Consider the following 53,343-nt stretch of genomic DNA (forward strand, 5'->3'; position numbering starts at 1 on the left):
TTACGGTCTGTGCGGATCGCTTTCCGTACGCCAGGCCTGGACAGCGGCCCGGACGGCGGCGTCCTTTTCCTCGGACATGTCCTTGAACTGCTCGGCAAAGACATGGATGCGCGTACCGCCACGGGGCACGAACAGGCCCTTGACGCGGCACCAGCAGGGTTCGAGCACGGTCCACAGGTCTTCCAGCACCGTGTTGGTGATAGTCTCCATGAAGGACTGATGGTTGCGGAAGGCGAACATGTAGAGCTTGAAGCTCTTGGATTCCACGCACAGCTGGTCCGGGATATACTCCACGGTGATGGTGCCCATGTCCGGCTGCCCCGTCACCGGGCACAGGGACGTGAACTCGGGGAAGGCGATGCTGATGACGTAGGGACGCTGGGGGTAACGGTTGGGGAAGGATTCCAGCAGCGCCGTACTGGGGCCGCCCTGCAATTCGGGCATCTTGCCGGTCCCCAGCACATGCAGGTGCTGCGTCTGGTCCTGGCTGCGGGTGGTGGACATGAAAACTCCTTTTCTGATCTTGCCGGGCACCGGGAACGGGCCACGGCTGCCGTCCTTGTAACTTATTGTGCTTGCCGCTACAATAGCGGCCGTTATCTGCCGTCCCGGCAGTTTGTGGAGGATGCATGAAACTTTCTGTTGCCTTGCGAGCCTGTTCCGCCGGGGGCCTCATGCCCCTGTCCGTGGCCCGGGTCGCAGGGATGCCCAGCCATCGTCTGGCGTCCCCGCTGGTGCGCCAGTGCCCCTTCATCCCTGTGGGCACCGGCCTGTATGATGCGAACGATGTGGAACTGCTGCGCGTCACGGGCCGCTGCTGGCTGCCCGCCGATGACGGCGGCCACGCCCTGCAATGCCTGATGACCCGCGCTCTGGTGGACCTGCCCGTGGGCGAGATCAGCCTCGAGACGCGGCGCACGGGCCGTGCCCTGGCCTGGGTGACCCTTTCGGACAAGGGCTCCCAGGGCATGCGCGACGATACCAGCGGCCCGGCCATGGCCGCCCTGGTGGCCGATACCCTGCCCCTGTGCCACAGCCAGGGCTTCCTGCTGCCCGATGATGCGGTGCAGCTGCGCGCCCTGCTGGTGGATCTGGCCCTGAACCAGGGCTATGACGTCATCTGCACCAGCGGCGGTACGGGCGTGGGCCCGCGCGACATCTCGCCGCAGGTCACGTCCGCGGTGCTGGACTATCCCCTGCCCGGCTTCAGCATGGCCATGATGCAGGCCAGCCTGGCCAAGACGCCCCATGCGGCCATCTCCCGCGCTGTGGCCGGCGTGCTGGGACAAAGCATCATCATCAACCTGCCCGGCAGCCGCAAAGCTGTCGTGGAGAATCTGGAAGCTGTCCTGCCCGCCCTGCCCCATGCGCTGGACAAGTTGCACGGCGATCCCGCCGACTGTGGAGGTTAATCCCTGATGAAACTGCCCAAATTCACTCTTCCCCGTTTTTCCCTGCCTTCCTGCCGGCCGGGGGCGCTGTGCGGACGTTTTTCCGTCCGCGGCTTCGTCTCCTTCTGCCGCATGATCCGCATCGAGCACTCCATCTTCGCCCTGCCCTATGCCTGGGCCGGTTCGGTCATGGCCGCCGGCGGCATGCCGCCGTGGGACAAGCTCGTCCTGCTGACCATCGCCATGGTGGGCGTGCGTTCCTTCGCCATGGGCATCAACCGTATCTTCGACCTGCCCTTTGACCGCGAGAACCCCCGCACCGCCAACCGCCATCTGGTCACCGGCGAGATCAGCGTGCGCCAGGCCTGGATCTTCTCCCTGGTCATGGCGGCCATCTTCGTGCTGGCCTGTGCGGCCATCAACACGGTCTGTCTCATCCTCTCGGTGCCTGCCCTGATCTTTGCCGCCGTCTACAGCCTGACCAAGCGTTTCTCGGCCGTCTGCCACTTCTGGCTGGGGGCCACCCTTGGCCTGGCGCCGCTGGCCGGTGCCCTGGCCGTGAATCCCGAGGGCCTGGCCATGGGGCCCATCATGCTCTTCTTTGCCGTGACCTTCTGGGTGGGCGCCTTCGACATCTACTATTCCTTCCAGGACTATGATTTCGACGTGGCCTTCCGCCTCTGCTCCGTGCCCTCGATCTACGGCCCGGACACCGCGCTGGCCATTGCCGGCTTCTCCCATGCCGTCACGTCCATCTTCCTGTTCCTGACCGGTATCGCCGCCGGACTGGCCTGGCCCTGGTATGTGCTCTGGTCCGGTGTGTCCGCCATCCTGTTCTGGGAACATCATCTGATGCGTCCGCAGGACCTCAGCCGCGTGAACATGGTCTTCTTCACCCTCAACGGCATCATCTCGCCGCTGGTGCTGGTGGGCGTCATCCTGGGAGTGGTGCTCTAAGATGCCGCGCAAGAAACAGTATCAGTGGGATGTGGAGACCAACGGGCAGGAAGCCCCCGAACAGCTCAGCCGCTCGGCCAAAAAGCGCCAGAGCTCGGCCCTGCAGGATCTGGGCGCCGAGCTGACCAAGCTGCCCGTCAACGAACTGGACAGGCTGCCCCTGACGCCCGATCTGCTGGAGGCCCTGCGCCTCTATACCCGCATCAGCAACCGTGAAGGCAAGCGCCGTCAGCTGCAGTTCATAGGCCGCCTCATGCGCGAGGTGGACGCCGGGCCGCTGGCCGAAGCCATCGAGGCCCGCAAGAACGGCCAGCAGGCCGATGCCGCCCGTCTGCACCTGGCCGAACAGTGGCGGGAAAAGCTGCTCTCCGCTGCCGAGGCGGACGTGGAGGATCTTCTGGCGGCCTTCCCTTGGCCCGATGCCGAAGCCGCGGGACGCCCGGAGCTGGAAAAACTGCTGGCCGAAGCCCGCAAGGAAGACGACCGGCGTCCGCCCCACGCCCGCCGCGCCCTCTTCCGGGGCATCATGCGTCTGCTGGAACAGCGTTAGGGAATTCTTTTGGCAGGGGAAGGGGCCCCTTTTGGAAAAGGGTCTCCCTTCCCCCTGCACCCCCATCCCCCTAAAACGTTTATCTGGGTCCGTGTCCTGCCCGAAAGGTGCGACCTGCGGGCCTCAGTCTTGATTCGCTCTTTTGTGGGTGTCTCCCCTCCTTCTTCCCCGGCCTTTCCACCTTGCCCTGCCACGGCAGTGCGCTGACTGTCCGTGAAAAGGCCGTTCACGCAAAGGCTGTCTGCCCCCTCATCCTGCGTAAAAGCCCTCTTGCCAATGATGGGTCAGCGGGATCTCCGTATGCTCCTTTCTCTGCATGGCTCCCGTGTGTCCGCCTGCGCCGATGCCGCCCGGCCGCATGCGGCAGATGGTGTGGTCACCAGAGGCCACGTCCGCGCCCTTCTGCCTCCATCGCTTGTCACGCAGGCGCCGAGATTTTTTCCCAAAACTGCCGCCCGCGCTGCCGGCCGGACGTTGCAAGCCCCTATGCCCGGCTTACCCGCTCAAAATTCGACAATTTAATCATTATATTTCAACATGTTATTGTCTTGAAAATTTTTCTCAGCAAAAAATGAAAAAATCGCTTGACCCCGAGGGAGTTTTTCCGTAGAAGTCTTCTTCGTTGAGTACGCCCTTGTAGCTCAGTCGGTAGAGTGCATCCTTGGTAAGGATGAGGTCACCAGTTCAATCCTGGTCAAGGGCTCCAGCAAACAACACGACGCCTGTGGAAACATGGGCGTTTTTTTGGGGAAACCCGGACATATAGGACCGCCCTTGTAGCTCAGTCGGTAGAGTGCATCCTTGGTAAGGATGAGGTCACCAGTTCAATCCTGGTCAAGGGCTCCAGAAATTTCAACGCCTGTGGAAACATGGGCGTTTTTTCTTTATCTGCTCCAAGGAGCCTGTCATGCAGATCCCCGTCCCGGTCGCCACAGTCGGCCTGCTGGTGCTCTCCAATGTCTTCATGACCTTCGCCTGGTACGGTCACCTGAAGCACAAGAGCATGGCCCTGCCCATGGTCATCTTCATCAGCTGGTGCATCGCCTTTTTCGAGTACGTGCTGCAGGTCCCGGCCAACCGCATCGGTTACGGCTACTTCAATGCGGCGGAGCTGAAGACCATCCAGGAGGTCATCTCCCTGACGGTCTTCTCGCTCTTCTCCGTCTTCTACCTGCACGAGACCCTGCGCTGGAACCACATCCTGGGTTTCGCCCTCATCGTGCTGGCCGCCTACGTCATCTTCAAGGAATGGTAGCATGGTCAGCACGGCTATCATCCTTTTCTGTACCTGCGCCGCCTTCGTGGCGGGCTTCATCGATTCCATCGCGGGCGGCGGCGGCCTCATCACCATCCCCGCCCTGCTGCTTTCCGGCCTGCCGCCCCAGCTGGTCCTGGGCACCAACAAGGTGGGCTGCTGCCTGGGCACCGGCGTGGCCATGCTCAACTTCGCCCGCAGCAACCTCATCCTCTGGCGGCTGGCCCTGCTGGGCGTGGGCTTTTCGCTGGTAGGGGCAGGTATCGGCACCGAGCTGGCCCTCTACATCTCGCCCGACCTGCTGGGCAAGGTGCTGGTGCTCCTGCTGCCCTTCGCCATGCTGGCCACCCTCATGCCCAAGAAGGAGCAGAAAAATCCGCCGCTCACCTCCGGTCGCCGTTACTGGATACTGGCGCCGCTCTGCTTCCTCATCGTGGGCATCTATGACGGCTTTTTCGGTCCCGGCACCGGCAGCTTCCTGATCCTGGCCCTGCACTGGGTCCTGCGCATCAGCCTCCTCGAAGCCTCGGCCACGTCCAAGGTCATGAATTTTGCCTCCAACCTCGGCGCCATGATCCTCTTCATCTGGAACGGCGCCGTCATCTGGAGCGTCGGCCTGCCCATGATGGCCGCCAACATCGCGGGCAACTGGCTGGGCAGCCGTCTGGCCATCAAGGTCGGTACCGAAGCCGTGCGTCGCTTCCTCTGGGTCTCGCTCTCCCTGCTGCTGGCCACCCTGATCTGGCGCTTTTTTATCTCTCCCTATCTGCTTGGGGCCTGATCCTCCCGCTCCGTTTCGATATCAGGCCGGCAGCCATGCGCTGCCGGCTTTTTTGTTTTGGCCCCGGTGCGGACAGGGAGCGGACGTACGAGCTGCGGCGCGGCGATGATTGGTTGCCCAACCATCATATGAAAAAAATAGTTACCGCTTGCCCATGCCCCGGCGGAGTGCTAGAGCAGGAGAAAACAGCCCTTGCGGACAAAAGGAGTCCTGTATGCTGAAGCGTATCGTTCCTCTCGTTCTGGCTCTCGTTCTCTGCGCCGGTCTGGCCCAGGCCAAGACCAAGGCCCCCGCGACCCAGCTCCCCGGCGACCTGACCCTGGCCGAAGCCCAGAAGGTGCTCGATGCGGCTCTGGTCAAGGCCAAAGCCCAGGGCGTGCCCATGAATATCGCCATCGTGGATGCTGGCGGCAACCTGAAGGCCTTCGTGCGTCAGGACGGCGCCTTCATCGGCAGCATCGACGTTTCCACCAAGAAGGCCGTCACGGCCCGCTACTTCAACATGCCCACCTCCACGCTGGGCGCCGCTTCCCAGCCCGGTCAGGAACTGTTCGGCATCGAAGCCACCAACGGCGGTCTGGTGATCTTCGGCGGCGGTGAGCTGCTGATCCGCGACAACGTCATCGTGGGCGCCATCGGCGTCAGCGGTGGTAGCGTGGCCGAAGACACCAACGTGGCCAAGGCCGGTGCCGCTGCCCTCAAGTAGGCTTTTTCTCGTACGCAAAGGCCCTGCGGAACACACACCGCAGGGCCTTTTTTTGTGCAACGTTCCGGAGAACCGGCAGGCGCGGCAAGATGCGCCCCACCATGCGGCTCTCTTCATGGCACCTATCTTCATGAACTGGCAGGAGCACGGCCGGTCGCCCAACGTGGGAAAGAAGCGATGCACGCGGGCAGCTTGTCATGGAAAGGGAAGGGGCCGCTCAGTCTTTCGTCACCGTGCTTTTGAGGCTCGCGGCAGGGCGGGATCTCCCCTTTTTGCGTTCCGCCGGATCGTCCAGCTCCGGCAATGCCCCGCCGGCGATGGCCCACAGATACAGCGAGGCCAGCGAACCATAAGGCGAGAAGCGCCTGCGGTACCGCTCGAAGCGCTCGCGCGGCATCTCTTTGTGGCGGTAGAGCATGCGCAGGCCGCGCCGGATGGCCAGATCGTCATAGCTCAGGATGTCGGGCCGCTGCAGGGAAAAAAGCAGCAGCATCTCGGCCGTCCAGACGCCGATGCCGCGCAGGGCGGCAAGACGGCGGCAGACTTCGGCGTCCTCCAGAGCGTCCATGCCCGGCAGATCCAGTTCCCCGTCCACCACCTGCCGGGCGATGCCGCGCATGTAGTCCACCTTGCGCGCGGAAAGCCCCAGCGCCTGCAAGGCAGTCTGCGGCTGGGCCAGCAGGGCTTGCGGCGTGACCTCGCCCAGCAGGCAGCACAAGCGTCCCCAGACCGTGCGCTGGGCCGCCATGCTGATCTGCTGGCCCGTGATGGCATGCATCAGGGCCTGGAAAAGATCCGGCATGACCTCCCGACGCACCGGGCCGATGGCCTGCATGGCCGCTGCCAGTTTTTTGTCCTTGCGGGCCAGATGATCCACAGCCGCCTGATCGTAGTGGAAAAAATTCCCTTCCGGCATCGATGCCCTCCCCTGTTTGTCCGGCCGCTTCCGGCCATCGTCCCTGCCCTTCTGATGCCACAGCTCAGCAAAAAGCAAAACCGCCTGCATGAGAACGGCGGCTATCGTCCTGTGCGTGTCCAGGCATCCGGTTGCCGGCCCCCCATAAAAAGAGAGAGGCCCCCGGACGATTTGCCGGACTCGCCCGCCGTCTGTCCGTATCAACGGCCCGAACGTTGAGGAATGGCGGACGCCTTCTCCCCAAAACAAAAAGGACGGGAAAATATCCCGTCCTTTTCTTATTGTTGTTGTCTGCCGGCTAGTTCTTCAGGCTGTGGATGGGAGCCGGGATGCGACCGCCCAGACCGATGAAGGCGCTGGCATCGCCCTTGGGCACGGGGATGATGGCCGCCTTGCCCAGCAGGCCGCCGAAGCTCACTTCTTCGCCCACGCCCTTGCCGGGCACGGGGATGACGCGCACGGCCGTGGTCTTGTGGTTGATCATGCCGATGGCCATTTCGTCGGCGATGAGGCCGGAAATGGTGCTGGCCGGGGTGTCGCCGGGAATGGCGATCATGTCCAGGCCCACGGAGCAGACGCTGGTCATGGCTTCCAGCTTTTCCAGGCTCAGCAGGCCGGAGGTGGCGGCCGCCTCGATGCTGGAGTCTTCGGAAACGGGGATGAAGGCGCCGGACAGGCCGCCCACCGAAGAGGAGGCGAAGGCGCCGCCCTTCTTCACGGCATCGTTGAGCATGGCCAGCACGGCCGTGGTGCCGGGCGCACCGATGCTGGACAGGCCCACGCTCTGGAAGATCTCGCCCACGCTGTCGCCCACGGCCGGGGTGGGGGCCAGGGAAAGGTCGGCCACGCCGAAGGGCAGGCCCAGACGCTGGGCCACTTCGTTACCGATCATCTCGCCCACGCGGGTCACCTTGTAGGCCGTACGCTTGATGACTTCGGCCACATCCAGCAGGGTCATGGGCTTGCCGCCGTTACGGCTGTGCTCCAGGGCGCGGTCGATGGCCTTCTTGACCACGCCGGGGCCGGAGACGCCCACGTTGATGACCACGTCGGGCTCGCCCACGCCCAGGTAGGCACCGGCCATGAAGGGCACGTCCTGCGGGATGTTGGCGAAGACCACCAGCTTGGCGCAGCCAAGGCCGCCGCGGTCGGCCGTGGTCTGGGCCACCTTGAGGATCTGTTCGCCCATCAGGGCCACGGCATCCATATTGATGCCGGAGCGGGAAGAGGCCACGTTGATGGAGGAGCAGATGCGGTCCGTGGTGGCCAGGGCTTCGGGCAGGGCCTCGATGAGGGCGCGGTCACCGTTGGCGAAACCTTTTTCCACCAGGGCGGAGAAACCGCCCAGGAAGTCGACGCCGGCTTCCTTGGCCGCTTCGTCCAGGGCCTGACAGACGCGCACCATGCCGTCGGGGCCGAAGGGGGCCCCCACCACGGCGATGGGGCTGACGCTGATACGTTTATTGACCACCGGGATGCCGTACTTGTCGCCCACTTCGTTGCAGACGTTGACCAGCTGGGAGGCATAGCGGTGCAGCTTGGCTTTGACGTTGCCGGTGAAGAGGTCGATGTCATGGCTGACACAGTCGAACAGGCTCACGCCCAGGGTCACGGTGCGCACGTCCAGATGCTCGTTGCGGAGCATGTTGAGCGTATTGATAACTTCGCGTTCAGAAAGCATGGATATTCCTTATGATACTTGCGGAGGCGGTCCTGCCGCGCTCCCGGGACGGACGGGATCCTAGAAGGAGCCGATACGATGGACGGCTTCGAAGATGTCGCGGTGCTGCACGCTGACGCGCAGGCCCTGGGCCTGGCCTTCGCTGGCCAGCTCGCGACGCAGGCGGCCGAGGTCCGCATTTTCGGGGACCTTGACCTCGAACACGAACAGGGCGTGATTGCTGTGATCCTGGCCCAGAACGGCCTTGAGGCTGTCGATGTTGACGCCGTGACGGGCAAAGACGCGGCTCATGGCAGCGATGAGGCCGGGGCGGTCGGGGCCGTCCACCGTGACCACGAAGGGCTGGCTGACCACGGAGTCTTCCCAACGGCCTTCCACGGCCGGGCGCACCAGCACGGAAAGGTCGAGCTTGGCATCCACCAGGCCCAGGGCCAGCTGGGTGTGCAGGGATTCTTCCGTCACGTTTTCAGGGGCCTGGACGATAAAGATGGCCGCGAACTCACCGCAAAGGATGGTCTGGGTGACCTCGATAATATTGCAGCCGGTCTGCCCGAGGATCTGGCTTACCGCGGAAACGATGCCGGGACAGTCCCGGCCGAGAAAGGAGATGGTCAATTTTTTCATGTTCGGTCCTTGCGGGGTTACGTTTTGAAAACGGTAAACTATGCTTCAATGAAATTCAAGTATGACTACTTTATCATTTTCCTGGCCGAAAGGCACCCTTGGGCCGCAGAGGTCCCCCGGCCCCGAACCTTGACGACGGGGCCTGAATGGCATACCTCTAGCCATTCAACCGTTGAGCCCGAAAGAGGGCCGGGCCATGCCCGAAGCAGGAGTTTGCAGTGGAAAACCGGGAAAAGAGTCCTAAGAAGCAAAAGATCAAGCTGAATACCAAGTCGCAGCACGCCGCCTATTTCATGCCCATGCTTGAGGGCTTTGCCGAGCGCGACATGCTCAACGAAGTCATCAAAAACCGCGTCGTCAAAGCCTGTGACCTGCTGGACGCCGGTGTGCCGCTGTTCCCCAATGATTTCCGCAAGGAACATGCCGTCAGCTGGGTGCTGGACAATTTCGGCAGCCTGAGCGCCGAAGAGCTGGAAGCCAAGGGGGACGTGTTCGCCATCGCCGGCCGCATCGTCTCGCTGCGTTCCTTCGGCAAGGTGGCCTTCTTCCACATCATGGACGAGAGCGGCCGCATCCAGTGCTACGCCAGCCGCGAGGAACTGCCCGAAGAGGTTTATAATGTAGTGAAGAAGCTGGACGTGGGCGACATCGTCGGCGTGTCCGGCCATCTTTTCCATACCAAGACGGGCGAGCTGACCATCTCCTGTCGCAACCTCAAGCTCATCACGCGCTCCATGCGTCCCCTGCCGGAAAAGTATCACGGCCTCAAGGACATGGAGACCCGCTACCGCCAGCGCTATGTGGACCTCATCGTCACCGAGCGCGCCCGCGAGATCTTCCGCAAGCGCAGCATGATCGTGAGCGAGTTCCGCCGCTTCCTCGAAGAGCGCGGCTTCATGGAAGTGGAGACTCCCATGATGCAGGCCGTGGCCGGTGGCGCCGCCGCCCGCCCCTTCGAGACCTACCACAACGCCCTGGACCTCAAGCTCTACATGCGCATCGCGCCCGAGCTGTACCTCAAGCGTCTGCTGGTGGGCGGCTTCGAAAAGGTCTTCGAGCTCAACCGCAACTTCCGTAACGAAGGCATCGACACCCGCCACAACCCGGAATTCACCTCCTGTGAATTCTACTGGGCCTACGCCAACTTCCACGACCTCATGGACCTGACCGAAGAGCTCTTCGCCCGTCTGGCCAACAAGGTCTGCGGCGGCACGGTCATCACCTACCAGGGCCAGGAGATCGACCTCACCCCCGGCAAGTGGACCCGCATGTCCTTCTACGAATCGCTGACCAAAATCGGCGGCCACAGCCCCGAATTCTACAACGACTACAACAAGGTGCGCGACTACATCCGCAGCCGCGGCGAAAAGGCCACCGACAGCGAGAGCCTGCCCAAACTGCACGCCAAGCTCTTCGATCTGGATGTGGAAGAGAAGCTGATCCAGCCCCACTTCATCTACCACTACCCCACCGAGATCTCGCCCCTGTCGCGCCGTAACAACGAGCACCCCGACCTGACGGACCGTTTCGAACTGTTCATCACCGGTCGTGAACTGGCCAACGCCTTCTCCGAGCTCAACGACCCCGTGGACCAGCGTCTGCGCTTCGAAGAGCAGGTGCGCGAGAAGGAGGCCGGCGACGACGAAGCCCACGCCATGGACGAGGACTTCCTGCGCGCCCTGGAATACGGCATGCCCCCGGCGGCCGGCGAAGGCATCGGTATCGACCGCCTCGTCATGCTGCTGACGGACTCCGCCTCCATCCGCGAAGTCATCCTCTTCCCGCTGCTGCGTCCGGAGTTCTAAACAAGCATGCGCATGCCCTTTGAGCTGTTTGTGGCGCTGAGATATCTGTTCTCGCGCCGCAAACAGACCTTCATCTACATCATCTCCATCATGTCCATCCTGGGCGTCGCCCTCGGCGTCGGCGCCCTGGTGGTGGTCCTGGGCGTCTACAACGGCCTGACCACCGACATGCGTGACAAGATCATCGGCGCCAATGCCCACGGCATCGTCATGTCTTACGTGCCCGCGGCCTTCCAGCAGCACCCCGACCTGGTGCGGCGCGTGGAGGCCGTGGAGCATGTGCGCGGCGCCACGCCCTTCATCTATACGGAAGTCATGCTCTCCGCCGCCGGCGGCGTCAAAGGCCTGGTGCTGCGCGGCATCGATCCCGAAAGCGCGCCCAAGGTCCTGAGCATGCTGCGCGAGATCCGTCGCGGCTCCGTGACCGATCTGAAACGCGAGGGCACGCCGGGCATCGTCATCGGCGAGGAGCTGGCCAAGCGTCTGGGCATCGGCCTAGGCAGCCGCGTCAACCTGCTCTCCCCCTCCGGGGAAAAGGGCGCCACCGGCTATTCGCCGCGCATCCGCCCCTTCGAGGTGGTGGGCATCTTCAAGACCGGCATGTTCGAATACGATGCCACCCTGGCCTTCGTGGACCTCAAGGCCGCGCGCGACATCCTCGGCCTGCCCGACGGCTTCCTCACCGGCATCGAGATCATGGTGGACGACGTCTACAAGGCCGACGCCATCGCCCAGAGCGTGCAGGACACCCTGGGCTCCCCCTTCTATGTGCGCCACTGGATGGAGATGAACGCCAACCTTTTCGCGGCCCTCAAGCTGGAAAAGATCGGCATGTTCATCCTGCTGACCATGGTGGTGCTCATCGGCTCCTTCTCCATCGTGACCTCCCTGGTCATGCTGGTCATGGAGAAGACCCGCGACATCGCCATCCTCATGTCCATGGGCGCCACCCGTTCCATGATCCGCCGCATCTTCATGCTCCAGGGCACCATCATCGGTTTCGTGGGCACCCTGCTGGGTTACGGCATGGGCCTGAGCCTGGGCTGGGCGCTGAAGCGTTACCGCTTCATCAAGCTGCCCGAGAACGTCTACACCCTGGATCACCTGCCCATCATCATCACCTGGCAGGACGTGCTCATCATCGGGGCCAGCGCCATGCTGCTCTGTTTCCTGGCAACCCTGTACCCGGCGCGGCAGGCCGCACGCCTTGAGCCCGCGGAAGCCCTGCGCTACGAGTGATCATGGCCGAGCTCTACAAATTCGAACATGTGGGCAAGCGGTTCTCCGGCCCGGAGAACCTCGAGATATTCAAGGATATCAACCTTTCCGTGGAAGAAGGAGAGTCCCTGGCCATCGTGGGGACCTCCGGCTCCGGCAAGAGTACCCTCTTGCATCTTATGGGGGCTCTTGATACTCCAAGCAGTGGAAAAATCTTTTTTGACGGCCGGGACATGTCCGAGATGAGGCCTGACGAAAAGGCCCGCTTCCGCAACAGGACGCTGGGCTTCGTGTTTCAGTTCCATCATCTCCTGCCGGAATTCTCGGCCTTGGAAAACGTGGCCATGCCGGCCCTGATAGGCGGTGCCTGTCGTGCCGATGTGCTGCCCGATGCCCGTACCATGCTGGAACGCGTAGGTCTTGCCCACCGTGTGGAGAGCAAGGTCTCCACCCTGTCCGGCGGGGAGCGGCAGCGGGTAGCCATCGCTCGCGCCGTTTTGCTGCGCCCCCGGGTGCTGCTGGCTGACGAACCCACGGGCAACCTTGACGAAAATACTGGTGAGCAGGTCAGCACCCTGATGCGCGAACTGAATCGCGAACTGGGCATGACCCTCGTGATTGTCACCCACAACCGCGAGCTGGCCGCCACCATGAATCGTAGTCTGGAACTGAGAGCGGGGACTCTGTATGAAAAAACATTTGCGTAATTGGCTGGGCCTGTTCTGTTTCGCCCTGCTGGCCTGCCTGTGGGGAGCCGCCCCGCTGCAGGCTGCGGGAAACACGGTGCTGGTGTTGCCCTTCCAGGTCACTGCCGGCCCTGAGATGCCCAATGCGGCCCGGGATGTGCCGCAGATCATCGGTACGGAGATGCAGCAGCGCGGTCTGTCCGTCATCCCCATGGACAAGGCCCGCAGCCTGCTGTCCTCCCGCGGCGGCAGCATCGACATGGCCGCTGCCCGCGAGCTGGGCAAAAAAGCGGGCGCCGACCTGGTGCTGTTCGGCAGCTTCAAGCAGAACGGCGAAGGCTTTGCCCTGCAGTCCCTGCTGGTGCCGGTGAACGAAGGCCAGGCCAAGCCTGCCAACTTCGATCGCCCCTCCCTGCTGAGCCTCAATGAATGCGCCGCCGCCATGGCCGGTCAGGCTTCCGGCATGCTGGCCGGTGCCGCTGCCGCCGCCCCTGCGGCCAGCAGCGCTCCCCGCACCGAACCCAACGATCCCATCGGTCGCGCCGACTTCGTGCCCATGGGCACCGCCAAGGGTGCTCTGGCCGACGTGCAGGTGCGCGGCCTGCAGGTCATGGACCCCGAAGTGGTCCTCATGCGCCTCTCCATCCGCAAGGGCGACACCCCCTCCGCCAACGACATCAACGAAGAAGTCAAGCGCATCTGGGAACTGGGCTACTTCAGTGACGTCCAGGCCCACATGGAAGGCAACGTGCTGGTCTTCACCGTGGCGGAAAAGCCCCGCATCGAGAACATCATCGTGGAAGGTTCCCACGAGATCGATGCCGAGGACGTGATCGCCGCCATGGGCACCAAGTCCGGCAACGTGCTCAACGAACAGCTCATCGCCGACGACCTGCAGAAGATCAACGAACTCTACCGCAAGGAAGGCTACTATCTGGCCCGTTCCAGCTACCGTCTGGACAGCCGCTCCGGCGGCCGCGGCGCCGTGCTGGTCATCCAGGTGGAAGAAGGCAACAAGCTCTACATCAAGGAAGTCAAGATCGAGGGCCTGGAGCAGCTGGACAAGGGCGACATGGACAAGTACCTGGCCCTCAAGCCCCGCAACATCTTCTCCTGGTTCACGGGCACCGGCGTGCTCAAGGAAGAACACCTGGAGCGTGATACCAACGCCATCGCCGCCTACGGCCTGAACCAGGGTTTCGTGGACATCCAGGTGGCCGCTCCCGACGTGCAGTACAAGGAAGACGGCATCTATGTGACCTTCAAGGTCCATGAAGGCCCCCGCTACAAGATCCACGACATCAAGTTCGGCGGTGACATCATCGACGAAGAACAGGCCATGCTGGACGTGGTCGAGATGGACGAATGGAAGAAGGACAACGACTACTTCTCCATCACCGTCATGCAGGAAGACAGCAAGCGCCTGACCAACTTCTACACCGACCGCGGTTACGCCTTTGCCGAGGTGGACACCCGCGTCATGAAGGTGGAAGGCGACGAGCCCATGGTGGACGTGGGCTACATGGTCAACAAGAAGGAAAAGGTCTTCATCCGCCGCCTGATGGTCGACGGCAACACCAAGACCCGTGACAACGTCATCCTGCGCGAGATGCGCCTGGGCGACGGCGACCAGTACGAAGGCGAAAAGATGCGCCGTTCCGCCGAACGCCTGAACCGCCTGCGCTACTTCTCCGCCATCGACAGCGAACTGATCCCCACCGATCGTCCTGACGAAGTGGACCTCAAGATCAAGGTCAAGGAAGACAACACCGGTGCCCTCATGGGCGGTATCGGCTATTCCACCTATTATGACGTGGGCGTGACGGCCTCCATCATGGAGCGCAACCTCTTCGGCCGCGGCTATCAGGTGCAGCTGCAGGGCTTCTTCTCCTGGCGCCGCACGTCGGGCGTGTTCTCCTTCACCAACCCGCGCGTCTACGATACCGACCTGTCCTTCGGCAACGACATCTACTACATCTACGACTACTGGGACGACTTCACCAAGGAAACCATCGGTGACACCATCCGCTTTGGCTATCCCATCGGTGAATATACGTCCGTGGGTATCGGCTACCGCCTGGAACGCTACGACCTCTATAACGTGGATGCCGATGCTTCGCCCTACATCTCCGACTACAAGGGCACCAACTGGACCAGCGCCATCTCCGCCCGCATCCTGCGCGATACCACCGACGACCGCGCCCGTCCCACCAAGGGCACCATCGCACGCCTGTGGGCCGAATACGGCGGCGGCGGCCTGGGCGGTACCGACAACTTCATCAAGGCCGTGGCCGACTGGCAGGGCTTCTGGTCCATCAATCCCGAAAACACCTTCCACCTGCGCGCCCGCGTGGGCGGGGTGTTCCAGAACACCAGCAGCCGTGTGCCCGTGTTCGAACGCTTCTGGCTGGGCGGCATGGATACCGTGCGCGGTTACTCCTACTCCGACCTCTCGCCCCGCGACGACAAGTACGGCGGCGACCAGATCGGTGGTGACCGCATGGGCGTGCTGAACGTGGAATACATCTGGACCTTCCAGAAGGACATGGGCCTGGCCCTGGTGCCCTTCTTCGATGCCGGTTTCAACATCGATCACAAGACCATGGCCAACGACTTCAATGACAAGATCGTCTACTCCGCCGGTCTGGAACTGCGCTGGCGTTCGCCCATGGGCGACCTGCGCCTGGCCTATGGCTATCCCCTGTCCAAGGACTACGACGGCGAGCGTGAGCAGGGCCGTCTGGAATTCAGCATGGGCCAGTTCTTCTAGGCCGGGCTGATCTCCTTCGCGTCAAAAAAGCTCCCTTCGGGGAGCTTTTTTTTATGTCGGAAAACAGACACTCCCTTGGAGGGGCCTACACGGAGAGCTTGTAATATACTGAAAACACAATCTTTTTAATAAAAACATCTTCATGGCACGCAACCTGCAAAGGATAGGCTACGGCAAAGTTCCCCTCCCGGGAGCAGCCACTATCCAGCGAGTTCTGTGTCATGGCCAGGAAAAAAGTCACCCCCGCTCCCCGTCCCCAGTCCCCCGGCATGATGGCCCGTATCCTGCCTCCTCTGGGATTCATCCTGGCCTTTTCCCTTCTGGCGGCCTTCTGCCATACCATCAGCCATGGCGCCACCCTGTCCCCCGCGCAGCGCTATGAAGCCGCCAAGGACGACATGGATGCCTTGCGCCAGGACAATAAACGCGGCATGCAGCGTGCCCCTTGGGAAGAAGTGGCCGCGTCCTTCCATGCCATCCATCAGAACGCCACCACCTGGGCCAACCGTCCTGCCGCCCTGTTCAAGGCCGCGGAATGCTACGAAGAGCTTTCCCGCCGCTCCTTCGCCATCTCCGACGCCCGCAAGGCCGCCGGGACTTTCGAGGAAGTGGCCCGGCAGCACGAGAGCAGCCGCCTGGCCGATGATGCCCTGCTGCGTGCCGCCCGTATCCGGGCCGACAGGCTCAAGGACACCCGGGGCGCGTTGAAGCTGCTGGATACGCTCTGCCGGGATTATCCGCGCGGCGACATGTACGCCGAAGCCCGCCGCCTGCGGCAGGAACTGGCCCCGGGCAAGGATGCCCCGCAGCCGTCCGTGCAGCCTGCCCGTCAGATATCCGACACCCCTCCGGCAGACGATGCCCGCCAGGCCCTGCAGCGTTATGAGAATGCCAAGAAGACCATGGAGCTCCTGCGTGCCGACAAGCGTCGTTCCTGCTGGCGCGAACCCTGGGAAAACCTGCAGGGCGATTTCATGCAGGTCTACCAGAGCCGTCCCAATGCCACGGTCAGCGCGGCGGCCCTGTTCCGTGCCGGAGTCAGCGCCCGTTCTCTGGCCGACTGTTCCCACCTTGCCGCCGACTACCGCACGGCCCGTACCCTGCTGCTGCGTGTGCCGGAAGAATTCCCCGGCAGCGCCCTGGCTGACGATGCCCTGCTGCAGGCCGCGCAGATCAGTGCCGAGGAACTGAAAGACCGCACCGAGGCCGTGCGCCTGCTGGCCCGTCTGGAAAAAGAATATCCCCGTGGCGACATGCGCCCCCAGGCCACGGCCATGCGGCAGCAGTTGGCCCCCGCCGCTGCGGACAGCCGTCTGGCGGATGCCTCCGCCGGCAAGGGCAAGGCCGTCCGGGTCAACAATGTGGTGGCCGGGCAGCCGGGCCTTTCCGTGCAGCGCGTGTTCATCGACGCCGGGCACGGCGGACGTGATCCGGGCACCATCCACAATGACGTGATCGAGCGCAACATCACGCTGGACATCGCCCTGCGTCTGGGCCGCCTGCTGGAGGACAACGGCCTGGAGGTCATCTACAGCCGGCGCAAGGACGTGGCCGTGAGCCTGCGGGACCGCACCGGCAAAGCCAACCAGGCAGGCGCGGACCTGTTCGTCTCCATCCACGTCAACGCCCATGAGGACCGCGGCATCAACGGCTTCGAGACCTATTATCTGGACATCTCCCGCGATCCCCGGGCCGTGCGTGTGGCCAGCCAGGAAAACGCCCGCAACGACAGGAACCTGGGCGAGGTCCAGAAGATCCTGTCCGACGGCATGCTCACGGCCCGCCAGTACGAGAGCCGCAGGCTGGCCACCGACATCCAGAAGCAGTCTCTGGCCCGTCTGAAGCGCCGCGGCTATACCGTGCGCGACAACGGCACCCGGGCGGCCCCCTTCATCGTCCTGCTGGGTGCGCGCATGCCCTGCGTCCTGGTGGAAGTGGGCTACTGCTCCAATCCGCATGAGGCCCGCAACCTGCTCGACGCCCGCTACCGCATGATCCTGGCCGAAGGTCTGGCCGAGGGCATCCTGAGCTACAGCGACCGCGTGCGGCAGAACCGCACGGCCCAGAATTCCTTGACGCCCCCTGCCTCTGGTGCTATGTGATGAACGGTAAACAAGAGGTTTCCCTCTTGCTACCAGAAAATCTACACAATCACTGCCTGGCGGCATCCTCGATCCGCGGAGCATTCGATCAAAGGGAGTTTTTTCCATGCGCAAACTGATGTATCTGACCCTTGCGGTCTGCCTGATGATGGCGGGGGCCGTTGCCGCCAATGCCGCTGAACCTGCTGCCGCCAAGATCGGCGTCGTGGACATGCAGGCTGTCGCCACCCAGAGCGAACCTGCCCAGGCCGCCAAAAAGCAGATGGAAAGCAAGTACGGCAAAGAGCGTGCCGCTCTGGAAAAGCAGGGCGAAGCCCTGAAGAAGTCTGCCGAGGAACTGAAGGGCCCCAAGGCCTCTGATGAAAAGAAGCTGGCCTTCATCCGCAAGAAGCAGGAACTGGACCAGAAGACCCGCAACTTCCTGCGCAAGGTGGAACAGGACGAAGTGAAGCTGCGCCAGGATATGGTCACCATGGTCTTCAACGCCACCTACAACGTGGCCCAGAAGAAGGGCTTCAACTTCGTGGTGGACATCACCGCCGGTGGCGTCCTCTACGCCGACCAGACCATGGACCTGACCCAGGACGTGCTGGCCGAAGTCAACCGTCTCCACAAGGAAGACAAGGCCAAGGGCAGCAAGTAAGCGCCCCCACAGCCGGATCTCGAGCCCCCTGTCCGCAGGGGGCTTTTTTTTGCCGCCTGCCGGCAGCAGGCCGCCTTGTCTTGCGCCAGGCATCGGGCTAAACTGCGCCATCATACCCATCAAAGGAGTTTTCCATGTCGGACGCTACGCCTATCACCATGGACATCCAGCGTATCCTCTCCATCCTGCCCCACCGCTATCCTTTCCTGCTGGTGGACCGCGTGCTGGAATGCGTGCCTGGCTCCCATATCAAGGCCTACAAGAACGTGACCATCAACGAGCCCTTCTTCCAGGGCCATTTCCCCGGTGCGCCCATCATGCCCGGCGTGCTCATCCTTGAAGCCCTGGCCCAGACCGGCGCCCTGCTGGCGGTCTCCGGCATGGAAGGCGACCTGTCGGACAAGCTCTTCTTCTTCACCGGCCTGGACGGCGTCAAATTCCGTCGTCAGGTGGTGCCCGGCGACCGCCTGGAACTGCACTGCGACAATATCCGCATGAAGCTCAAGCTCTGCAAGATGGACGCCCGCGCGTATGTGGACGGCAAACTGGCCGCCGAGGCCCAGATCACTGCCGCCATCGGCGACCGCCCCAAGGCCTAGCATGAAAGTCGCTCTGGTGCATTACTGGCTGGTCAACATGGCCGGCGGCGAAAAGGTGCTGGAGGCCCTGTGCCGTCTCTATCCGCAGGCGGACATCTTCACCCACGTGGTGGACAGGGAAAAGCTCCTGCCCGAATTCCGCCGGCACAAGATCAGCACCACCTTCATCAACAGCCTGCCCGCCAGCCGCAGGCTGTATAAAAAGTACCTGCCCCTCATGCCGCATGCCCTGGAGCAGCTGGACCTGACAGACTACGATCTGGTCATCTCCAGCGAGTCCGGGCCCGCCAAGGGGGTCATCACCCGGCCCGACTGCCTGCACGTCTGCTACTGCCACACGCCCATGCGCTATCTGTGGGACAACTGGCCGGCCTACATGCGGAGCACGGGGCGGCTCTCCCGTCTGGCCATGCGCCTGCTGCTGCCCTCCCTGCGGCAGTGGGACTGCCTCAGCGCCCAGCGGGTGGACCACTTCGTGGCCAACTCCCGTCATGTGGCCCGGCGCATCCGCAAGTACTGGCGCCGCGAGGCCGCCGTGGTCCATCCGCCGGTGGACACCAACGCCTTCACGCCCCGCGCGGAACCGGGCGGGGAGCACTACCTCTGCTTCGGCCGTCTGGCTTCGTACAAGCGCGTTGATCTGGCCGTGGAGGTCTGCACCCGCCTTGGCCGCCCGCTGGTGGTGGCCGGTGACGGCGAGATGATGCAGCAGCTCAAGGCCAAGGCAGGCCCCAGCGTGCGCTTTGTGGGCCGCCAGGACGATGCCGCCGTGCGCGAGCTCATGGCCCGCAGCCGGGCACTGCTCTTCCCCGGCGAGGAAGACTTCGGCATCATCCCGGTGGAAGCCATGTCGGCCGGGGTCCCGGTCATCGCTTACGGACGCGGTGGCGCCACCGAGACCGTGGTGGACGGCGAGACCGGCCTGCTCTTCAGCGAGCAGAGCCCGGAGAGCCTGGCCGAGGCCCTGCAGCGCTTCGAACAGTGCGAAGGGGATTTCGATCCCCGACACCTGCACGCGCATGCGGAAAAGTTCTCTACCGAGAATTTCCTGACCGGCTTCCGCCATGAGGTGGAAGCGGCCATGGCCCGCATGTAAAGGACAAAACAGTCCGTAAAGAAAAAAGGACAGCCTTCATGGCTGTCCTTTTCTTTTGTCTCGCGAGCCTTTTCGGGGCTGTCCTCGTTCCATACAGGCATAGGCGACGCGCTTGTATCCGGGCAAGGTACTGCCCAGCCCCGCCCTTTTGCAAAGACACGATGTTTCCGCTGCTCCGGCGGAGCACTATCTGCTTCCGGACTCGTGGCTCCTGCAGGCCCCGCTAGTATGCGCCGTAGCCGGTGAGCACCACGGGGAAGGTGCGGGCCAGGATCCAGAGATCCATCCAGATGCACCAGTTGGTCACATAATAGCGGTCCAGGCTGACCCGTTCCTCGTAGGTCGTATTGTTTCGTCCGGAGACCTGCCACAGGCCCGTGATGCCCGGGCGCACCCGGCAGTAATCCGCGTAGACTTCGCCGTATTTGGCGATCTCGGCCTCCACGATGGGACGCGGCCCCACCAGGCTCATCTCGCCCCGCACCACATTGATCAGCTGGGGCAGTTCATCCAGGCTGCTCTTGCGCAGGAAACGGCCCACGCGGGTGATCCGGGGGTCATGCTTCAATTTGCGGTCCTTTTCCCACTCGTCGCGCAGATCGGGATTTTCCTCCAGATAGCGGGCCAGCACCTCGTCCGCATCCTGGCGCATGGTGCGGAACTTGAACACGTCAAAGGCCTTGCCGTCCTTGCCCAGGCGACGCTGCCGGTAGAACACCGGCCCGCGGCTGTCCAGACGGATCAGCAGGCACAGCAACAGGCCGGGCACAGAACACAACACGACCACGGGCAGACAGAGCACGAGGTCCAGGGCTCTCTTGAGGCGCTGCCGCCAGCGACGGCGCAAATTCTGCATGAGCATGAAGCCCGTCATGGTCCCCAGGTCGCAGGCATGGAACCAGTGCTGCCGGACGCCGCTGCTCTGGGCGGGCACCACCAGGATCTTGACGAAATAGCGGCTGGCTTCATGGACGAAGCGGGCCGTATGGGCATCGGAAGGCTGCAGCATCAGGGCGATGGCCCCGGGATGGCGACGCTCCGCGTCCTTCAGCTGGCGTCTGGCTTCTTCCATGTCCGGGGGCAGCGTGAAGATGTCTACCGGCGAAAGGCCCAGCCAGGGGTGGCGTTTGAGATAATGCCACAGCTCACGGCCCGTATTGCTGCGATCAAGGATCACCAGAGGGGTCCCCCACCAGCGGAACTTGCCGAAATAGTGACGGCAGAAGCGCCGTGTCACCGGCAAAAGGAAGATGCTCAGCAGCCAGGCCCCCACGAGCACGATACGCGAATAGGCCACACTGGCCTTGCCCGCGAACAGCAGGGCAAGGATGAGGCCGAAGGTCAGTGTGCTCAGCGCGCAGAGTTTGCGGCTTTCCACATAGGCAGGCAGCGAGATGACCCCGTAAAGGCCCAGGGCCAGCCCCATGAACGGCGCCAGCAGGAGCATGGAAAGCATCCAGTCATAGCTGGTGATGTTAAGATCGCCCCACAGGGCGCGCAGGCACAAAACAAAAAACGTACAGGCAAAAAGCGTCAGGAAGTCGCAACACACCAGCAGGATGACGCGGGGCGGCACCCCCAGACTCCGCAGCATGCGCTGAGCTAGACGGGAAAATTCCATCTTGATTCCGGTCTCCGGTAAGGAAGAAAAAAGGCGGGGACGGGCAGGAGAGCGGCTTTGTGACGCCTTCTCACTTGCGCCCGTGCGCGGCTTTTGCTAAAAAATTTTGTTGCCGCGCGATACGGCATCAGGTTATACCCGGCCCTCACATTTTACAAGGGAAGCACCATGAAAAAACTTTTTGTTTGCGCCCTGCTGTTCGGCCTGCTGGCCTCTGTGCCGGCCTTTGCCCAAAAGACCTACGTCAACGGCATCGACTCCAACTATCCGCCTTTTGCCTATGTTGATGAAAAGACCGGCCAGCCTGCCGGTTTTGACGTGGATGCCATGAACTGGATCGCCAAGACCATGGGCTTCAAGGTCGTCCACAAGCCTGTGGCCTGGGACGGCATCGTGCTGGCCCTTGCCAACAAGCAGATCGACATGATCGCTTCCGGTATGAGCATCACTGAAAAGCGCCGCAAGGTGGTGGACTTTTCCGATCCTTACTGGGAAGTCTCCCGCGTGTTCCTGGTGCCTGCCGACTCCAAGCTGACCCCTGCCGACATCCTGTCCAAGCCCATCAAGCTGGGCGTGCAGCGCGGCACCTCCGAAGCTGAAGCCATCAAGCAGGAACAGAAGGAAAAGGGCTATCCCTTTGAGCTGCGCTTCTATGAATCCTGTCCGCTGGCCGTGGAAGACCTGGTCAACGGCCGTATCGAAGCCGCCCTCATGGACTCCCTGCCCGCCGGTGACGCCATCGCCCGCGGCAAGGCCGTGAAGAAGGCCGGTGTGCACGGCGAACCCGACCAGTTCGGCGTGGCCATCCGCAAGGGCGACAAGGAACTGCGCGCCCTCATCGACGAAGGTTTCCGCAAGCTGCAGGCCGATCCCTACTGGAAGGAACTGCAGGCCAAGTACCTGAGCAAGTAATCTCTTACTGACTGATACAGCGGCCCGTGCCGCTTTTCCAAGGTGAACCGCCGCCCTTGTCGCGGCGGTTCGCCATGTCCATACAGCCCGTTTTTCTCATGTCCGATATCTTTCCCTTCAGCGCGATCCTGGATTTCCTGCGGGATATCCTCATGCAGGCCTGGCTCTGCCTGGCCGTCGTCCTGCGCCCCATCGTAGGCGATACCATCGTGGATGCCTTCCCCTTCATCATGGGAGGCACGCTGGTGACCGTGGGCTCGGTGGCCCTGGCGCTGGGCATGGGGCTGGTGCTGGGCGTCCCCATGGCCGTGCTGCAGGTGTACGGTAACGCCCTGGTCCGCCGTCTGGTGGGACTGTATGTCTGGTTTTTCCGCGGCGTCCCCATCCTGGTGCTGCTCTTCCTTTCCCAGGGGCTTTTCCTTTCCATGGGCTGGATCATCGAGCCCTTCCTGCTCTCCTGCCTCGTCATGGGCTGCATCAGCACGGCCTATCAGTCCCAGATCTTCCGGGGCGCCATCGAGAGCCTGCCCCAGGGACAGCTCAAGGCCGCACGCGCCCTGGGCATGCGCGACCTGACCGCCATCACCTGCATCATCCTGCCGCAGGCCCTGCGCCTTTCCATCCCGGGCTGGGCCAACGAATTTTCCATCCTCCTCAAAGACTCCGCCGTCTGTTACCTGCTGGGCACCATGGAGATCATGGCCCGCGTCAATGCCGTGGCCCAGCGTACGCATGAACATCTGGCGTTTTTCGCCCTGGCGGGGGTCATCTATTTCGTTTTGACGCTGATCGTGCTCAAGCTCTTGCGCCGCCTGGAAAACAAGGTCCAGATCCCCGGCTACTCCGCCGGCACGGTGGGCAGCATGGCCAAAAACACGCAGCATGGGGTAAAGAACGCATGAACGAAGTTGTCTTGCAGGTAAAAGGCATCAGCAAAAGCCTGGGCGGCAAGTCCATCCTGGACAATTGCTCCCTGAACATGAAACGCGGCGAGCTCAAGGTCCTCATCGGTCCTTCCGGTGCGGGCAAGAGCACGCTCTTGCAGTGCATCAACTGCCTCATCCCCCCGGACAAGGGCGAGATCATCCTTGAAGGCGAAAAGCTCGACTTTTCCAACAAGTCCAAGCTCTGCGCCTTCCGGGCCCAGGTGGGCATGATCTTCCAGGACTTCAACCTGTTCGACCACCTGACCGCCGAAGAGAACGTGGCCATCGCCCTGCGCAAGGTGCGCGGCATGTCCGCGGCGGCAGCCCGTGAGCGTGCCATGGACGAGCTGGCCCGCGTGGGCCTTGCCCGCCGTGCCCTGCTCTATCCCGCCCAGCTTTCCGGCGGCCAGAAACAGCGCGTGGCCATGGCCCGTGCCCTGGCCATGGACCCCAAGGTCATCCTGCTGGACGAGCCTACCTCCGCCCTGGACCCGGAACTGGTGGGCGAAGTGCTCTCCGTCATCCGTGACCTTTCCAAGGGCGGCATGACCATGATCATGGCCACCCACCAGATGGACTTCGCCCGTGCCCTGGCCCACGAGATCCTGTTCATGGAGCGCGGTGTCATCATCGAACAGGGTGCGCCCGAGACCCTGCTGGCCGAAGGCAGCAATACCCGTACCCGCGACTTCTGCGCGCACCTGCTGGATATGGGAGCCTAGCGTGGTCATCGACATCCCCTTTTTCACCCAGGACGTCATCCCGGCCCTCAACCAGGGCCTGAAAGTGTCCATCGCCCTCATCGTCCCGGCCAGTATCCTGGGCTTCGTGGGCGGCGTGGCACTGGGATGTCTGCGGGCCTTCGGCGGCCCCTGGAGCAGCCGGCTGGGCAACTGGTACACCGCCATCATCCGCGGTGTGCCGCTGGCCGTGCAGCTGATGATGATCTATTATGCCCTGCCCAAGATGGGCATCTATTTCGAGCCCTACGGCGCCGCCCTGCTGAGCTTCATCCTTTGCAGCGCCGCCTATCATTCGGAGTATATCCGCGGGGCCCTGCTCTCCATCCGTCAGGGCCAGATCAAGGCGGCCCAGGCCCTGGGCATGACCACCTTCCAGACCGTGTTCTGGATCGTCATCCCCCAGGCCGCCCGCCGTGCCCTGCCCGGCTGCGGCAACGAGATCATCTACCTTATCAAGTACAGTTCCCTTGCCATGCTCGTGACCTGTAACGAGCTCATGAGCGAAGCCAAGGTGCTGGCCTCGGACACCTTCCGCAATACGGAAGTCTTCCTGGCCGTGGGCCTCTACTACCTCATCCTGGTCTCCCTGGCCACCTGGTGCCTGCGCTGGCTGGAAAAGCGCTACAGCATCCCCGGCTTCGGCAACCGCTAGTTTCCTTTTTCATGAGGGGAGGGGAACCCCCTCTGCTGACGCGAGAGGGGGTCCCCCTCCCCTCAAACTCCCCTCCCCCTCCCCAGCGCGTTTTATTCTGTCCTGCGGGGCGGATAAAAAGCGTGCTGCGCTTCCCCGGCCCCTTGCCGTCAGCTCTGCCCTCGATGCCCGTAGATTCCTTCGTCGCAACGGGCACGCCCCTTACGGGCCGCCATTCGAGCGAGCCTCTTTTCACTGCTAAAAACGCAGCCACCACTTTCGCAAGTCCCTCCTCCCGCCCCTGGTATGCCTATCACGGACAGGCATGTCTTCTATCCCGTTCTGTCTAAAAGCCATCTACGTCCTGCCTTGAATAACGGCATCCTCTCCGCATACGCTCTACGCATCCCCCACCCAACCAGCGGCCGTTCTGCCATCACGGCAACTTTTCTTCCCCATCCATTGAGCGCGCCGATCGGGCGGCGTACGCCGAAGGCGTCGTGCCGCCCTTGCCCCGGCGCGCCCGCGCAGTACCGGGGACCGAGGCGGGGCAGGGGGTGCAGGGGGCCTGGGGCTGCCCAAGCCCCGGCCCCTTGCCGCTCGCCGCGCAGGCAGACCAGCCCGGATGTCGGGCAACGGCCGCTCATCGTGCGGCAGCCCTCCGCGTCACGCGGCTCTATCCCGGCACGGCGCAGCGTCCATCCTCCTCCTGCCGCAGCGGCGAACCTCTTTTACGTTGCCTTCCCCCCGGGCCGGTGGCATACTGCCGCCATGTCCATCTTCACCACATCCACTCCCGTCATCGGCACGCCGGAAAACGGCGAATGGCCTCTGGTGCACCCGCTGGCCTGCCTGCCCGAACCGGCCCTGGAGTCCCCCACGCAGGGCAGCATCCCCGACGATGCCGCCTGCATGGCCCTTTGGGACAAATATGGCATGCTGGACAATATCCGCGCCCATTCGCGCATGGTGGCCCATATCGCCACCGAGCTGGCCCAGCGGGCCCGCGCGGCCGGGTTCCCGGTCAATGTGGCCGCTGTGCGCGCCAGCGCCATGCTGCACGACATCGCCAAGACCTACAGCGTCCTGCACGGCGGCAGCCATGCCCAGCTGGGGGCCAGCTGGGTGGTGACCGAGACCCGCAACCATGCCTTGGCGCAGGGCGTGCTGCTGCACGTCCACTGGCCCTGGGCCGTCCCGGAGCAGGAGCCCGAACGCCTGTTCTCCATCCCGTTTTTCGTGATCTACGCTGACAAGCGGGTCAAGCACGACCAGTGCGTGCCCCTGCGCCAGCGCTATGAAGACCTGCTGGTGCGTTACGGCCATACGGAAAAGGCCCGCAAGGGCATCCGCCTTTCGTGGCAGCAGGGCGAATGTATCGAACGCGCCTTCGAGGCGCATCTGGGGTATGCCATCCATGAAGATTCTTTTGATAGCGGGCGGCTGGTCCAGCGAGCGTGAGGTCTCCCTGACCGGTGCCCGCGGCATGCAGGAAGCCCTGCTCAAACGCGGTCACGCCGTGACCTTCTTCGACCTGCTGGAAAATTTCGACGAGCTGCTGGAGACCGCCCGGCAGCATGACTTTGCCCTCATCAACCTGCACGGTTCGCCGGGCGAGGACGGTCTGGTGCAGGCCATGCTGGAAAAGGCCGGCTGTCCCTACCAGGGCTCCGGGCCTTCCGGTTCCTTCCTGGCCCTGAACAAGGCCGCCGCCAAGCAGATCTTCCGCATGGCCGGCCTGCCCACGGCCGACTGGGAATTCCTGCCCGTGCGCCCCGCCGAAGGCTGGGAACCGCGCCTGCCCTGGCCGCTCTTCGTCAAGACCACCACGGGCGGTTCTTCCCTGCGTCTGGGCCGTGCCACCAACCGGCAGGAACTGGATGCCCTCATGGACGAGATCTTCGCCGCCGGTGAAGGCGTGCTCATCGAGCCCCAGCTGCCCGGCAAGGAGATCACCTGCGGCATCCTGGGCGAGGAAGCCATGCCGCCCATCCTCATCGAACCCGTGGCGGGCGACTACTTCGACTACGAGAGCAAGTACGCCAGCGGCGGCGCGCGCGAGCTCTGCCCCGCGCCCGTTTCCCCGGCCGTCACCGCCGAGGTGCAGCGCCTGGCCCTGGCCGCCCACAAGGCCCTGGGCCTCAAGGGCTACAGCCGCGCCGACTTCATCCTCGGCCCCGACGACAGCCTGCACCTGCTGGAGGTCAACACCCTGCCCGGCATGACGCCCACCAGCCTCGTGCCGCAGGAGGCCGCCCAGCTGGGCATGGACTTTGGCCAGCTGCTGGAAAAACTCATCGAGCTGGGCATGGAACAGCACGCCAAAGCCTGATCCCTGCCCCTTCCGTTTGCCTTCAGGCGCGCTGTCCCCGGGCAGCGCGCTTTTTCGTTTCCGGCCCGTGCCGGGAGCGGCCCCGTTCCGAGCGCCCCGGCGCACGTCTGCCCAAGGAGGCAGCCCCATGAATCCCACTTTTGCCGCCCACGCGGCCGCCATCCTGACCATCCTCATCTGGGGCGCCACCTTCACCTCCACCAAGGTGCTGCTGCAGGCCTTTGCGCCCATCGAGATCCTTTTCCTGCGCTTTTTGCTGGGGGCCTGTGCCCTGTTGCTGGCCTGCCCCCGCCTGCTGCATGTGCGTGACCGGCGCCGGGAAGTGACCTTTGCCCTGGCGGGCCTGTGCGGCGTGACCCTCTACTTTTTGCTGGAGAACATCGCCCTGAGCTACAGCACGGCGTCCAACGTGGGCGTGCTGGTGGGCATATCGCCCTTTTTGACGGCCCTGCTGGCCCGCATCGTCCTGGGCGAGAGCCTGCATCCCGGCTTTTTCGTGGGCTTCGTCTGCGCCATGTCCGGCATCGTCTGCATCGCCGTCAACAGCAATGCCGTGCTCCGGCTCAACCCGCTGGGCGATGTCCTGGCCCTGCTGGCGGCCCTGACCTGGGCCTTCTATTCCATCCTGACCCGCAAGATAGGCGACTACGGCTACAATACCTTGCAAGTGACGCGCCGCATCTTCTGCTGGGGCCTGCTCTTCATGCTGCCAACCCTGCCGCTGTCCGGCTTCCGCTGGGGCCTGGAGCGTCTGGCGCAGCCCGAGATGCTGGCCAACCTGCTCTTCCTCGGTCTGGGAGCCTCGGCCCTGTGCTTCGCCACCTGGAATTTCACCATCCGCATCCTGGGCGCCATCAAGACCAGCGTCTATATCTACGCCGTGCCCGTGGTCTCGGTCATCACCGCCACCCTTTTGCTGGGCGAGCGCCTGACCGGCCTGGCCCTTACCGGCATGACCCTCATCATCCTCGGTCTGGTCATCTCCGAAGGCCGCCTGCCCCTGCGCCGCAAAAAAGCCTGACCGCAGCCGGGCCGCGCCCCGATATACCCCCCTGCCCCGGAACAGCCAAAAGCCCCGCGCCGTCATGACGACAGCACGGGGCTTTTCAGCAACGGGCCCGCAGGGCGGTATCCGCCTAGTTCCAGATCAGATGCAGCAACCAGTAGGAACAGAAGCCCACGGTAGCCGCAGCGGGCAGGGTCAGCACCCAGGCCGTGACCAGCTGTCCGGCCACGGTCCAGCGCACGGCGGAAAGGCGCTTGGTGGAACCCACACCGAAGATGCAGGCCGAGATGGTGTGCGTGGTGCTCACGGGAGCGCCCAGCACGGATGCCCCGGAGATGACCAGAGCGGCCGAGGTCTCGGCGGCAAAGCCGTGCACGGGCTCCAGCTTGAAGATGCGGTGGCCCATGGTCTTGACGATCTTCCAGCCGCCGATGGCCGTACCGGCGGCCATGGCCATGGCGCAGGCCAGCTTGACCCACAGGGGCACGGCCACTTCGTCGATCTCTCCGAAGATGAACAGGGCCAGGGTGATGATGCCCATGGTCTTCTGGGCGTCATTGAGGCCGTGGCTGGTAGCCATGAAGGCCGCGGACACCAGCTGCATCTTGCGGAAGATGCGGTTAACCTTGCTGCGCATGACCCGCGCGAAGATCCAGTAGATGAGCCACATGATGAGGAAGCCCACCCCAAAGCCCGCCAGCGGCGAGAGCACCAGCGGCAGCAGCACCTTGTTGACGATACCGGCAAAATTGAGGGCATCGGGCCCGGCATGGGCCAGGGCAGCACCCACCAGGCCGCCGATGAGCGCATGGGAGGACGACGAGGGGATGCCGAAATACCAGGTGAGGCAGTTCCAGAAGATGGCGCCCAGCAGGGCCGCCAGCACGAGGATATGGCTGCCCTGGACCACTTCGGGCAGGACGAGGCCCGCCCCGAGGGTCTTGGCCACCTCGGTGCCCAGCAGGGCCCCGGCCAGGTTGAGGGCGGCCGCCATGCCCACGGCAAAGCGGGGCGTCACCACCTTGGTGGAGACCACGGTGGCGATGGCATTGGCGCAGTCGTGCGCGCCGTTGGTAAAGTCGAATACCAGGGCGACAAGGACGATCAGAATGAGCAGGAGAGGGATCTCAAACATTCTTCAGCACCGCTTCTTCGATGGTTTCAGCCAGATTATTGACGTTTTCCAGAAGCATGCTGATGCGGTCGTAAGCCTGGCTCCACTTCATGATGTTCATGAGCCGGGCGGGGGTGATCTCCTGCTGGTCGTCCATGAGCTCGGCCAGTCCCACGGCCAGCAGCATGTCGCACTCGCCGCGCAGGTAGCGGAAGGCGCGCGTCTTGTGGCAGTCCTCACGCCGGGTCAGGCCGTCCAGCATCTCGCCGGTCAGCTCCAGCATGGAGCAGATGGTGCGCACCAGCTGCACGGCGGGGAAGCGCATGGTGGGGAACTCGAAGATGTGCAGACGGGTGCTCAGGGTGTGCAGGCCGTCCAGAGCCTCTTCCTGTTCCTGGTTGATGCGCAGGATGTCCTCACGGTCGATGGGCGTGATGAAGGTCTGCGACAGGTCGCGGATGATGCGCACATGGAGTTTGTCCGCCTCTTCCTCGATCAGGGCGATCTTCTTGTGGGCCTCGTCCATCTTGGACAGGTCCTCCAGCATGGCGAGCAACAGTCGCGACATGTGGCGCAAATGGCTGTTTTGCTCCAGCAGCATTTCAAAGAACGGAGCGGACTTGGGAAGCAGGGATGCGAACATGCGCCCTCCTCTTGATGTGAAAGATCCCTGGACGGGGTCCCCTGCCCCTGCGGCAAACGGCCGAAAGGGATGTATTACCGGGATCCCCTGACTTCATTCCTTATCGTGTACGCCCGGTATGCGTGTTTCCGGGCGGGTACCGCCTTTTGTTACAATAGATAATGATATCTGTTTATCATCTTTGCAGTGATTATACGGTGTCCATGAAATCGTTTTCAAGCCATTTCCGGCCTGCGGCTGCGATTTCCCCTTCCGGCAGCCAGGCAGGCGGCAGCAGCCAGCGGGCCTCCGACAGATGCAAGGCGCCGTGGTGCAGAAAAAAATATCCCTGCCCGTCTTCTGAGGACTGCGGCAGGGAGGAAGCATACAGGCCATCCAGCCACAAGGCATGGCCCAGAGCGGCGGCATGGGCCCGGATCTGGTGCCGGGCGCCCCGATGGATGGTACAGCCCGCCAGGGTCAGACTGTCGGGCAAAGAGGGGACGGACAAAGAAAAGCGTCGGCACAGTTCGCGGGCGAAATCACGGCAGGACTCGCCCTGCCAGCGGTACAGGGGCCGGAACCAGGTCCAGCGGGTGGCATCAGCGGTCTCGGCATCCAGCACACGGACCACACGGCGCTGCGCCATATCCAGGGCCCGGCGCACGCAGGCCTCCTGCTCCAGACAACCGGACAGCAGGGCCAGGTAACCTTTGCAGCACCGCCCCCCGGCTTCGGCCTGGCGAAAATCCTGCACCGTGGCGTCCAGGCCGTCCGCATCATCCGCCACGGCGGCACAGACGATACCCGACGTCCGGGCATCCAGGCGTTGCAGCAGGGCCCAGGCCGGAGGGACGGCGCCCTCGGGCCACAGCGAAGGGATGGCGGCCTCAAGGCTGCGGCCGCTGCCCCCGGCCAGACTGACGCTGTGCCAGCCTGCGGGTTTGAAAAAAGCCTGCCAGCGCCCCTGACGGGAAAGCGCACGGGGAGCTTCTCCACCGGCAGCAGGATCAGGAAAAACTTCCGGGAGAGCCGGGGAAAGGCTGATACTGTCGCCCTGACGGACACGGTAGGCGGCGGGGGCCTGCCGGCCGTTGACCCGCACCCGCCCTTCTTCCAGCAGGCGCCGACGGCCGCGCAGGCCGGGCACAGGCTGACCCAGGGCCTCCAGTACCACGGCCAGGGCCGCGTCCAGCCGCTGGCCGGCAAGGGCGGCATCGGCCACATGACAGTCTTGGTGCAGGGCGTCCATCAGGCATCCTCTTCCGGGATCGCGGCCGTCCCCGCTTCCGGGGCATGCTCACGGGCACGCAGCTCTTCCACCAGTTCCAGCAGGGCCACGGAGGCACGTTCGGGATCGTGATGCTGCGGATCGTCGGGGCAGACCATCTCCCTGTCCACCACCTCGATGCCGCGCCGTTCCAGCTCCTTCCATTCGATGCCGCCGGGATAGCGGCCGTGGCGACTGTCCAGCAGCACGGCATGCAGCAGGTCGCCGGGGCCCGCCTGCGGCGCGTCCTGCTGCAGATGACGCAGCAGCATGTCCACCTGGGCGGTGAGGGTCAGGCCCTGGGCCTCGGTATCCTTGCCGGAATTGGGGATGTAGATCTTGGGGCAGCGCGCCGCGGCCACGGCACGGCCCACGCCGTCGGGCAGCAGATTGGAGAGCACGCTGGTGTAGAAACTGCCCATGGGATAGCAGATGGCCCCGGCGCTTTGCAGATAGGTGGCCGCCGTGGCCGACAGGGGCGGACGGCAGGGCGTGAGGGCCGTGGAGGTGCGCCCCGGTTCGTGGACCGTGAGGTAGAGGCGCCGTACCGGCTGGGTCAGGCGGCAGAAGTGGTGCTGCCCCACCAGGACGGAGCCGTCGGCCAGCTCGGCAGCCAGATGCAGACAGGCATTGACGATGGGCAGGACCACGCCGCGCACCTGCAAAAGACGGCTGAACAGGCTCAGCACCGGCGTGAAATTGCGCTGGAAATGCAGATAGCCCCCGGCAAGCAGCAGGTTGCCCATGCTGGCTTTCTGGGGGCGAAAATCATCGGGCATGCGCTCCAGGAAATAGCCCAGATGCACCCGCATCACATCGGCCATGACCGACGGCAGAGGACGCCAGCAGGGATGCCCGGCGCTGCCCATGGCGCGCAGACGGGCGCGCAGGGCCTCGGAATCTCCCTCCGCGGGCAGGCGCATCTCCCAGAAGTCCAGCACGCTCTGCGGGATCATGCTGTCTGCCAGGGCGGCCAGACGGTTGCGGATGTCCCCCACGGCGGGCAGGGCAAAAGCTTCGCGCAGGGCGGCGGAACTGCCGCCCGAATCGAAGGGCGTCACCAGATGGACGGAATTGTGGGTGTAACGGGTAAGACTGCGACTCAGGCCCCTGAGGGCCGTACCGCCGGTGAAGAAGACCAGCCGGGGACCAAGGGCGGGCAGGAGGACGCTCACGCCGCTTCTCCGGTCATGCCCAGTTCGCGCATCCTGAGGTAGATGGCGCGGCCGATCCAGGCATCGGTGGCAGCGTAGATGACCTGGCGCTTGCTCAGCTCCATGACGCTCCAGTTGGAACACTGGGGCCCCTTGGAGATGCGCTGCCCGAACAGGTTGGCGGCCAGGGTGCGCAGGCCCTGCGTGGTCAGCTGATGGGCCCGGGCCACCATGCCCAGATCCACCATGCCCGCAGGCTTGAAAGGATACAGACGGGCCAGCTCGCGCATGTCGTCGCCGATGGCCACCCCGGCCTTGATGACCGCGGGGTCGGCCAGCAGGCCCGCCAGTTCGGGCCCGAAAGGCCACCAGGAAAGCTGCACCAGATACACGGCCCGGGCCGTGGCCAGCTGCACCAGGGAAGGGGTGTTGACCCGGCCCTTGCGGAAGGAAGGACGGGTCTCGGTATCGAAGCCCAGCACCTGTTCCTGCTGCAGATCCGGCAGGGCTTTTTCCCAGTCTTCCAGACTGCGCACCAGATGGATGGGCCCTTCGTAATGGCACAGGGGCAGGGCGTTGATTTCGTCGCTGCTCAGGCGGCGACGCAGACTTTCCAGATTCATGCCGTTCGGGGGTTTGTGTCCTAAGGGAGGTACCGCGTACCTGCGGTACGCGCATACCTGCACCTTATAACACAAATCACTTGCCGATGCAAAAGCTTGAAAAGACGCGATTCAAGACCTCTTCCGGGCTGTCCAGGCCGGTGACCTCGCCCAGCAGGGCCGCCGCGGCGTCCAGACGGACGGAACAGCAGTCATAAGGACTGCCTGCGGCGATGTCCGCCAGCAGGGCATCCAGCTCGTGCAGGGCACGTTCCAGCACCAGCGACTGGCGGGCGTTGGGGGCCAGCCCGTCGGAGGGCGGCGTATGGCTGCCGTCGTCCAGCAGCAGGGCCCGCAGACGGCGGGCCAGGGTATCCACGTTGTGACCGGTGCTGGCGCTGATGCGCACGCAGGGACGGCCATGGCCCCAGACAGGCGGCCAGACGGCGGGCTCGGCCAGGTCCACCTTGTTCCAGACCAGCAGCACGGGGATGTCGCCGGCCTGTTCCAGCACTTCGCGCACGGCCTCGTCGGGACAGATGTCGGCAGCGGCCCCGGCAGGGCCCAGACGGCCGCCGTCCACCAGCAGCAGGATGGCGTCGGCCTGACGCACCTTCTGGCGGCTCAGGGCCACGCCCATCTCTTCCACGCTCTCGTCGGTCTCGCGCAGGCCCGCCGTATCGGTCAGGCGCACGGGCAGGCCGTCCAGCTGGCAGCTTTCCTCAAGGAAATCGCGCGTGGTGCCGGGGATGTCCGTGACCAAGGCGCGGTTGCGGCCCAGCAGGGCATTGAGCAGACTGGACTTGCCCGCATTGACGGCACCGGCCAGAACCACCACGGCGCCCTGCTGCATGACCTGCGCACGGCGCTGGCCGGTCAGCAGACCGCGCACGGCGGCGGCCACGTCCTCCACAACGGCGGCGAAGGCTTCGGGGGCGAGGCATTCCACCTCTTCGTCGGGAAAGTCCACGGCCAGGCTCATCTGCACGCGCAGCTCTTCCAGACGCCGGCGCAGGGCCGTGACCTTGCGGCCCAGCAGGCCGTCCAGACGGTTGAGGCTGTAACGCAGGGCCTCGCGCGAAGGCGCGGCGATGAGTTCGGCCACAGCCTCGGCCTGGCTCAGGTCCATGCGGCCGTTGACGAAGGCCCGGCGCGAGAACTCGCCCCGCTCCGCGGCCCGTGCCCCCAGACGCAGGGCCGTTTCCAGGATGGCCTGCACGATGAAGGGGCCGCCGTGGCAATGGATCTCGGCCACGTCCTCCCCGGTGAAGGTGCGCGGGCCGGGCATGAACACGGCCAGCACATCGTCCAGCGGCGCGCCTTCATGGTCCAGGGCGCGCCCGCGGTGCAGCACCCAGGGCCGGAAGCCCGAGAACTTTGCCGACGCGGGGCTGAACATGCGGGAAAGGATCTCCCGGGACTGCGGCCCGGAGATGCGGACGATGCCGATGCCCCCCGCACCGGGAGCCGTGGCTATGGCGGCGATGGTAGGCATCAGGAACGCTCGGGACGGCGGCGCATGATGACGACCCGCTTCATGGGCCCATCACCGGAACTGCGGGTCTGCACTTCCTCGGCATCCTGCAGGCAAAGATGCACGATGCGGCGATGATAGGAGCTGAGCGGACGGGTGGAATAGGAGCGGCCGGTCTGGCGCACCTTTTCGGCCAGGGCCAGGGCCATCTCGCGCAGCTTCTCGTCCTGGCGCTGGCGGTAGCGCCCGGCATCCAGCTGCACGCGCACGGCGGCGTTCATGCCGCGCGAGACCACGCGCGAAGCCAGATACTGCAGGGAGGCCAGGGTCTGGCCCTCGCGCCCGATGAGCAGGCCGGAATCTTCCTCACAGTCCACGGCCACGCGCACACGGCCGTCGGCCACGGTCACTTCCAGCGTCACTTCCTCGCCCACGATGGGGCGGACGAGCTGGCGCACGGCTTCCTTGGTCAGGGCTTCGAGACGCTGGGGGTCCAGTTCCTCCACAGGGGTGAAGGGCAGGCTCTCCTCCACTTCGTCCAGCACGTCTTCGGTGTTCTCCACAGGCGCGGGCACGGCCGGGGCCTGCGGACGCTGGCGACGGCGGCCTTCGCCCTCACCGCGCACGGAAGGACGGGGACGGGCACGGCGGCCCTCGCCGCGGCGGTTGCCGGCTTCAGGAGCCGCATTTTCGGCAGGGGCTTCCTCGGCCGGGGCTTCGGCCGCAGCGGCGGCACGGGCCTGGTCACGGCCACGACCGCGGCCACGGGGCTGGCGGGCGTTCTCGGCGGGTTTTTCCTGCCGTTCGGCCTTTTCGCTCTTCTCAGCCTTCTCGTCCTTGCGGGCGGGCCGTTCTTCAGCAGGAGCGGCCTCCTTGCGCGCCTCTTCCGGGGCGGGCGCGGCCGGAGCGGCCACGCTTTCCTCGCGGGCGGCAGGGGACACCTTTTCGGCAGGGCGACGGGGCGCTTCCTCACGGCCCAGGGACGGCCGTTCCAGCCGGACATCGCAGCGCTTCTTGCCGAGGACGCTTTCCACGGCTTCGCGCAGAGCGGCACGGCGCGCACGGATCTTGGCCTTGCGGGCCCCCACGATACCAAAAATGCCGCTCTTGGCGTCCTGAACTATCTCAATCTCCAGCTTTTCGCGGGCGGCATTGTAATAGCTGCAGGCCTCCTGAATGGCGGCATCCAGATTCTTACCCTGAAACTCTTTGAATCCGTCCATAAACTCTCCCAAAAGGGGCGGCAGCGGGGAGACCCCGCTGCCACCACATATGGACTCTTTTCCGTGTCGCAAGACCGCTCACGCGGTCATGGGCCGTGACCCTACTGGGCCAGCAGCTTGCTTCTGCGGCCCATCCGCCACTGCTGGGCAATGGACAGGATGTTGTTGACCAGCCAGTACACCACCAGACCGGAAGGGAAGCTCAGGAACAGGGCGGTGAAGACGATGGGCAGGAACATCATGATCTTCTGCTGCGTGGGATCGGTGGCCGGCGGGCTCATCTTCTGCTGCAGGAACATGGTGATGCCCATGATGATGGGCGTGATGTAATAGGGGTCCTTGGAGGACAGGTCAGCCAGCCAGATCAGGTCCGTGCCGGGCAGATAGGTGATGAAGGGCGCGTGACGCAGCTCGATGGAGGTCAGCAGCGCCTGATACAGACCAAAGAACACGGGCAGCTGCACCAGGATGGGCACACAGCCGCTGGCGGGGTTGACGCCGTAGGTCTTGTACAGGGCCATGACTTCCTTGTTCATGGCTTCCTTGTCGTCCTTATACTTTTCGCGGATGTTGGCCATCATGGGCTGGAGCTTCTTCATCTTTTCCATGGAAGAGTAGCTCTTGGCCGTCAGGGGCCAGAACACGGCCTTGATGACGATAGTCAGCATGATGATGGAAAGGCCCCAGTTGTGGGTGTACTGCTGGAAGAATTCCAGCAGCCACAGCAGGCCCTTGGCGATGATGCTGAACATGCCCAGGTCCACGCTGAGGGCCAGCTGGTCGGACACGGCGGCCAGCATCTTGCGCTCCTTGGGACCCATCCAGTAGGAAACTTCGAGGGTGGTCTCCTGGCCGGGGGCCACCACCACTTCCTTGGGCTCCAGGGCCACGCGGTAGACGCTGCCCTGCATGCGGCCCACCATGCGGGCCTCATCGGCGTCACCGGGCATGACGGCGGACAGGAAGTAGGTGCTCATGGGGCCGGCCCAGTAGAGCTTGCCGCTGGCTTCCACGCCTTCCTTGGTCAGCTTGTCGGTGGAGGTCTCTTCGCCCAGCGAACCGCCGTTGTCCCAGGCCACGCGCATGGCGTCGTAGTTGGTGTTGGCGGCATTGCTGGTGTCGGCGGCCACGGTGTAGCGCACGCGCACGCTGCGGGTGTCGGCGCCCAGGGTGGCCAGGCTCACCTTTTCGGAGATCAGGTAATTTTCGGAATTGAAGGTCAGTTCACGGGTCACGCGCAGGTTGTCGACCTCGCCCACCAGGCGGACGACGCCCTTGCCGCCTTCAGCCACGGTCACACCGCTGTCGGACTCCAGGGCCCACTTGCCGGTGCTCCACGAAGGCTGACCGTTGATGACCAGACCCAGAGGCGCCACAGCGGCGGTCTGGGGATCCACCATATTGATGCGGGGAGAATCCTCGTCCAGGCCGGAGGTGTACTTTTTGAGCTCGAAGGAGCGCAGCACACCGCCGCCGGAATGCAGCACGGCCTTGTACAGGGGGGCGTCCACCGTCACGTCCACGCCGGGGGCGGGAGTGAAGGCAGGCAGGGGCTCGGCCTGGGCCTTCTGCTTGGCTTCGGCTTCAGCCTGGGCCTTCTGGGCCTGCTCGGCCTGGGCAGCCTCCATCTTGGCTATCTCGGCCGGATCGGGTTTGACCACCCAACCCATATAGTCGGCCAGATAGCTCCAGCCGACGACCACGAGCAGACACAGGACAATTGCCATGATAAGATTTTTGCCGTCTTGCATGCGGGGAGGTACTCCATGAAGCAGAGACTACGGGTGACGCCGCGCAGGGGGCACGGGATCATATCCCGAGCCGCCCCAGGGATGGCAGCGGGCCAGACGACGCAAGGCCAGCCAGCCGCCGCGCAATACGCCGTGGGTCATGATGGCTTCCAGGGCGTAGGCGGAACATGTGGGGTAAAAACGACAGGCAGGGGGCAGGACCGGAGAGATGAACAGCTGGTAGAAGCGGATGGGCAGGACGAAGAGACGGCGCAGCATGGCTAGTCCCTGTTCCGGCCGCCGTTGTTCCTGGCCGGGTGCAGGCCCGGCAGGCGCTGCAGCAGCGGCAGCAGCTGGGCGTTGACGCGGTCCTGGCTCAGGTCCGCCGCGCCGGTGTGCTTTTTGGCCACAGCGACGATATCCAGATGTTCGGGCAAAAGTGCCCGGTGCAGGCGAAAGAATTCCCGCAGCAGACGTTTGACCCGGTTGCGCGTGACCGCTTTGCCCACCTTGCGGGATACAGCCATGCCCATACGCGTACAGGCCCCGTTTTCGCGGGGCCGTACAAAAACAAGGAAATGCTCCGTATGGTAACGCCTGCCCCGCTCGTAGCACGCGGAATACTCCGCTTGTTTGCGGATGCGGCTCTGGCGGGGCAGAAAAAGGCGTTCGGCCATGATGGCTCGCTTCTGGGATCGCGGGGCGCAGCCCCCAATCGACTAGGCGCTCAGATGCTTGCGACCCTTGGCGCGACGACGGCGCAGGATGGCGCGGCCGCTGGGGGTGGCCATGCGGGCGCGGAAACCGTGGGTGCGGGCTCTTCTGACTTTACTGGGCTGGTATGTTCTCTTCATTGCTCTAGCTCCTTGCGTGTGGCTGCGGCGACGGACAGCAGGCCAAGTGGCCCGGCGCGAGTTTTGCGCGACATAAGCGGGAAGGCTTGCCCGTGCCCGCAGCACTGTCGCTGCACGGAATACGCCTTGCAGCCTGTAAATTTGAAAGGGTTACATACACGGCATAAGGCCCGCCGTCAAGGCTTGTTCACCATCCCCGGGCGGGACAATGAACAAAAAAACGCCGGCGGGACCGCTCCCTACCTGTCGGTAAAGGCCTTTTGCGCCTTGACAGGATGTGCCTGCGACGGCACAATTTTTATTTCATTATCACCAAGGAGACCGCATGTCCACGCCAGAACATCTGCTGCCCCCGCCGCCCGCCTGTCCCTGTGTGGTCCTCATCGGCATGGCCGGCGCGGGAAAATCCACTGTGGGCATGGCCCTGGCCCAGACCCTGGGCTGGGCCTTCATGGACAGCGACTATCTTATGGAAGCCCTGTACGCCGACCGCCTGCAGTCCGTCACCGACGCCCTGAGCAAGGAGGCCTTCCTGGATCTGGAAGCCGTGGTCCTGGGCTCCATCCGCGTCCAGCGCACGGTCATCGCCACGGGCGGCAGCGCCGTCTACCGGCCGCAGGCCATGGCACATCTGGCCACTCTGGGGCCCGTGGTCTTCCTGGACGTACCCCTGGAGACCATCGAAGAGCGCATCGCCCGCAATCCCGACCGCGGCCTGGCCATCGCCCCGGGGCAGACCCTGGCCGACATTTTTTATGAGCGCGAGGCCCTCTACAACCACTACGCCACCCTGCGCTGTGACGCTCGCCAGAAGACGCCCCAGCAGTGTGCCCGCTGGATCGCCGAGCATCTGCCTCCCCTGCCCGGCCTGCCCACGGCCTGATCCTCTTTGCCGCTTTTCGCGGCCATCCCCGCATGACGGGCCTCCGCCTTTCCGGGCGGAGGCTTTTTTATGCCCTTTTCCCATGACCGGGATGGCGCATTGCGCCCCGGCCTGCCGCCAACGTCCTCCACGGGTTGATGACACTTTCCGCTTGACATTTTTCCGGACGCATGTTTCCGATGTATCATCGGTCAATAGGCACTTTTATCTGCAAAAAGCCTTTTAGACCCCTGTAAAGATATGGATACACGCAAACATCTTCTTCCTCCACTGAGCGGAAGTCAGGCTGGTATACTTGTTGCCATCTGTCTTGCCGCAGCTATGACGACCTTTCATGGCCGTCTTCTTATCTCATCGCTGCCTAATTTGCGTGGTATATGGGGATTATCTTATGATGAAGGCTCCGTCATAAGTACAGTTGCATCAGCATCACAGCTCATCCTCGCACCCATACTGCCCTTTTTCCTGACAGCGCTGGGCCTGCGGCGTCTGCTCCTGCCGCTTTCCCTCGGCTTCGTCTGCGTCGCTTTCTGCATCCCCTCCATCTCCGGCTACGAGAACCTGCTCGTGGCCCACGCCCTCATGGGGCTGCTCATCGGCTCCTTCGTGACGGCCACCATACAGATCATGCTCAAGCATCTGCCGCCGCCGTGGTGGGTGGTGGTGCTGGCTTTTTTCACCTTCCGTGTCTCCCTGGGCATCAATTCCGGCGTCTCGCTGGGGGCCTTTTATCTGGAATATATGGGCTGGCAATGGATCTACTGGCAGTCCGGGCTCATCATGTTCGTCTATTTCGTCCTGCTCCAGCGCCATCTGCCCCCGGATACGCATCAGGGAGCTGCTGCACAAGCCGGACTATTCCGGCATGGCCTTCTATTGCCTGAGCGCCGTCCTCATCTATGCCGGGCTGGATCAGGGCGAACGCCTGGGCTGGTTCGATTCCGGCATCATCACGGTGTTCCTGGCCGGCGGTATCGTCAGCTTCCTCCTTTTCCTCGCCAACGAGGCGCTGGTGGAACGCCCCTGGGCCCCGCCCCGGCTGTTCGCGGACTTCAACATCATCATGTCCGTGGGCATGGTCATCATCTATATATTCATCCTGTCCGCCAATTCCCTGCTCATCACCCTGTTCCTGGACACGATGCACGATCTGCGGCCCCTGCAAAGCGGCCTGCCCCTGCTGCTGGTGGCCCTGCTGCAGCTGCTGGCCACGCCCTTCTGCGCCTTTCTGGTGCTCAAGGCGGACACGCGCCTGCTCTGCGCCACGGGCGTCCTGCTCATGGGGCTGGCCTGCTATCAGGGCACCTTCATCACCGCTGACTGGGTGGCCGCCGACTTTTTCCCCATGGCCATCCTGTTCGCCATCGGACACCCGCTGGTCTTCCTTTCCCTGATGGCCTTCTGCATGGCCTGCTTCACGGCCAAGACCGCCGTGGGACTGCTGGCCTATATCCAGGTCTCGCGCATCTCCACGCCCATCGCGGGCAATGCCCTGTTCCTGCTGCTCATCCGGCAGCGGGAGGATCTGTACTTCAGCCAGACAGGCAGCCGCCTGACCGGAGACGCCCCGGCCGTGGCCCGTTTTCTGGACAGCGGCGGCTCGCTGGACCAGCTCGGACAACAGTTGCAGACCGATGCCTTCATCCTGGGGATCAACGATGTCTTTGCCCTCTGCGTCTGCATCGCTCTGGGCACCATGCTGCTGCTGGCCTTCGTCAAGGCATGAAACCAACGCCGGTCAGCCCCGTGGATCTGGGCACGCCGGGAAACTGAACGCACGGGGACCGTCATGAACAGCCTCAAACCCGGTTTTGCCGACGAACTGCTGAAGCTGGCCCTGTATGACCGCCTGCTGGCCCTTTTCCGGCTCTCGCCGTGGATCATCCTGGGCATGCTGCTGCTCGTCATCCTTTTCTTCCTGCTGAACTTCAACCGGCTGGAGAGCGGCAAGCGCATCCAGGAGACGGACAATGCCTATACCCAGCTCGACCGCGTAGTGCTGGAGGCCAAGGTCAACGGCTATGTGGCCCAGGTGGGCTTTGGCGATTTCCAGCAGGTGAAGGCCGGGGACGTGCTCCTGCGCGTGCAGGATGCCGACTACCGGGTCCGCACGGATCAGGCCCGGGCCGTCAGGGACAAGAGCGCCGCCAATCTGGAGCGTCTTGATCTGGAGATAGGTTTGCAGGAGGCCTGCATCCGGCAGGCCCGCGTGGCTGCGGAAAATGCGGCGGCACGTCTCGATCTGGCCAGCCGCGAGAACGCCCGCGTGCAGAAGCTCTTCAAATGCAACGCCGTCTCCACCCGTGAGGCGGACTCGGCCGAGATCAACCTGCGCACGGCCCAGCACAGCCACCGCGAGGCCCTGGCCGAAGTCCGGGTACAGGAGCGCAAGCTCGAACTGCAAAAGGCGGACAGGCAGCTGCGCGAGGCTGACCTCCGGGCCGCGGAAGCCCAGTTGCAGAGCGCCCTCATCGACCTGGGGCACACCATCATCACCGCCCCGGGCAACAGACACACCGGTGCCCGCAAGATACAGGTGGGTGATCTGGTGAGGGAAGGCATGCAGGTTGTCTCCCTGGTGCTGGACATGCCCCCCTACATCGTGGCCAATTACAAGGAGACCCAGATAGGCAACATCCGGGCTGGGCAGCCCGTGGAGATCCTCATCGACACCTTCCCCGGCCACACCTTCAAGGGTCATGTGGAGAGCATCTCCCCCGCCACCGGGGCCACCTTTTCCCTGCTGCCCAAGGACACCTCGTCCGGCAACTTCACCAAGGTCGTCCAGCGCATCCCGGTGCGCATCGCCTTCGAGCCCGGGCAGGAGCGCCTGCCGGAGATCCGCTCCGGCATGTCGGTCATCACCCGCATCGACACCGGCAGCGCGCAGACGGGAGCCTGAGCCGGCAACGAGCCGAGGGCGGTACGGGATGCATCGGCAAAAAACGGCTGGCCTCCTCCGCCCCTCCCGGCGCGGACGCCCCCTTGCGGCCCGCCTGCACGTGCTGCCGGCCTCTTTCCCCAGACTTCCTGCCCTCAAGTTTTGCCGGAATTCCACGGCCCAGACGCTTCCCGCGGCCCGAGGTAGCCGCGCCAAAGCGGCTGCCTGCCGGCCGCAGGATGCCCCACAGCCCAGAAAAAAGCCCCCTTCCCGTGCAGGGAAGAGGGCTGTGGCATCAGACAGGCTGCGGCAGGACTAGTACTGCCACTTCTTGCCGTCGTGACGGATCATTTCATTGAGATTGCGGGTCTTGATCTTTTCGCAGGGAGCGGAAAGGGCAGCGCTCTTGCTGGCACCGCGACATTCATAGACATGCTCGGAATAGCGGATGAAGCCCACATAACCACGGGCGCCCTTGCGCACTTCGGTGGTCAGGCTGTCGGTATCCACTTCCACATAGGTGGCCACGTATTCCTTGCCCACCTTGCGCACTTCCTTGTGGGCCTTGGAGGGCATCACCGTGCGGGAAGCACGGCCCACCAGGCTCTGGCCGGTCTTGTACAGATCGGCTTCCAGTTTGGACTGGGACACGGGGGCCGCCTTGGCCGGAGCCTTTTCAGGGGCTTTGGCGGTTTCGGTGGCGGCTTCTTCAGCAGGGGCGGCCGTAGCCGGGCTGGAGCCTTCGTCCCCGCCGAACAGGGCGCAGCCGCCGCACAACAGACTGGTCAGCAGGCTGACTGCCAGGATTTTTTTCATCTGTCATCACTCCTTAATGGAAAACCCGGCGTTTCCGCCGGGTTTTGTTAGAAGGGGGAAAAGGGGGCGTCGTTTAGTCGAAGGAGATCTCCGTACGACGGTTCATGTAGCGGCCTTCTTCGCTGTCGTTGCTGTACTTGAAGGACTTGCCCTTGCCGATGGCGGTCATGCGGCTGGCGGGCACGCCCTGCTTGGCCAGGTAGCCCTTAACGGCTTCGGCGCGGTTCTTGGACAGCTTGGCGTTGTAGGCGTCGGTACCACGGGAGTCGGTCCAGCCGGTCAGCACGATCTTGGTGTTGGGCTTGGACTTGATGAGGCCGGCGGCTTCGTCCAGGATGCCCATGGCCTTGCTGTCCAGGGCATAGGAGTCAAAAGCGAAGTTGACGCCGCGCAGCACGATCACGGTTTCTTCCTGGCAGAACACGGCCAGCACGAAGCGTTCCACTTCGGCGTCGCTGGTGGCCAGGTCTTCAGCGCGAACCAGCACGGAGGCGGGGTTCATGCCGGCAATGGCCTTGACGGTGGCTTCGCCCTGGGGGGTGTCGGCCAGGGAGATCACGTGGATGACCATGTTACGCTGGGTGGCGTACACCTGACGGGCCACTTCCACCAGATCCATACCGCGGTTGTTGTCGCCGTCGGTCACCAGGATCAGGGCAGCGCTGCGTTCCATGGAGCTCAGGAAGGGCTCGTAGGTCTGCAGGCCGTCGCCCATGTTAGTCATGCGGCCGAAGGTGGCAAAGCCGCTGCGCAGGGTGTTGATACCGCTATCCATGGCGGCGCGGTTCCAGGGGCCCTGTTCGATGACGGTGCCGTTAGGAGCGATGGTATGCAGGCCACCCTTGAAGTCCAGGGCGGGGATGGCGGCGTTGACGCGCTTCAGGGCGATCTTGGCCACTTCGATCTTGTCCTGCTTCATTTTGTCATTCTTCATCATCATGGAGCCGGAGTAGTCCACGACGAAGTCGAAGCTGTTGACCTTCTTGCTGCAGACAGGAGCGGCCACGGCAGCCACGGCGAAGCTCAGAAGAACCGCGGCGGTAAGGGCCAGCAGGCGGAAAGATTTCATGATGCCTCCCAAAAAAGTTATTGTTTTGCCTGCAACATGCCAGGCAATATGCGCCAGCTACCTTTTGCCTTTATTGGAAAGGGTATTGACACCTTTAAAAATTAGCGCGTTTCGCAGCAAAGGGCAAGCGTTCTTTCTTTCAGCGCCCCTCCCGTGCCGCGGCTCCCGGCAGGCCACGGAGCGACCCGGCAGCGCCGATGTCCGCCGGGGATGCCCGGTGGCTGGACAGTCGGGCCCGCCTGTAGCATACTGAATAGATACAAAAGGATGGGTTATGCCAGCACTCGATTTTTCCAAATGGAGCCCCGGCGGCAACACGACGATCTTTTTCCCTGCCGCGGGCCTGGATGCGGCCCGGCAGGCGGAGCTGGCCCGGCAGGCCATGCGTCCTGACAGCCTGGGGGCGGAACAGGCCGGTTTCGTCTCTGTGGAGGAACGCCGCCTGCGCATGGCGGGCGGTGAGTTCTGCGTCAACGCCACACGGGCCTTCGGCGCCCTGCTGGCCTTCCGCGAGAGCGCCTCGCCCGAGGCCACGCTCCAGGGCATCGCCCGCCAGAAGCTGACCAACGAGCACCGCTATGAGGTGCAGGTCTCCGGCTGGCAGAGCCCCATCCGGCTCCAGGTACGCGGCACCTCTCCCCACTGGCAGGTGCGCGCCGAGCTACAATTGCTGCCCTGCCCCATCACCCACCCGGAACAGGGCATCCATCTGGTGCGCCTGCCCGGCATCTGCCATCTGCTGCTGGACGGTGAGGTGCACATGCAGCCCGAGGACTGCATCGCCGCCTCGCGCATGTTGCGCCGCCAGTACGGCATGACCGGCGAAGTGGCCAGCGGCGTCATCTGGTGGGGCCGCCGCGCGGGCATGCTGGACATGCTGCCCGTGGTCCACGTGCGCGATGCCCACACCACCTGCATCGAGAATGCCTGCGGGTCCGGCGCCCTGGCCCTGGCCCTGCTGCTGGCCGCCAAGGGCAACCGCAAGCCTTTGGACATCATGCAGCCCGGCGGCAGCTCCCTGCATGTCCACATCCCCGACGATGACCAGGGCAAGGCCTTCATCGACGGTCCTGTGGACCTCGTGGCCCGCGGCCGCGTCTGGCTGCCCGACGCCCAGGCCTGATCTTTTCAGGGCGGCCGTCTGCCGGGCTCGCGCCCGGTCGCTGCGGCTGCCCTTTTTTGCGCGCTCCGCGCGTCCTGTCCCGTTCCTTTCCAACCAGAGATACATGAAACAGCAGAACCTCCTCCCCGGCATCAGCCTGCCCGCTCCCCGTCCTTCCCGTCCGGCCGATACCCCGCCGGCACCGTCCCCGGCCGCTCCGGCCGTACCCGATACGGATACCTGGTCCCCGCAGGAGAGCCTGCTGCACTCCGCCTTCGTTTTCGAACCTGCCGGTACGGCGGCCGAGCCCGTGCTGGTCCTGGGCCTGGATTGCGCCCTGCCCCTGCGCGAGGGCCTTTCGCCCGCCCGGCTGCACCTCATCGAACAGGCCGACGTCCTGTGTGGCGGCCGTCGCCTGCTGGCGGCCTTCGACGACCTCCCCGCCCGTCAGCTTCCCCTGACCGCGCCGCTGGAACCGGTGCTGGCCCGCATCAGCCACCTGCGCGCCGGCGGCAAAAAAGTTGTCGTGCTGGCCGACGGCGATCCCCTGTTCTACGGCATCGGCACTACGCTCCTGCGCCAGCTGGGCCCCGAAGCCGTGCGCATCCTGCCCGGGGTCAGCTCCCTGCAGCAGGCCTGCGCCCGTCTGGGCCTGCCCTGGCATGACGTCATCTGCCTTTCCCTGCACGGCCGCGACGATCTGACGCCCCTCCATGCGGCCATCCACCGGCAGCGGCCCATCAGCCTGCTCACCGATGCCCGCATGACGCCCGACCTGCTGGCCCGCCATCTGCTGGACAGGGGCGTGGACTGGTTCGCCATGCATGTTTTTGAAAACATGGGGAGCGACGGGGAAAAGGAACATCATTTCACCCTGGAAGAAGCCGCCGCGGCCCTCTTCGGGGCTGTCTGTACCGTGCTGCTGACGCCCGCGGGCGAGATGCGCCGTCCGCATCCCGGCCTGCTGCCCGCCGAACTGCGGCACGAGGACGGCCTGCTGACCAAGCCCGCCGTGCGTGCCGCCGCCCTGGCCCTGTTGCGGCCCGAGCCCCGGCATACGGTCTGGGATCTGGGCGCCGGCTCCGGTTCCGTGGCGCTGGAGGCGGCCTGCCTGGCCCACGAAGGCCGCGTGGTGGCCGTGGAGCGGACCCCTTCCCGCGCTCTGGACATCCAGGAGAACCGCCGCCGCTTCGGGGCCGCCTCGGTGGACGTCTGTCTGGGTACGGTGCCCCAGTGCCTGCCGCGCCTGCCTGACCCGCACCGGGTCTTCATCGGCGGCGGTCTTTCCGGCGACGGGGCCCACAACCTGCTGGAACAGGTCTGCCGTCGCCTGCTGCCCGGCGGACGGCTGGTGGTGAGCTGCATCTTGCTGGACACGCTGGCCCGCTGCCGTGCCTTCTTCGAGGGCCTAGGCTGGCCCGCCGAGGTGATGCAGATACAGTCCGCCCAGTCCCGGCCACTGGGGCAGGACATTTTCCTGGCCGCCGCCAACCCTGTTTTCCTGCTGGCTGTGGACAAGCCCGAACAGGAGAAGGACGAAGACTAGAGAAGGACATTGGGGGCGTATATTTATGGAGGAGGCAGCCCTCCTTCTGGACGCCGTTCCCCCGGCATGACATTACGGGGACGCGGGGCGGAGACAACAGGCCCCGCCTACTGGAGGAGACTATGGAAAAGCAGCCAGGCATGGTCAGTTTCGTCGGCGCGGGTCCCGGTGACCCGGAACTGCTCACCCTCAAGGGGAAACGCCTCATCGAAGAGGCGGCCCTGCTGCTCTATGCCGGTTCCATGATCCCGCCCGCCCTGCTGGATCTGGCATCGCCCCGGGCCAGCGTCATCGACGCCGCCCCGCTGGATCTGGAGGAATGCCATTCCCTCATGCTCCAGTTCGCCCGTGCCGGTCAGCCCGTGGTGCATCTGCATACCGGCGACCCCGCCGTCTACAGCGCCCTGCGCGAACAGCTGGCCCTGCTGGACAGGGACGGCATCCCCTGGCAGGTGGTGCCCGGCATCACGGCCGCCAGCGCCGCCGCTGCCGCTGCCGGATGCAGCTTTACCGTGCCCGGCGCCACCCAGAGCCTGATCATGACCCGCATGCCCGGCCGTACGCCCATGCCCGAACAGGAGGCCCTGCGCCATCTGGCCAGGCACGGCACCACGCTGGCCGTCTACCTTTCCGCCATGCAGGCCCGAGCCATGCAGGAGGAACTGGAACAGTCCCTGCCCGCCGCCACGCCCGTCATCTGCGCCTTCCGCCTAGGCTGGCCCGACCAGCAGCTCATCCGCACCCGCCTCGACCTGCTGGCCGAGACCATCGAAAAGAACGGCCTCTCCCGCCAGACCGTGGTCCTCGTCCTGCCCGGCGAGGGGGAAGACGCCCCGCTACCGCGCACCTGCGGGCCGCACACCGATCATGACTGACGCGCCCGGGGAAAGTGCCCCGGGCCTTTCCCGGATCATTCCTCTTTTAGTCTTCCTTCCCATCCGTCACCAGCCAGGCACGGCAGCGTGCTATGGCCGCCTCCCTGCCCAGCCTGCGTGGCATACGTCGAGGGTACCCATGCCCCACGCCCACAGGACGCCCCGCTTTTCACAATTCCTCATTTCATACCGCAATGCTTGCAAGCGGCAAAAAGCTTGGGTAAGCTGGCACTTTCCATTATCCCGCAGCAGGAGTGCAGGAACATCATGCCAACCCCCATTCTGGAAAAAGAAAGCCTCATCCCGGGCAAGACCAGCAAACTGGTGCTGCATGCGCCGGCCATTGCCAGCCACGCCCGGCCCGGTCATTTCGTCATGCTGCGCATGAGCCCCACGGGCGAGCGCATCCCCCTGACCATCGCCGATACGGATGCCGAAAAGGGCACCATCACCATCGTCTATCTGGTCATGGGCAAGAGTACGGCCATCCTTGAAGACCTCAAGGCCGGCGACGAGATCCTGGACGTTTGCGGCCCCCTGGGCAAGCCCACCCACATCGAGAAAAAGGGCACCGTCATCTGCGTGGGCGGCGGTACCGGCATTGCCGCCATGCACCACATCGCCAAGGGCCATTCGCGCATCGGCAACAAGGTCGTGGGCATCATCGGCGCCCGCAACAAGGACCTGCTCCTGTTCGAAAAGGAACTGGCCAGCTTCGTGGACGAGCTGCTCATCTCCACCGACGACGGCAGCTACGGTCACAAGGGCCTGGTCACCGACCTGCTCCGCGACCGCCTGGAATCCGACAAGGACGTCTTTGAAGTGGTGGCCGTGGGTCCCGTGCCCATGATGGCCGCCGTGGCCAACACCACCCGTCCCTACGGCGTGCACACCACCGTCAGCCTCAACCCCATCATGGTGGACGGCATCGGCATGTGCGGCGCCTGCCGCGTGACCGTGGACGGCAAGACCAAGTTCGCCTGTGTGGACGGCCCCGAATTCGACGGCCACAAGGTGGACTTCGACGAACTGCGCCGCCGTCTGGGCGCCTACCGCGATCAGGAAAAGGTCTCCATCGACCAGTACAGGAGCACCCATGGAAACTAAGCCCAAAAAGACCATTGCTCCGCGCGTGGACATGCCCTGCCAGCCCGCGGACGTGCGCGCTCATAATTTCGACGAAGTGGCCACCGGCTACACCAAAGAGATGGCCATGCAGGAAGCCTCCCGCTGCCTGCAGTGCAAAAAGCCCCTCTGCATGAAGGGCTGCCCCGTGGAAGTGCCCATCCGCGACTTCATCGCCGAAGTGGCCCGCGGCAACTTCGACGCCGCCTACCGCATCATCAAGACCACCAACAGCCTGCCTGCCGTGTGCGGCCGCGTCTGCCCGCAGGAACACCAGTGCGAAGGCAAGTGCATCCTCAACGCCAAGGGCCAGCCCATCGCCATCGGCCGCCTGGAACGCTTCGTGGCCGATACCTACATCGCCACCAGCGCCTGTGAACAGGTGACCGGCACCAATTCCTGTGCCATGCCCGTCAAGGGCAAGAAGGTGGCCTGCATCGGCTCCGGTCCTTCCTCCCTGACCTGTGCGGGCGTCTGCGCCGCCAACGGCCTCAAGGTGGATGTGTTCGAAGCCCTGCACGAGCCCGGCGGCGTGCTCATCTACGGCATCCCCTCCTTCCGTCTGCCCAAGAACGTGGTGGCCACCGAAGTGGACGGCCTGCGCCGTTCTGGTGTGGACTTCCACCTCAACAGCGTGGGCGGCCGCACCTTCACCGTGGACGAACTGCGCAAGGAATATGACGCGGTCTTCATCGGCGTGGGCGCCGGTCTGCCGGTCTTCCTGGGCGTGCCCGGCGAAAACCTGGTGGGCGTGTTCTCCGCCAACGAATACCTGACCCGTGTGAACCTGGGCCGCGCCTATGCCTTCCCCGAACAGGACACCCCCGCCTACCTCGGCAAGCATGTGACCGTGTTCGGTGCCGGTAACGTGGCCATGGACGCCGCCCGCACCGCCCTGCGCATGGGCGCGGAAAGCGTGCATATCGTCTACCGCCGCACCAAGGCCGAGATGCCCGCCCGCCGCGAGGAAGTGGAACATGCGGAGGAAGAAGGCGTGAAGTTCGAGATGCTGGCCTCCCCCGTGAAGTTCAACGGGGACGCCGAGATGAAGCTCACGTCCGTGACCCTGCAGAAGATGGAACTGGGCGAGCCCGACGCCTCCGGCCGTCGCCGCCCCGTGCCCGTGGAAGGCGCCACCTACGAACTGGCCACCGACCTGGCCATCGTGGCCCTGGGCACCCGTTCCAACCCCATCCTGCTGGAAGCCACCGAAGGCCTGGAAAAGACCGAACGCGGCTACATCAAGGTGGATGAAGCCACGGGCGAGACCTCGTTGCCCAACGTCTTCGCCGGCGGCGACATCGTCACCGGCGCGGCCACGGTCATCCTGGCCATGGGCGCCGGACGCCGGGCCGGTCAGGAGATCTGCCGCCGTCTGCTCGGCTAATCGGCCATAGCGTCAGCACATCACGGGGAGGGTCCGCCCTCCCCGTTTTTTTCCCTCGGGCCCTGCCCCCATCTCAGCGCGTCCGCGACCTGCCGTCATCACGGCCATCCCGTCTGTCCCTGACAGGCCGGGGCGCTCCCGGAGACCATCATGATCACCGCCGACCTCCACAGCCATACCCGTTATTCCCACGGCGCCAGCACGCCCCAGGAGATGTACGCCGCCGCCTGCACGGCCGGGCTCAAACTGCTGGGCTTCACCGAACATTCCCCGCGTCCGCTGGGCTTCGACTATACCAACGAATACCGCGAACAGCTGAGCCGCTTCATGCCCACCTATGCCCGCGAGGTCTGCGAGCTGCGCGACAGCGCCGCTCCCGATGCCTGTCAGGTGCTGTTCGGCATGGAGATGGACTGGCTGGAAGGGCAGGCGGACTTTGCCCGCCAGGCCTGCACCGCCTATGATTTCGACTATCTGCTGGGCAGCGTGCATTTCATCGGTCACTGGGGCTTCGACGACCAGGCCTCGGACTGGGACATCCTTTCGCAGGAAGAGTGCGAGCGGAACTATGTGCGTTACTTCCAGAGCTGGCGCGAGATGATCGCCTCGGGCATGTTCCAGATCGCCGCCCACCCCGACCTCATCAAGATCTTCTCCGTGGACCGCTTCCACATCTGGCTCAACAAGCCCGGCAGCCTCGACATCATCCGCACGGCCCTCACCGAGCTGCGCGATGCGGGCATGGCCATGGAGATCTCGTCCGCCGGGCTGCGCAAGCCCTGCCACGAGATCTACCCCTGCGCACCCATCATGCAGCTGGCCGCCGAGCTCCGCGTGCCCGTGACCTTCGCCTCCGACGCCCACATCACCACCGACGTGGCCTTTGCCTTCCCTCGCCTGGAAAGCTACGCCCGCGCCTTTGGTTTCACCCAGAGCGTCTGGTACAAGCAGGGCCGGCAGTACGTGCTGCCGCTATAGGAAAGAACACGGCGCCCGGATATTTTGAGGAGGGAAAGGGAGATCTTCTCCGCTGCCGATGCCCGTGACGCCGCTCCGGCGCTGACGGGCACGGCCCTGCGGGCCGCCATCCGGCCGTTGCCCGCACGGGAAGGATGCCCCTTTCCCCAGTCGCCCTCTTCCCGGCGCGCTTTATCCCAAAGATGGCGCGCGGGAGGGCCCGGGCTTTCCTCCAGCCCGGATTTCCCGGTCACCCTCGGGCAAGGCCGCTCCCCCATATCCCCAGTCGATGACCCGTCCGTCTCCGGTCTCCCTGGGCCCGACGGCTACAGGCCCCGCCCGGTCGCGTACATATGTTTTCAGGCTGTCCTTCGGACAGTTCTCCATCTCTCAGCGGTCCGCAGGACGGATGCGTACCGCCAGTTTTACGAGCCTCTCATGGAAACCCAGTCTCCCCTCCTTCCCGGCAGTCCCCTGGTGGACATCGAAGACCTGAGCCTGTTCCTGCCCGGCGATGCCCGGCAGAAAATGATCCTGCACCACATCGACTGGCATCTGTGCCGCGGCGAGCACCACTTGCTGCTGGGCCACAACGGTGCCGGCAAGACCACGCTCATGCGCCTCATGCACGGCCTGCTCTGGCCGGCGGAAGGCCGCATCGTCTGGCACACCAGCGAAGGCGAGGAGACCTCGCCCATCGCGGGCCGTGCCGTCAGCGCCCTGGTCTCGCCCGACCAGCAGGAGAACTACCAGCGCCAGCGCTGGTACATCACCGGCCGGGAACTGCTGCTCACGGCATTCGAAGATACCCCCCTGCTCTACACCAACACTTCCGAGCAGCGTCACGCGCAGGTGGAAGACATGGCCCGGCGTCTGCGCGCCCTGGACCTGCTGGACAGGATGGTGCCGGAAGTCTCGCAGGGCCAGCTCCGCCTGCTCCTGCTGGGCCGGGCCCTGGTCCGGCAGCCCGACCTGCTCCTGCTGGACGAATGCAGCGACGGTCTTGATGCCGACCACAGCCGCCGCTTCTACGAAGTGCTGGACAGCGTGCGCGAGCACTGTACGGTCATCATGAGCAGCCACCGCCCGGAACAGGTGCCGGACTGGTGCCGCAAGACGCGCGTCATCCATCAGGGCCGTCTGCTGGCCCCGGGAAGCGCTCTGCCGCCGCAGGAAGGCGAATATGAGGACATCAGCCTGGCCGGAGCCGTGACGTCCGCCCCGGAACCCTCCGCCCCGCTGCTGGACGTGCGCCATGCCACGGTCTTCATCGACGGGCAGGAGATCTTGCACGATGTGGACTGGACACTGCGCAAGGGCGAACACTGGCGCATCGAGGGCGAGAACGGCTCGGGCAAGTCCACCTTCCTGCGTCTGCTGGCCGGGGACGAATTCGTGGCCGTGGGCGGTACGCTGGTGCGTCATCTGCCCCATCACGGCGGCGAGACCGTGCTGCTGGAAGAGATCCGCAAGGGCGTGCGTCTGGTCTCCGACCTCTCCCAGGCCCTTTACGGCTACAGCATCACGGCGCTGGAACTGGTCTGTACCGGCCTGGAGAACACCGTGGGCGTCTACCGCGACTACAGCAAGGCCGAGCAGGAGCAGGCCCGCCGCGTCATGCGCGAACTGGGCGTGGGCCATCTGGCGGACCGCTCCATCCGCCTGCTCTCCACCGGACAGCTGCGCCGCCTGTTCCTGGCCCGCGCCCTCATGGGCGAACCGGACATCCTGCTTCTGGACGAGCCCTGCTCCGCCCTGGATGAAGACTCCCGCCGCCAGTATCTGGATCTGCTGGACCAGCTGGCCGCCCGCGGCATCTCGCTGGTCTTCGTTTCCCACTTCGAAGGCGACGCGCCGTCCTGTATCAACCGCCGGGCGCGCATGCATCAGGGTCGGCTGGAGATTTTGGCATAGGGGCACACGGGGGAGGGGACCCCTTTTGCTCGCGGCAAAAAGGGGTTCCCTCCCCGTCCCCCTCCTTCCCCAAAACCCGCCTACAAAAAAGCCCCGCACAGTGCGGGGCTTTTTTGTAGGAACCATGTCACCAGACGACCGGGGCGCCCTGTACAGATACCGCATCGCATAGGACATCGTTTGTGAACACCCTGAGCTTGTAATAATTAGAGTGAGACCTTGAAGTTCGTCTCCAGATGGGCCTTAGAAGGGTAATCGAGAAAAGAACGTTGATAAGATTTTTCCTTTACCAATAAAAAGAAAATCGAAAAAGAAAGCGTTGGGAAACAGGAAGAGAGAAACTTGGATGCTCTTGGGGGAAAAGGATAGAATTGGCTTCCAGAAAATTTTTTTAACGAATAGCCACCAGGGAAACACTCTGAGATGAACTGCAACAAATCGCCTTTTGAAAAACACCGAACATGTGCAGAACAACTTTTTGCTTGTGTAGGTTGCTTCCCAAAAAGTAATCCAACTCTGTTATGTAAAGAGGCAACATTTGGAACACCAATAATGAGGCTTCCCCCAACTTTAAGAACTCTCGTTATTTCATGAAATATCCAAAATAATTCCTTTGTATGTTCCAAAAATTGGTTACATATACATAAGGATATACTTTCATCAGCAAATGGAAGCCTCTCGGATTCGATATTAATTTTGTGGGTCTCGATATTCTTTGACTTAAGTTTTTCTATATTTTCAGGAAGAAATTCAAGATCATACAGCTTTGCCTGAGGAAATGCCTCATGTATGAA

At 64.0% G+C, this 53,343-nt stretch carries 50 protein-coding genes, 2 tRNA genes and 1 pseudogene; 34 read left to right on the forward strand and 19 right to left on the reverse strand.

Annotated features, from left to right (window positions below; genetic code table 11):
- Complete coding sequence (queF, locus tag ACQRCJ_RS00890) at nt 1–504, reverse strand: preQ(1) synthase (protein ID WP_304023106.1); 504 nt, start codon at nt 502–504, stop codon at nt 1–3.
- Between the two features lie 125 nt (nt 505–629).
- On the opposite strand from queF, the gene ACQRCJ_RS00895 reads away from it, so the two are divergent.
- The 8 genes from ACQRCJ_RS00895 to ACQRCJ_RS00930 all read left to right on the forward strand — a co-directional run bounded on the left by ACQRCJ_RS00895 (nt 630) and on the right by ACQRCJ_RS00930 (nt 5,640).
- Nucleotides 630–1,412, forward strand: a complete 783-nt coding sequence (locus ACQRCJ_RS00895) for a MogA/MoaB family molybdenum cofactor biosynthesis protein (RefSeq protein ID WP_168935251.1) — start codon at nt 630–632, stop codon at nt 1,410–1,412.
- Between the two features lie 111 nt (nt 1,413–1,523).
- On the forward strand, nt 1,524–2,348 hold the full coding sequence (locus tag ACQRCJ_RS00900; RefSeq protein WP_168935258.1) for a 4-hydroxybenzoate octaprenyltransferase: 825 nt from the start codon (nt 1,524–1,526) through the stop codon (nt 2,346–2,348).
- A 1-nt stretch (nt 2,349) separates the two neighbouring features.
- A complete protein-coding gene (yjgA, locus tag ACQRCJ_RS00905) occupies nt 2,350–2,898 on the forward strand; it encodes a ribosome biogenesis factor YjgA (protein ID WP_168935252.1) in 549 nt (182 codons plus the stop codon).
- Nucleotides 2,899–3,528: 630 nt separating this feature from the next.
- Nucleotides 3,529–3,604 (forward strand) — tRNA-Thr (locus ACQRCJ_RS00910).
- 64 nt (nt 3,605–3,668) lie between these two features.
- Nucleotides 3,669–3,744, forward strand: a tRNA-Thr gene (locus ACQRCJ_RS00915).
- A 61-nt stretch (nt 3,745–3,805) separates the two neighbouring features.
- Nucleotides 3,806–4,153, forward strand: a complete 348-nt coding sequence (locus ACQRCJ_RS00920) for a DMT family protein (protein ID WP_006008375.1) — start codon at nt 3,806–3,808, stop codon at nt 4,151–4,153.
- Between the two features lies 1 nt (nt 4,154).
- The gene (locus ACQRCJ_RS00925) at nt 4,155–4,934 is read left to right on the forward strand and encodes a sulfite exporter TauE/SafE family protein (protein WP_168935969.1); all 780 of its coding nucleotides are present in this window, start codon (nt 4,155–4,157) and stop codon (nt 4,932–4,934) included.
- Between the two features lie 214 nt (nt 4,935–5,148).
- Nucleotides 5,149–5,640: a GlcG/HbpS family heme-binding protein gene (locus tag ACQRCJ_RS00930; RefSeq protein ID WP_204625418.1), complete on the forward strand. Its 492-nt coding sequence runs from the start codon at nt 5,149–5,151 to the stop codon at nt 5,638–5,640.
- A gap of 217 nt (nt 5,641–5,857) precedes the next feature.
- On the opposite strand, the gene ACQRCJ_RS00935 is transcribed toward ACQRCJ_RS00930, so the two are convergent.
- The 3 genes from ACQRCJ_RS00935 to ACQRCJ_RS00945 form a co-directional block, all read right to left on the reverse strand.
- On the reverse strand, nt 5,858–6,556 hold the full coding sequence (locus ACQRCJ_RS00935) for a DNA-3-methyladenine glycosylase family protein (protein ID WP_168935970.1): 699 nt from the start codon (nt 6,554–6,556) through the stop codon (nt 5,858–5,860).
- A 298-nt stretch (nt 6,557–6,854) separates the two neighbouring features.
- On the reverse strand, nt 6,855–8,237 hold the full coding sequence (locus ACQRCJ_RS00940; protein WP_168935971.1) for a PFL family protein: 1,383 nt from the start codon (nt 8,235–8,237) through the stop codon (nt 6,855–6,857).
- A 60-nt stretch (nt 8,238–8,297) separates the two neighbouring features.
- A complete protein-coding gene (locus tag ACQRCJ_RS00945) occupies nt 8,298–8,861 on the reverse strand; it encodes a glycine cleavage system protein R (protein WP_006008363.1) in 564 nt (187 codons plus the stop codon).
- 293 nt (nt 8,862–9,154) lie between these two features.
- Between ACQRCJ_RS00945 and lysS the strand changes: the two genes are divergently transcribed.
- From lysS to ACQRCJ_RS00985, 8 genes are all read left to right on the forward strand, one after another.
- Nucleotides 9,155–10,666, forward strand: coding sequence for a lysine--tRNA ligase (gene lysS, locus ACQRCJ_RS00950; RefSeq protein WP_370684895.1), 1,512 nt, complete (start codon nt 9,155–9,157; stop codon nt 10,664–10,666).
- 12 nt (nt 10,667–10,678) lie between these two features.
- Nucleotides 10,679–11,905: a lipoprotein-releasing ABC transporter permease subunit gene (locus ACQRCJ_RS00955; protein ID WP_168935984.1), complete on the forward strand. Its 1,227-nt coding sequence runs from the start codon at nt 10,679–10,681 to the stop codon at nt 11,903–11,905.
- A 2-nt stretch (nt 11,906–11,907) separates the two neighbouring features.
- Nucleotides 11,908–12,591: an ABC transporter ATP-binding protein gene (locus ACQRCJ_RS00960; RefSeq protein ID WP_168935972.1), complete on the forward strand. Its 684-nt coding sequence runs from the start codon at nt 11,908–11,910 to the stop codon at nt 12,589–12,591.
- Nucleotides 12,572–15,340: an outer membrane protein assembly factor BamA gene (gene bamA / locus ACQRCJ_RS00965; protein ID WP_427799177.1), complete on the forward strand. Its 2,769-nt coding sequence runs from the start codon at nt 12,572–12,574 to the stop codon at nt 15,338–15,340. Before ACQRCJ_RS00960 ends, bamA begins: the two co-directional genes overlap by 20 nt.
- A gap of 221 nt (nt 15,341–15,561) precedes the next feature.
- The gene (locus ACQRCJ_RS00970; RefSeq protein WP_204673912.1) at nt 15,562–17,442 is read left to right on the forward strand and encodes an N-acetylmuramoyl-L-alanine amidase; all 1,881 of its coding nucleotides are present in this window, start codon (nt 15,562–15,564) and stop codon (nt 17,440–17,442) included.
- Between the two features lie 106 nt (nt 17,443–17,548).
- Nucleotides 17,549–18,085 carry an OmpH family outer membrane protein gene (locus tag ACQRCJ_RS00975; protein ID WP_168935974.1) on the forward strand — a complete coding sequence of 179 codons (537 nt, stop codon included), beginning with the start codon at nt 17,549–17,551 and terminating at the stop codon, nt 18,083–18,085.
- Between the two features lie 134 nt (nt 18,086–18,219).
- Nucleotides 18,220–18,684 carry a 3-hydroxyacyl-ACP dehydratase FabZ gene (gene fabZ / locus ACQRCJ_RS00980; RefSeq protein ID WP_006008351.1) on the forward strand — a complete coding sequence of 155 codons (465 nt, stop codon included), beginning with the start codon at nt 18,220–18,222 and terminating at the stop codon, nt 18,682–18,684.
- Between the two features lies 1 nt (nt 18,685).
- On the forward strand, nt 18,686–19,780 hold the full coding sequence (locus tag ACQRCJ_RS00985) for a glycosyltransferase (RefSeq protein ID WP_204673911.1): 1,095 nt from the start codon (nt 18,686–18,688) through the stop codon (nt 19,778–19,780).
- A gap of 223 nt (nt 19,781–20,003) precedes the next feature.
- Here the strand turns inward: ACQRCJ_RS00985 and wbaP are convergent, their stop codons facing one another.
- Complete coding sequence (gene wbaP, locus ACQRCJ_RS00990) at nt 20,004–21,401, reverse strand: undecaprenyl-phosphate galactose phosphotransferase WbaP (RefSeq protein WP_427799178.1); 1,398 nt, start codon at nt 21,399–21,401, stop codon at nt 20,004–20,006.
- A gap of 168 nt (nt 21,402–21,569) precedes the next feature.
- Here wbaP and ACQRCJ_RS00995 point away from each other — a divergent pair, with 168 nt between their 5' ends.
- The 7 genes from ACQRCJ_RS00995 (at nt 21,570) to ACQRCJ_RS01025 (ending at nt 27,966) form a co-directional block, all read left to right on the forward strand.
- Nucleotides 21,570–22,313, forward strand: coding sequence for an ABC transporter substrate-binding protein (locus ACQRCJ_RS00995; RefSeq protein ID WP_006008347.1), 744 nt, complete (start codon nt 21,570–21,572; stop codon nt 22,311–22,313).
- Between the two features lie 230 nt (nt 22,314–22,543).
- Entirely contained in the window at nt 22,544–23,215 is a 672-nt protein-coding gene (locus ACQRCJ_RS01000) for an amino acid ABC transporter permease (RefSeq protein ID WP_427799184.1), read from the forward strand.
- On the forward strand, nt 23,212–23,961 hold the full coding sequence (locus ACQRCJ_RS01005; RefSeq protein ID WP_006008345.1) for an amino acid ABC transporter ATP-binding protein: 750 nt from the start codon (nt 23,212–23,214) through the stop codon (nt 23,959–23,961). The genes ACQRCJ_RS01000 and ACQRCJ_RS01005 overlap by 4 nt, the downstream gene beginning before the upstream one ends.
- A gap of 1 nt (nt 23,962) precedes the next feature.
- Nucleotides 23,963–24,634 carry an amino acid ABC transporter permease gene (locus ACQRCJ_RS01010; protein WP_006008344.1) on the forward strand — a complete coding sequence of 224 codons (672 nt, stop codon included), beginning with the start codon at nt 23,963–23,965 and terminating at the stop codon, nt 24,632–24,634.
- Between the two features lie 750 nt (nt 24,635–25,384).
- The gene (locus ACQRCJ_RS01015; protein ID WP_168935653.1) at nt 25,385–26,074 is read left to right on the forward strand and encodes an HD domain-containing protein; all 690 of its coding nucleotides are present in this window, start codon (nt 25,385–25,387) and stop codon (nt 26,072–26,074) included.
- Complete coding sequence (locus ACQRCJ_RS01020) at nt 26,031–26,945, forward strand: D-alanine--D-alanine ligase family protein (protein ID WP_168935652.1); 915 nt, start codon at nt 26,031–26,033, stop codon at nt 26,943–26,945. The genes ACQRCJ_RS01015 and ACQRCJ_RS01020 overlap by 44 nt, the downstream gene beginning before the upstream one ends.
- A gap of 127 nt (nt 26,946–27,072) precedes the next feature.
- Nucleotides 27,073–27,966 (forward strand): DMT family transporter, encoded by an 894-nt coding sequence (locus tag ACQRCJ_RS01025; protein ID WP_168935651.1) that lies wholly within the window; start codon nt 27,073–27,075, stop codon nt 27,964–27,966.
- A 115-nt stretch (nt 27,967–28,081) separates the two neighbouring features.
- On the opposite strand, the gene ACQRCJ_RS01030 is transcribed toward ACQRCJ_RS01025, so the two are convergent.
- The 11 genes from ACQRCJ_RS01030 to rpmH form a co-directional block, all read right to left on the reverse strand.
- Nucleotides 28,082–29,086, reverse strand: coding sequence for an inorganic phosphate transporter (locus ACQRCJ_RS01030; protein ID WP_168935650.1), 1,005 nt, complete (start codon nt 29,084–29,086; stop codon nt 28,082–28,084).
- Nucleotides 29,079–29,708 (reverse strand): DUF47 domain-containing protein, encoded by a 630-nt coding sequence (locus ACQRCJ_RS01035; RefSeq protein ID WP_168935649.1) that lies wholly within the window; start codon nt 29,706–29,708, stop codon nt 29,079–29,081. Before ACQRCJ_RS01035 ends, ACQRCJ_RS01030 begins: the two co-directional genes overlap by 8 nt.
- A gap of 190 nt (nt 29,709–29,898) precedes the next feature.
- On the reverse strand, nt 29,899–30,939 hold the full coding sequence (locus tag ACQRCJ_RS01040) for an RNA pseudouridine synthase (RefSeq protein ID WP_427799179.1): 1,041 nt from the start codon (nt 30,937–30,939) through the stop codon (nt 29,899–29,901).
- On the reverse strand, nt 30,939–32,132 hold the full coding sequence (locus tag ACQRCJ_RS01045) for a GAK system CofD-like protein (protein ID WP_297137697.1): 1,194 nt from the start codon (nt 32,130–32,132) through the stop codon (nt 30,939–30,941). The genes ACQRCJ_RS01040 and ACQRCJ_RS01045 overlap by 1 nt, the downstream gene beginning before the upstream one ends.
- Entirely contained in the window at nt 32,129–32,734 is a 606-nt protein-coding gene (locus ACQRCJ_RS01050) for a 3'-5' exonuclease (protein ID WP_006008009.1), read from the reverse strand. Before ACQRCJ_RS01050 ends, ACQRCJ_RS01045 begins: the two co-directional genes overlap by 4 nt.
- A gap of 76 nt (nt 32,735–32,810) precedes the next feature.
- On the reverse strand, nt 32,811–34,208 hold the full coding sequence (gene mnmE, locus ACQRCJ_RS01055; RefSeq protein WP_204625865.1) for a tRNA uridine-5-carboxymethylaminomethyl(34) synthesis GTPase MnmE: 1,398 nt from the start codon (nt 34,206–34,208) through the stop codon (nt 32,811–32,813).
- Nucleotides 34,208–35,410 carry a protein jag gene (locus tag ACQRCJ_RS01060; protein ID WP_303930832.1) on the reverse strand — a complete coding sequence of 401 codons (1,203 nt, stop codon included), beginning with the start codon at nt 35,408–35,410 and terminating at the stop codon, nt 34,208–34,210. Before ACQRCJ_RS01060 ends, mnmE begins: the two co-directional genes overlap by 1 nt.
- A gap of 101 nt (nt 35,411–35,511) precedes the next feature.
- On the reverse strand, nt 35,512–37,161 hold the full coding sequence (yidC, locus tag ACQRCJ_RS01065) for a membrane protein insertase YidC (RefSeq protein WP_297137693.1): 1,650 nt from the start codon (nt 37,159–37,161) through the stop codon (nt 35,512–35,514).
- Nucleotides 37,162–37,188: 27 nt separating this feature from the next.
- Nucleotides 37,189–37,419, reverse strand: coding sequence for a membrane protein insertion efficiency factor YidD (yidD, locus tag ACQRCJ_RS01070; protein WP_006007998.1), 231 nt, complete (start codon nt 37,417–37,419; stop codon nt 37,189–37,191).
- A 2-nt stretch (nt 37,420–37,421) separates the two neighbouring features.
- Nucleotides 37,422–37,817, reverse strand: coding sequence for a ribonuclease P protein component (gene rnpA / locus ACQRCJ_RS01075; protein ID WP_168935642.1), 396 nt, complete (start codon nt 37,815–37,817; stop codon nt 37,422–37,424).
- A gap of 42 nt (nt 37,818–37,859) precedes the next feature.
- Entirely contained in the window at nt 37,860–37,994 is a 135-nt protein-coding gene (gene rpmH / locus ACQRCJ_RS01080; RefSeq protein ID WP_006007995.1) for a 50S ribosomal protein L34, read from the reverse strand.
- A 325-nt stretch (nt 37,995–38,319) separates the two neighbouring features.
- Here rpmH and thrB point away from each other — a divergent pair, with 325 nt between their 5' ends.
- The 4 genes and pseudogenes from thrB (at nt 38,320) to ACQRCJ_RS01100 (ending at nt 41,779) form a co-directional block, all read left to right on the forward strand.
- The gene (gene thrB, locus ACQRCJ_RS01085) at nt 38,320–38,877 is read left to right on the forward strand and encodes a homoserine kinase (protein WP_168935641.1); all 558 of its coding nucleotides are present in this window, start codon (nt 38,320–38,322) and stop codon (nt 38,875–38,877) included.
- Nucleotides 38,878–39,198: 321 nt separating this feature from the next.
- Nucleotides 39,199–39,657: pseudogene (locus ACQRCJ_RS01090) on the forward strand (MFS transporter); the annotation flags it as partial.
- Between the two features lie 85 nt (nt 39,658–39,742).
- A complete protein-coding gene (locus tag ACQRCJ_RS01095; protein WP_427799185.1) occupies nt 39,743–40,603 on the forward strand; it encodes a hypothetical protein in 861 nt (286 codons plus the stop codon).
- Nucleotides 40,604–40,666: 63 nt separating this feature from the next.
- On the forward strand, nt 40,667–41,779 hold the full coding sequence (locus tag ACQRCJ_RS01100) for an HlyD family secretion protein (RefSeq protein WP_427799180.1): 1,113 nt from the start codon (nt 40,667–40,669) through the stop codon (nt 41,777–41,779).
- A 294-nt stretch (nt 41,780–42,073) separates the two neighbouring features.
- Here ACQRCJ_RS01100 and ACQRCJ_RS01105 read toward each other — a convergent pair whose 3' ends face one another.
- Together ACQRCJ_RS01105 and ACQRCJ_RS01110 are read right to left on the reverse strand one after the other, a co-directional pair.
- The gene (locus ACQRCJ_RS01105; protein ID WP_168935638.1) at nt 42,074–42,574 is read right to left on the reverse strand and encodes a translation initiation factor 2; all 501 of its coding nucleotides are present in this window, start codon (nt 42,572–42,574) and stop codon (nt 42,074–42,076) included.
- A gap of 73 nt (nt 42,575–42,647) precedes the next feature.
- Nucleotides 42,648–43,643 carry an OmpA family protein gene (locus tag ACQRCJ_RS01110; protein WP_168935637.1) on the reverse strand — a complete coding sequence of 332 codons (996 nt, stop codon included), beginning with the start codon at nt 43,641–43,643 and terminating at the stop codon, nt 42,648–42,650.
- Between the two features lie 274 nt (nt 43,644–43,917).
- On the opposite strand from ACQRCJ_RS01110, the gene ACQRCJ_RS01115 reads away from it, so the two are divergent.
- The 7 genes from ACQRCJ_RS01115 (at nt 43,918) to ACQRCJ_RS01145 (ending at nt 52,549) form a co-directional block, all read left to right on the forward strand.
- A complete protein-coding gene (locus ACQRCJ_RS01115; RefSeq protein ID WP_303955675.1) occupies nt 43,918–44,766 on the forward strand; it encodes a hypothetical protein in 849 nt (282 codons plus the stop codon).
- 103 nt (nt 44,767–44,869) lie between these two features.
- Nucleotides 44,870–46,291 (forward strand): precorrin-6y C5,15-methyltransferase (decarboxylating) subunit CbiE, encoded by a 1,422-nt coding sequence (gene cbiE, locus ACQRCJ_RS01120; RefSeq protein WP_418735065.1) that lies wholly within the window; start codon nt 44,870–44,872, stop codon nt 46,289–46,291.
- 122 nt (nt 46,292–46,413) lie between these two features.
- Nucleotides 46,414–47,166: a precorrin-4 C(11)-methyltransferase gene (cobM, locus tag ACQRCJ_RS01125; RefSeq protein ID WP_427799181.1), complete on the forward strand. Its 753-nt coding sequence runs from the start codon at nt 46,414–46,416 to the stop codon at nt 47,164–47,166.
- Between the two features lie 267 nt (nt 47,167–47,433).
- Complete coding sequence (locus ACQRCJ_RS01130; protein WP_040369795.1) at nt 47,434–48,273, forward strand: sulfide/dihydroorotate dehydrogenase-like FAD/NAD-binding protein; 840 nt, start codon at nt 47,434–47,436, stop codon at nt 48,271–48,273.
- A complete protein-coding gene (gene gltA, locus ACQRCJ_RS01135; protein WP_204625875.1) occupies nt 48,263–49,678 on the forward strand; it encodes an NADPH-dependent glutamate synthase in 1,416 nt (471 codons plus the stop codon). Before ACQRCJ_RS01130 ends, gltA begins: the two co-directional genes overlap by 11 nt.
- Before the next feature lie 150 nt (nt 49,679–49,828).
- Nucleotides 49,829–50,656, forward strand: a complete 828-nt coding sequence (locus tag ACQRCJ_RS01140; RefSeq protein ID WP_303994875.1) for a histidinol-phosphatase — start codon at nt 49,829–49,831, stop codon at nt 50,654–50,656.
- A gap of 417 nt (nt 50,657–51,073) precedes the next feature.
- On the forward strand, nt 51,074–52,549 hold the full coding sequence (locus tag ACQRCJ_RS01145; protein ID WP_303933693.1) for an ATP-binding cassette domain-containing protein: 1,476 nt from the start codon (nt 51,074–51,076) through the stop codon (nt 52,547–52,549).
- Between the two features lie 206 nt (nt 52,550–52,755).
- On the opposite strand, the gene ACQRCJ_RS01150 is transcribed toward ACQRCJ_RS01145, so the two are convergent.
- Nucleotides 52,756–53,343: methyltransferase domain-containing protein (locus ACQRCJ_RS01150; protein WP_427799182.1), on the reverse strand; the 588-nt coding region annotated here is incomplete at its 5' end.

Origin of the sequence: Desulfovibrio sp. SGI.102 (assembly GCF_050314315.1) — a bacterium.
In the GTDB taxonomy this organism is placed as follows: domain Bacteria; phylum Desulfobacterota; class Desulfovibrionia; order Desulfovibrionales; family Desulfovibrionaceae; genus Desulfovibrio.

Bases quoted from the DNA above. Each gene is read 5' to 3' on its own strand.
- queF (WP_304023106.1), bottom strand. From the start codon at position 504: ATGTCCACCACCCGCAGCCAGGACCAGACGCAGCACCTGCATGTGCTG.
- ACQRCJ_RS00895 (WP_168935251.1), top strand. From the start codon at position 630: ATGAAACTTTCTGTTGCCTTGCGAGCCTGTTCCGCCGGGGGCCTCATG.
- ACQRCJ_RS00900 (WP_168935258.1), top strand. From the start codon at position 1,524: ATGATCCGCATCGAGCACTCCATCTTCGCCCTGCCCTATGCCTGGGCC.
- yjgA (WP_168935252.1), top strand. From the start codon at position 2,350: ATGCCGCGCAAGAAACAGTATCAGTGGGATGTGGAGACCAACGGGCAG.
- ACQRCJ_RS00920 (WP_006008375.1), top strand. From the start codon at position 3,806: ATGCAGATCCCCGTCCCGGTCGCCACAGTCGGCCTGCTGGTGCTCTCC.
- ACQRCJ_RS00925 (WP_168935969.1), top strand. From the start codon at position 4,155: ATGGTCAGCACGGCTATCATCCTTTTCTGTACCTGCGCCGCCTTCGTG.
- ACQRCJ_RS00930 (WP_204625418.1), top strand. From the start codon at position 5,149: ATGCTGAAGCGTATCGTTCCTCTCGTTCTGGCTCTCGTTCTCTGCGCC.
- ACQRCJ_RS00935 (WP_168935970.1), bottom strand. From the start codon at position 6,556: ATGCCGGAAGGGAATTTTTTCCACTACGATCAGGCGGCTGTGGATCAT.
- ACQRCJ_RS00940 (WP_168935971.1), bottom strand. From the start codon at position 8,237: ATGCTTTCTGAACGCGAAGTTATCAATACGCTCAACATGCTCCGCAAC.
- ACQRCJ_RS00945 (WP_006008363.1), bottom strand. From the start codon at position 8,861: ATGAAAAAATTGACCATCTCCTTTCTCGGCCGGGACTGTCCCGGCATC.
- lysS (WP_370684895.1), top strand. From the start codon at position 9,155: ATGCCCATGCTTGAGGGCTTTGCCGAGCGCGACATGCTCAACGAAGTC.
- ACQRCJ_RS00955 (WP_168935984.1), top strand. From the start codon at position 10,679: ATGCCCTTTGAGCTGTTTGTGGCGCTGAGATATCTGTTCTCGCGCCGC.
- ACQRCJ_RS00960 (WP_168935972.1), top strand. From the start codon at position 11,908: ATGGCCGAGCTCTACAAATTCGAACATGTGGGCAAGCGGTTCTCCGGC.
- bamA (WP_427799177.1), top strand. From the start codon at position 12,572: ATGAAAAAACATTTGCGTAATTGGCTGGGCCTGTTCTGTTTCGCCCTG.
- ACQRCJ_RS00970 (WP_204673912.1), top strand. From the start codon at position 15,562: ATGGCCAGGAAAAAAGTCACCCCCGCTCCCCGTCCCCAGTCCCCCGGC.
- ACQRCJ_RS00975 (WP_168935974.1), top strand. From the start codon at position 17,549: ATGCGCAAACTGATGTATCTGACCCTTGCGGTCTGCCTGATGATGGCG.
- fabZ (WP_006008351.1), top strand. From the start codon at position 18,220: ATGTCGGACGCTACGCCTATCACCATGGACATCCAGCGTATCCTCTCC.
- ACQRCJ_RS00985 (WP_204673911.1), top strand. From the start codon at position 18,686: ATGAAAGTCGCTCTGGTGCATTACTGGCTGGTCAACATGGCCGGCGGC.
- wbaP (WP_427799178.1), bottom strand. From the start codon at position 21,401: ATGGAATTTTCCCGTCTAGCTCAGCGCATGCTGCGGAGTCTGGGGGTG.
- ACQRCJ_RS00995 (WP_006008347.1), top strand. From the start codon at position 21,570: ATGAAAAAACTTTTTGTTTGCGCCCTGCTGTTCGGCCTGCTGGCCTCT.
- ACQRCJ_RS01000 (WP_427799184.1), top strand. From the start codon at position 22,544: ATGGGAGGCACGCTGGTGACCGTGGGCTCGGTGGCCCTGGCGCTGGGC.
- ACQRCJ_RS01005 (WP_006008345.1), top strand. From the start codon at position 23,212: ATGAACGAAGTTGTCTTGCAGGTAAAAGGCATCAGCAAAAGCCTGGGC.
- ACQRCJ_RS01015 (WP_168935653.1), top strand. From the start codon at position 25,385: ATGTCCATCTTCACCACATCCACTCCCGTCATCGGCACGCCGGAAAAC.
- ACQRCJ_RS01020 (WP_168935652.1), top strand. From the start codon at position 26,031: ATGAAGATTCTTTTGATAGCGGGCGGCTGGTCCAGCGAGCGTGAGGTC.
- ACQRCJ_RS01025 (WP_168935651.1), top strand. From the start codon at position 27,073: ATGAATCCCACTTTTGCCGCCCACGCGGCCGCCATCCTGACCATCCTC.
- ACQRCJ_RS01030 (WP_168935650.1), bottom strand. From the start codon at position 29,086: ATGTTTGAGATCCCTCTCCTGCTCATTCTGATCGTCCTTGTCGCCCTG.
- ACQRCJ_RS01035 (WP_168935649.1), bottom strand. From the start codon at position 29,708: ATGTTCGCATCCCTGCTTCCCAAGTCCGCTCCGTTCTTTGAAATGCTG.
- ACQRCJ_RS01040 (WP_427799179.1), bottom strand. From the start codon at position 30,939: ATGGACGCCCTGCACCAAGACTGTCATGTGGCCGATGCCGCCCTTGCC.
- ACQRCJ_RS01050 (WP_006008009.1), bottom strand. From the start codon at position 32,734: ATGAATCTGGAAAGTCTGCGTCGCCGCCTGAGCAGCGACGAAATCAAC.
- mnmE (WP_204625865.1), bottom strand. From the start codon at position 34,208: ATGCCTACCATCGCCGCCATAGCCACGGCTCCCGGTGCGGGGGGCATC.
- ACQRCJ_RS01060 (WP_303930832.1), bottom strand. From the start codon at position 35,410: ATGGACGGATTCAAAGAGTTTCAGGGTAAGAATCTGGATGCCGCCATT.
- yidC (WP_297137693.1), bottom strand. From the start codon at position 37,161: ATGCAAGACGGCAAAAATCTTATCATGGCAATTGTCCTGTGTCTGCTC.
- yidD (WP_006007998.1), bottom strand. From the start codon at position 37,419: ATGCTGCGCCGTCTCTTCGTCCTGCCCATCCGCTTCTACCAGCTGTTC.
- rnpA (WP_168935642.1), bottom strand. From the start codon at position 37,817: ATGGCCGAACGCCTTTTTCTGCCCCGCCAGAGCCGCATCCGCAAACAA.
- rpmH (WP_006007995.1), bottom strand. From the start codon at position 37,994: ATGAAGAGAACATACCAGCCCAGTAAAGTCAGAAGAGCCCGCACCCAC.
- thrB (WP_168935641.1), top strand. From the start codon at position 38,320: ATGTCCACGCCAGAACATCTGCTGCCCCCGCCGCCCGCCTGTCCCTGT.
- ACQRCJ_RS01095 (WP_427799185.1), top strand. From the start codon at position 39,743: ATGGCCTTCTATTGCCTGAGCGCCGTCCTCATCTATGCCGGGCTGGAT.
- ACQRCJ_RS01100 (WP_427799180.1), top strand. From the start codon at position 40,667: ATGAACAGCCTCAAACCCGGTTTTGCCGACGAACTGCTGAAGCTGGCC.
- ACQRCJ_RS01105 (WP_168935638.1), bottom strand. From the start codon at position 42,574: ATGAAAAAAATCCTGGCAGTCAGCCTGCTGACCAGTCTGTTGTGCGGC.
- ACQRCJ_RS01110 (WP_168935637.1), bottom strand. From the start codon at position 43,643: ATGAAATCTTTCCGCCTGCTGGCCCTTACCGCCGCGGTTCTTCTGAGC.
- ACQRCJ_RS01115 (WP_303955675.1), top strand. From the start codon at position 43,918: ATGCCAGCACTCGATTTTTCCAAATGGAGCCCCGGCGGCAACACGACG.
- cbiE (WP_418735065.1), top strand. From the start codon at position 44,870: ATGAAACAGCAGAACCTCCTCCCCGGCATCAGCCTGCCCGCTCCCCGT.
- cobM (WP_427799181.1), top strand. From the start codon at position 46,414: ATGGAAAAGCAGCCAGGCATGGTCAGTTTCGTCGGCGCGGGTCCCGGT.
- ACQRCJ_RS01130 (WP_040369795.1), top strand. From the start codon at position 47,434: ATGCCAACCCCCATTCTGGAAAAAGAAAGCCTCATCCCGGGCAAGACC.
- gltA (WP_204625875.1), top strand. From the start codon at position 48,263: ATGGAAACTAAGCCCAAAAAGACCATTGCTCCGCGCGTGGACATGCCC.
- ACQRCJ_RS01140 (WP_303994875.1), top strand. From the start codon at position 49,829: ATGATCACCGCCGACCTCCACAGCCATACCCGTTATTCCCACGGCGCC.
- ACQRCJ_RS01145 (WP_303933693.1), top strand. From the start codon at position 51,074: ATGGAAACCCAGTCTCCCCTCCTTCCCGGCAGTCCCCTGGTGGACATC.